Source organism: Hymenobacter qilianensis, from assembly GCF_014489555.1.
Classification (GTDB): Bacteria; Bacteroidota; Bacteroidia; order Cytophagales; family Hymenobacteraceae; genus Hymenobacter; species Hymenobacter qilianensis.
Map to the genome: position 1 here is coordinate 978,135 of NZ_CP060784.1, position 57,671 is coordinate 1,035,805.

Annotated in this window: 51 protein-coding genes and 6 pseudogenes (1 of these 57 only partly in view); 23 read left to right on the forward strand and 34 right to left on the reverse strand. The window is 55.1% G+C overall.

The features are described from left to right. The 11 genes and pseudogenes from H9L05_RS04540 to H9L05_RS04590 form a co-directional block, all read right to left on the reverse strand. A protein-coding gene (locus H9L05_RS04540; RefSeq protein ID WP_187733202.1) for a hypothetical protein crosses the window boundary here: on the reverse strand, positions 1-865 show its 5' end (the start). Its footprint begins 1,694 nt before the window's first position; 865 of the gene's 2,559 nt are visible here — the first part of the coding sequence; it begins with the start codon at positions 863-865; its stop codon lies beyond the left edge, outside the window. A 496-nt stretch (positions 866-1,361) separates the two neighbouring features. Then, positions 1,362-2,552, reverse strand: coding sequence for an exo-alpha-sialidase (locus H9L05_RS04545; RefSeq protein WP_187733203.1), 1,191 nt, complete (start codon positions 2,550-2,552; stop codon positions 1,362-1,364). Between the two features lie 98 nt (positions 2,553-2,650). Further along, on the reverse strand, positions 2,651-4,282 hold the full coding sequence (locus H9L05_RS04550; protein WP_223284730.1) for a family 43 glycosylhydrolase: 1,632 nt from the start codon (positions 4,280-4,282) through the stop codon (positions 2,651-2,653). Between the two features lie 100 nt (positions 4,283-4,382). Next, positions 4,383-5,443: pseudogene (locus tag H9L05_RS26720) on the reverse strand (glycoside hydrolase family 43 protein). 63 nt (positions 5,444-5,506) lie between these two features. After that, positions 5,507-6,643: a glycoside hydrolase family 43 protein gene (locus H9L05_RS04560; protein ID WP_187733204.1), complete on the reverse strand. Its 1,137-nt coding sequence runs from the start codon at positions 6,641-6,643 to the stop codon at positions 5,507-5,509. 160 nt (positions 6,644-6,803) lie between these two features. Continuing rightward, the gene (locus tag H9L05_RS04565) at positions 6,804-7,964 is read right to left on the reverse strand and encodes a RagB/SusD family nutrient uptake outer membrane protein (RefSeq protein WP_187733205.1); all 1,161 of its coding nucleotides are present in this window, start codon (positions 7,962-7,964) and stop codon (positions 6,804-6,806) included. Then, positions 7,913-8,299, reverse strand: coding sequence for a hypothetical protein (locus H9L05_RS04570; RefSeq protein ID WP_187733206.1), 387 nt, complete (start codon positions 8,297-8,299; stop codon positions 7,913-7,915). The genes H9L05_RS04565 and H9L05_RS04570 overlap by 52 nt, the downstream gene beginning before the upstream one ends. Positions 8,300-8,364: 65 nt before the next feature. Then, positions 8,365-10,425: a SusC/RagA family TonB-linked outer membrane protein gene (locus H9L05_RS04575; RefSeq protein ID WP_187734182.1), complete on the reverse strand. Its 2,061-nt coding sequence runs from the start codon at positions 10,423-10,425 to the stop codon at positions 8,365-8,367. Next, positions 10,377-10,760 (reverse strand): hypothetical protein, encoded by a 384-nt coding sequence (locus H9L05_RS04580; protein WP_187733207.1) that lies wholly within the window; start codon positions 10,758-10,760, stop codon positions 10,377-10,379. Before H9L05_RS04580 ends, H9L05_RS04575 begins: the two co-directional genes overlap by 49 nt. After that, positions 10,754-11,293 (reverse strand): TonB-dependent receptor plug domain-containing protein, encoded by a 540-nt coding sequence (locus tag H9L05_RS04585; RefSeq protein ID WP_187733208.1) that lies wholly within the window; start codon positions 11,291-11,293, stop codon positions 10,754-10,756. Before H9L05_RS04585 ends, H9L05_RS04580 begins: the two co-directional genes overlap by 7 nt. Beyond that, on the reverse strand, positions 11,290-11,487 hold the full coding sequence (locus tag H9L05_RS04590) for a hypothetical protein (RefSeq protein WP_187733209.1): 198 nt from the start codon (positions 11,485-11,487) through the stop codon (positions 11,290-11,292). The genes H9L05_RS04585 and H9L05_RS04590 overlap by 4 nt, the downstream gene beginning before the upstream one ends. 745 nt (positions 11,488-12,232) lie before the next feature. Here H9L05_RS04590 and galK point away from each other — a divergent pair. From galK to H9L05_RS04600, 3 genes and pseudogenes are all read left to right on the forward strand, one after another. Continuing rightward, a complete protein-coding gene (gene galK, locus H9L05_RS04595) occupies positions 12,233-13,159 on the forward strand; it encodes a galactokinase (RefSeq protein WP_317175105.1) in 927 nt (308 codons plus the stop codon). Further along, positions 13,117-13,404, forward strand: coding sequence for a hypothetical protein (locus H9L05_RS25815; protein ID WP_317175106.1), 288 nt, complete (start codon positions 13,117-13,119; stop codon positions 13,402-13,404). The genes galK and H9L05_RS25815 overlap by 43 nt, the downstream gene beginning before the upstream one ends. A gap of 41 nt (positions 13,405-13,445) precedes the next feature. Beyond that, a pseudogene (locus tag H9L05_RS04600) lies at positions 13,446-14,512 on the forward strand (UDP-glucose--hexose-1-phosphate uridylyltransferase). Positions 14,513-14,594: 82 nt separating this feature from the next. Here H9L05_RS04600 and H9L05_RS04605 read toward each other — a convergent pair. The 3 genes and pseudogenes from H9L05_RS04605 to H9L05_RS04615 all read right to left on the reverse strand — a co-directional run bounded on the left by H9L05_RS04605 (position 14,595) and on the right by H9L05_RS04615 (position 18,121). Continuing rightward, complete coding sequence (locus H9L05_RS04605) at positions 14,595-15,737, reverse strand: cellulase family glycosylhydrolase (protein WP_187733210.1); 1,143 nt, start codon at positions 15,735-15,737, stop codon at positions 14,595-14,597. A gap of 134 nt (positions 15,738-15,871) precedes the next feature. Beyond that, positions 15,872-17,169, reverse strand: a pseudogene (locus H9L05_RS26725) (glycoside hydrolase family 43 protein). Further along, positions 17,096-18,121 carry a glycoside hydrolase family 43 protein gene (locus H9L05_RS04615; protein WP_187733211.1) on the reverse strand — a complete coding sequence of 342 codons (1,026 nt, stop codon included), beginning with the start codon at positions 18,119-18,121 and terminating at the stop codon, positions 17,096-17,098. The pseudogene H9L05_RS26725 and the gene H9L05_RS04615 overlap by 74 nt, the downstream one beginning before the upstream one ends. 372 nt (positions 18,122-18,493) lie before the next feature. On the opposite strand from H9L05_RS04615, the gene H9L05_RS04620 reads away from it, so the two are divergent. The 5 genes from H9L05_RS04620 (at position 18,494) to H9L05_RS04640 (ending at position 24,129) form a co-directional block, all read left to right on the forward strand. After that, complete coding sequence (locus tag H9L05_RS04620; RefSeq protein ID WP_187733212.1) at positions 18,494-19,639, forward strand: glycoside hydrolase family 172 protein; 1,146 nt, start codon at positions 18,494-18,496, stop codon at positions 19,637-19,639. A 65-nt stretch (positions 19,640-19,704) separates the two neighbouring features. Further along, positions 19,705-20,823 carry a glycoside hydrolase family 43 protein gene (locus tag H9L05_RS04625; RefSeq protein WP_187733213.1) on the forward strand — a complete coding sequence of 373 codons (1,119 nt, stop codon included), beginning with the start codon at positions 19,705-19,707 and terminating at the stop codon, positions 20,821-20,823. Positions 20,824-21,014: 191 nt separating this feature from the next. Further along, positions 21,015-22,319: a hypothetical protein gene (locus tag H9L05_RS04630; RefSeq protein ID WP_187733214.1), complete on the forward strand. Its 1,305-nt coding sequence runs from the start codon at positions 21,015-21,017 to the stop codon at positions 22,317-22,319. After that, the gene (locus H9L05_RS04635; RefSeq protein ID WP_187733215.1) at positions 22,301-23,002 is read left to right on the forward strand and encodes a sialate O-acetylesterase; all 702 of its coding nucleotides are present in this window, start codon (positions 22,301-22,303) and stop codon (positions 23,000-23,002) included. The genes H9L05_RS04630 and H9L05_RS04635 overlap by 19 nt, the downstream gene beginning before the upstream one ends. 92 nt (positions 23,003-23,094) lie before the next feature. Continuing rightward, positions 23,095-24,129 (forward strand): LacI family DNA-binding transcriptional regulator, encoded by a 1,035-nt coding sequence (locus tag H9L05_RS04640; RefSeq protein WP_187733216.1) that lies wholly within the window; start codon positions 23,095-23,097, stop codon positions 24,127-24,129. A gap of 90 nt (positions 24,130-24,219) precedes the next feature. On the opposite strand, the gene prmA is transcribed toward H9L05_RS04640, so the two are convergent. The 6 genes from prmA to H9L05_RS04670 form a co-directional block, all read right to left on the reverse strand. Beyond that, positions 24,220-25,035, reverse strand: a complete 816-nt coding sequence (gene prmA / locus H9L05_RS04645; protein WP_223284731.1) for a 50S ribosomal protein L11 methyltransferase — start codon at positions 25,033-25,035, stop codon at positions 24,220-24,222. A 246-nt stretch (positions 25,036-25,281) separates the two neighbouring features. Next, complete coding sequence (locus tag H9L05_RS23115) at positions 25,282-25,491, reverse strand: DUF6150 family protein (protein WP_223284732.1); 210 nt, start codon at positions 25,489-25,491, stop codon at positions 25,282-25,284. 260 nt (positions 25,492-25,751) lie between these two features. After that, on the reverse strand, positions 25,752-26,516 hold the full coding sequence (tpiA, locus tag H9L05_RS04655; protein ID WP_187733217.1) for a triose-phosphate isomerase: 765 nt from the start codon (positions 26,514-26,516) through the stop codon (positions 25,752-25,754). Positions 26,517-26,595: 79 nt separating this feature from the next. Continuing rightward, positions 26,596-27,141 (reverse strand): hypothetical protein, encoded by a 546-nt coding sequence (locus tag H9L05_RS04660; RefSeq protein ID WP_187733218.1) that lies wholly within the window; start codon positions 27,139-27,141, stop codon positions 26,596-26,598. Between the two features lie 11 nt (positions 27,142-27,152). Beyond that, entirely contained in the window at positions 27,153-27,347 is a 195-nt protein-coding gene (locus tag H9L05_RS04665) for a hypothetical protein (protein ID WP_187733219.1), read from the reverse strand. Positions 27,348-27,489: 142 nt separating this feature from the next. Beyond that, entirely contained in the window at positions 27,490-27,792 is a 303-nt protein-coding gene (locus H9L05_RS04670) for a hypothetical protein (RefSeq protein WP_187734369.1), read from the reverse strand. On the opposite strand from H9L05_RS04670, the pseudogene H9L05_RS04675 reads away from it, so the two are divergent. The 3 genes and pseudogenes from H9L05_RS04675 (at position 27,772) to uxuA (ending at position 32,099) form a co-directional block, all read left to right on the forward strand. After that, positions 27,772-29,224, forward strand: a pseudogene (locus H9L05_RS04675) (3-keto-disaccharide hydrolase). The gene H9L05_RS04670 and the pseudogene H9L05_RS04675 sit on opposite strands and share 21 nt — an antisense overlap. Positions 29,225-29,511: 287 nt before the next feature. Next, positions 29,512-30,867: a Gfo/Idh/MocA family protein gene (locus tag H9L05_RS04680; RefSeq protein WP_187733220.1), complete on the forward strand. Its 1,356-nt coding sequence runs from the start codon at positions 29,512-29,514 to the stop codon at positions 30,865-30,867. A gap of 59 nt (positions 30,868-30,926) precedes the next feature. Beyond that, on the forward strand, positions 30,927-32,099 hold the full coding sequence (uxuA, locus tag H9L05_RS04685) for a mannonate dehydratase (protein ID WP_187733221.1): 1,173 nt from the start codon (positions 30,927-30,929) through the stop codon (positions 32,097-32,099). Between the two features lie 165 nt (positions 32,100-32,264). Here uxuA and H9L05_RS04690 read toward each other — a convergent pair whose 3' ends face one another. Next, a complete protein-coding gene (locus tag H9L05_RS04690; RefSeq protein ID WP_187733222.1) occupies positions 32,265-32,678 on the reverse strand; it encodes a DUF2251 domain-containing protein in 414 nt (137 codons plus the stop codon). A 71-nt stretch (positions 32,679-32,749) separates the two neighbouring features. Then, positions 32,750-35,587: pseudogene (gene uvrA, locus H9L05_RS04695) on the reverse strand (excinuclease ABC subunit UvrA). A 154-nt stretch (positions 35,588-35,741) separates the two neighbouring features. On the opposite strand from uvrA, the gene H9L05_RS04700 reads away from it, so the two are divergent. The 3 genes from H9L05_RS04700 (at position 35,742) to H9L05_RS04710 (ending at position 37,404) form a co-directional block, all read left to right on the forward strand. Continuing rightward, entirely contained in the window at positions 35,742-36,215 is a 474-nt protein-coding gene (locus H9L05_RS04700; protein ID WP_187733223.1) for an NTF2 fold immunity protein, read from the forward strand. A 184-nt stretch (positions 36,216-36,399) separates the two neighbouring features. Further along, positions 36,400-36,855: a hypothetical protein gene (locus tag H9L05_RS04705; protein ID WP_187733224.1), complete on the forward strand. Its 456-nt coding sequence runs from the start codon at positions 36,400-36,402 to the stop codon at positions 36,853-36,855. A gap of 39 nt (positions 36,856-36,894) precedes the next feature. Continuing rightward, positions 36,895-37,404: a DUF1905 domain-containing protein gene (locus tag H9L05_RS04710; protein ID WP_187733225.1), complete on the forward strand. Its 510-nt coding sequence runs from the start codon at positions 36,895-36,897 to the stop codon at positions 37,402-37,404. Positions 37,405-37,588: 184 nt separating this feature from the next. Here the strand turns inward: H9L05_RS04710 and H9L05_RS04715 are convergent, their stop codons facing one another. Beyond that, entirely contained in the window at positions 37,589-38,275 is a 687-nt protein-coding gene (locus H9L05_RS04715; protein ID WP_187733226.1) for an SGNH/GDSL hydrolase family protein, read from the reverse strand. A 487-nt stretch (positions 38,276-38,762) separates the two neighbouring features. On the opposite strand from H9L05_RS04715, the gene H9L05_RS04720 reads away from it, so the two are divergent. Both H9L05_RS04720 and H9L05_RS04725 read left to right on the forward strand, forming a co-directional pair. Continuing rightward, positions 38,763-40,019: an alpha/beta hydrolase family protein gene (locus H9L05_RS04720; protein ID WP_187733227.1), complete on the forward strand. Its 1,257-nt coding sequence runs from the start codon at positions 38,763-38,765 to the stop codon at positions 40,017-40,019. Between the two features lie 280 nt (positions 40,020-40,299). Then, positions 40,300-41,742, forward strand: a complete 1,443-nt coding sequence (locus H9L05_RS04725) for an alpha/beta hydrolase family protein (protein ID WP_187733228.1) — start codon at positions 40,300-40,302, stop codon at positions 41,740-41,742. Between the two features lie 82 nt (positions 41,743-41,824). Here H9L05_RS04725 and H9L05_RS04730 read toward each other — a convergent pair whose 3' ends face one another. The 6 genes from H9L05_RS04730 to H9L05_RS04750 all read right to left on the reverse strand — a co-directional run bounded on the left by H9L05_RS04730 (position 41,825) and on the right by H9L05_RS04750 (position 47,732). Further along, complete coding sequence (locus H9L05_RS04730) at positions 41,825-43,558, reverse strand: DUF4974 domain-containing protein (protein ID WP_187733229.1); 1,734 nt, start codon at positions 43,556-43,558, stop codon at positions 41,825-41,827. A gap of 39 nt (positions 43,559-43,597) precedes the next feature. Continuing rightward, positions 43,598-44,656 (reverse strand): FecR family protein, encoded by a 1,059-nt coding sequence (locus tag H9L05_RS04735; protein ID WP_187733230.1) that lies wholly within the window; start codon positions 44,654-44,656, stop codon positions 43,598-43,600. Between the two features lie 91 nt (positions 44,657-44,747). Beyond that, entirely contained in the window at positions 44,748-45,482 is a 735-nt protein-coding gene (locus H9L05_RS04740; RefSeq protein WP_187733231.1) for a head GIN domain-containing protein, read from the reverse strand. Between the two features lie 99 nt (positions 45,483-45,581). Continuing rightward, positions 45,582-46,157, reverse strand: coding sequence for an RNA polymerase sigma-70 factor (locus H9L05_RS04745; protein WP_187733232.1), 576 nt, complete (start codon positions 46,155-46,157; stop codon positions 45,582-45,584). A 283-nt stretch (positions 46,158-46,440) separates the two neighbouring features. Further along, positions 46,441-46,662, reverse strand: coding sequence for a hypothetical protein (locus H9L05_RS23120; RefSeq protein WP_223284733.1), 222 nt, complete (start codon positions 46,660-46,662; stop codon positions 46,441-46,443). Beyond that, positions 46,659-47,732, reverse strand: coding sequence for an MFS transporter (locus H9L05_RS04750; RefSeq protein ID WP_223284734.1), 1,074 nt, complete (start codon positions 47,730-47,732; stop codon positions 46,659-46,661). The genes H9L05_RS23120 and H9L05_RS04750 overlap by 4 nt, the downstream gene beginning before the upstream one ends. 647 nt (positions 47,733-48,379) lie before the next feature. On the opposite strand from H9L05_RS04750, the gene H9L05_RS04755 reads away from it, so the two are divergent. The 3 genes from H9L05_RS04755 to nth all read left to right on the forward strand — a co-directional run bounded on the left by H9L05_RS04755 (position 48,380) and on the right by nth (position 49,983). After that, a complete protein-coding gene (locus tag H9L05_RS04755; protein WP_187312003.1) occupies positions 48,380-49,015 on the forward strand; it encodes an RNA polymerase sigma factor in 636 nt (211 codons plus the stop codon). Then, positions 48,954-49,184 (forward strand): anti-sigma factor, encoded by a 231-nt coding sequence (locus H9L05_RS04760; protein ID WP_223284735.1) that lies wholly within the window; start codon positions 48,954-48,956, stop codon positions 49,182-49,184. The genes H9L05_RS04755 and H9L05_RS04760 overlap by 62 nt, the downstream gene beginning before the upstream one ends. Positions 49,185-49,254: 70 nt before the next feature. After that, positions 49,255-49,983 (forward strand): endonuclease III, encoded by a 729-nt coding sequence (gene nth / locus H9L05_RS04765; protein ID WP_187733233.1) that lies wholly within the window; start codon positions 49,255-49,257, stop codon positions 49,981-49,983. A 13-nt stretch (positions 49,984-49,996) separates the two neighbouring features. Here the strand turns inward: nth and H9L05_RS04770 are convergent, their stop codons facing one another. Both H9L05_RS04770 and gldB read right to left on the reverse strand, forming a co-directional pair. Beyond that, a complete protein-coding gene (locus tag H9L05_RS04770; RefSeq protein WP_187733234.1) occupies positions 49,997-51,205 on the reverse strand; it encodes a glycosyltransferase family 4 protein in 1,209 nt (402 codons plus the stop codon). Positions 51,206-51,268: 63 nt separating this feature from the next. Continuing rightward, on the reverse strand, positions 51,269-52,270 hold the full coding sequence (gldB, locus tag H9L05_RS04775) for a gliding motility lipoprotein GldB (protein WP_444542856.1): 1,002 nt from the start codon (positions 52,268-52,270) through the stop codon (positions 51,269-51,271). Between the two features lie 107 nt (positions 52,271-52,377). Here gldB and H9L05_RS04780 point away from each other — a divergent pair, with 107 nt between their 5' ends. Together H9L05_RS04780 and H9L05_RS04785 are read left to right on the forward strand one after the other, a co-directional pair. Continuing rightward, the gene (locus H9L05_RS04780; protein ID WP_187733236.1) at positions 52,378-53,013 is read left to right on the forward strand and encodes a porin family protein; all 636 of its coding nucleotides are present in this window, start codon (positions 52,378-52,380) and stop codon (positions 53,011-53,013) included. A gap of 36 nt (positions 53,014-53,049) precedes the next feature. Further along, entirely contained in the window at positions 53,050-53,193 is a 144-nt protein-coding gene (locus tag H9L05_RS04785) for a hypothetical protein (RefSeq protein ID WP_187733237.1), read from the forward strand. Here the strand turns inward: H9L05_RS04785 and H9L05_RS04790 are convergent. The 3 genes and pseudogenes from H9L05_RS04790 to H9L05_RS04800 form a co-directional block, all read right to left on the reverse strand. Then, positions 53,190-54,796, reverse strand: a pseudogene (locus tag H9L05_RS04790) (Rne/Rng family ribonuclease). The gene H9L05_RS04785 and the pseudogene H9L05_RS04790 overlap by 4 nt on opposite strands. Positions 54,797-55,196: 400 nt before the next feature. Next, complete coding sequence (locus tag H9L05_RS04795; protein ID WP_187733238.1) at positions 55,197-56,114, reverse strand: tetratricopeptide repeat protein; 918 nt, start codon at positions 56,112-56,114, stop codon at positions 55,197-55,199. Between the two features lie 84 nt (positions 56,115-56,198). After that, complete coding sequence (locus tag H9L05_RS04800) at positions 56,199-56,504, reverse strand: HU family DNA-binding protein (RefSeq protein ID WP_084443967.1); 306 nt, start codon at positions 56,502-56,504, stop codon at positions 56,199-56,201. A 199-nt stretch (positions 56,505-56,703) separates the two neighbouring features. Here H9L05_RS04800 and H9L05_RS25825 point away from each other — a divergent pair, with 199 nt between their 5' ends. Together H9L05_RS25825 and H9L05_RS25830 are read left to right on the forward strand one after the other, a co-directional pair. After that, positions 56,704-57,384: an A/G-specific adenine glycosylase gene (locus H9L05_RS25825; protein ID WP_317175108.1), complete on the forward strand. Its 681-nt coding sequence runs from the start codon at positions 56,704-56,706 to the stop codon at positions 57,382-57,384. Further along, the gene (locus tag H9L05_RS25830) at positions 57,363-57,629 is read left to right on the forward strand and encodes a hypothetical protein (RefSeq protein ID WP_317175109.1); all 267 of its coding nucleotides are present in this window, start codon (positions 57,363-57,365) and stop codon (positions 57,627-57,629) included. Before H9L05_RS25825 ends, H9L05_RS25830 begins: the two co-directional genes overlap by 22 nt. Positions 57,630-57,671: the final 42 nt, after the last annotated feature.

A 57,671-nucleotide genomic window follows, 5' to 3' on the forward strand; every position in this document is an offset into this window, starting at 1 on the left:
TGGGCGGTGCCATGTACGTATCGTAGCTGCTGTTGTCAACGAAAACGGGCTCCGGAGCAGGTTCGGGCGCTTTTACAGGCGTAGCAGCTTTTGCCGGCGTTTTGGCAGCGGTTTTGGCGGGAGCTTTCGCTGGCGCTTTCTTCTTGGGCGTGCCCCAGCCATCGTCGTTGCCCCAGCCATTGTCGCTGCCCGAGTCCCAGAGGTCGGCGGTGTCCCAGCCATCATTGCTTTTCTTCTTCGCTGGCTTTGGCTTAGCAGCCGGCTTGGCGGCAGGCGTAGTAGGCAGCGGCTCCGTTTTGGCTACGGGCACGGGTGTGGGCGCCACCAGCTTGGGCCGGGGTGGAGCAGGAAGCGGGTTGTCGTTTTCGTTGTAGGCGAAGGTAAAATTGCCCCCCACTACCCGCAGATTATTGTAGCGCGAGCGATAGAGCGTTTTGGTGTTCAAAAACTGCGCGGTGTTGGTCAGAAACTTCTCGGTCGTCAGTAGATCCTCTTTCTCCACCGCTTTGGCTATTACGCCAAGCAGCTCCGTCATCTGCTGATCGGAGAGATTCTGATTGGCGCCCGCCAGCACCGCGTTGAACAAGGATTCAAAGTGTGGCCGAGGCCGGTATTTCTTTTCCAGCATCTGCTGGGAAACGGCTACAATGGTTCCCTGCTGCGTGGCCGTGAGCTTATTGCTGGCCCAAAGCTGCTGCAAGCTGGCTGCGGAGGCTTTGGCCGCCGCATTGTTGGTGCTGGCCATCATGGCCTGCACATCCAGAATATACTGAGCTGGCTCCTGCGAAAGCTTGCCCTTCGGTCGAGGCGCCGCCACAGCGCCGGCCGCAACCGGTGGCTTGGGCTTGGCTTGTTGTGCCCACACAGGCACGCTTCCCCCCATTATCAGCAAACAAAACCAACCAAAGACAATATGCTTCATACTCACGCCGTCAGGACCATAATAAGACAGCTACAATTTCGCAAAAACCACGCAGATTTTTGCAGTGAGGCCCTGAAAACCGCGTATTCGCAAGATTTGTGGCTTTTTATATAAGATAGTACCTAGTGAATACACTATAAATGAAATTATCAATTGCTATCTAATCTTATCAAAATACAAAAATTGATAGCACTAACGAATCCGTTCCTTTGCTGCTTAACATTGAAAAGCAGGAAGTACGTGGTGAAGAGGCGCACCAAAAAAGCCCCCAGACTTATCGCTGGGGGCTTTTTGCAACTTATATTTACCTTACCGAATACAGCGAAATAAGCTTTGCGCTTCACCGCCCGTTACTTCGCTAAGTCCCTCACAAAGACAAAATTAAAATATACCCAAGTATAGCCCCAACAACGCGCGACGTACAGGAAGCGCCACGTATTTACTTTGACTTTCGCGCTTTCTTGTTTGGGGAGCCTTTTTGAAAAGTAGAAGTGCTCACTGGCGCTGTGCTATAGAAGGCCCGACAGCCATTTTCGGTCATGCGGAGGGCTACTTCCAGTACCGTCAGGCCATCGGCGGAGGGCAACAGCTGGGAGCTGTAGTTGGGGCAAGGATTGTCTTTGGCATCGGGTACAGGAACGGGCGCAGGCACTTCAGTCCAGGGACCGATGCCGTTGTTCGTATTTACCATATACACTTTGCCATTGTCGGGGGCTATGGTGTTGTCGGCGTTGTTGAGCAACATCTGCCCGATAACCAGTAGCTGACCATCTTTCTTACCCGGTACCGGGGCCCAGGCCAGGGTGGGTGCGTGCTCAAAGTGGTGCCCCGCCGTCGATTCTACGCGTGTGCCCTCATGGGCTGGGTCGCCCCAGGTGACGCCGTCCGGCGAAGTGCGAATGTAGGTATCGCAGCCAGTGCCGCAAATTTCGTAGGTCATCACGAAGCTGCCGTTGGGCAGTTGCTTTACCAAAGGCATTCCGGGGCGTCTTTTGCCGTCGTTCATGCCTACGTCCAGCACTTCTTCGCCCCAGGTCAGGCCACCATCCAGCGAGACTTTGTGCGCCAGCATCTGATTGTAGCCATTGGCTTTGCGCTCTTCGCTTGAGTAGTACACCACCAATCGGCCTTGCTTGTCCACGCCAAACTCCGGCTCCCACAACCCAATAAACCCGCTGACTGGGGTTGAGAAATAGCTCCAGGTGCGGCCTTGGTCGAGGCTACGGTAAATGCGAATAGAGCACGGGCCGCGTCCACCTTTATCCGTACCTACCGAGGTTGACCAGAATAGCGTGCCCGCCGCCGTGTTGCCGAGCTGGCGCGGCACCTCATACAAGCCACTGCAACAGTTACCGGGCGGCGTGGTCTCGGTTACTTCCGCTACCGCCTGCCAAGTTTGCCCATTATCCGGGCTTTCGTAGATGTTGCCGGTTCTGCCCGAATCAAAGCTGGCCAGCAGCCGACCATTGGCCGCGCCGCTGTGCTGTAGCCGAATGACACGCGGGTAATACGTAGGCCGGTTCAGCGGCACCATGTTCTGGGCCGACGCCCACCCGCTAGCCAAGGTCAAAAGAAGCAGTATTCCCGCTAACGAGCTGCGGCTTTTGAAGCGAAAAAAGGATTGAGTCATAGCAAATAGCGCTTGGGGGGCAAATTCTGTTCACATCCACTAGCTACATGCAAGAGCTTACCCGCTAAGATTAGCAAAGTAAGCACTTGCTGCTTCTGCTATTGATTGTCCAGCGTAAACCGATCAAAAGCGACCGTAGCCGAGTTTGAGCCTTGGGCCAGGACGCCCACGCGCACACCCAAATCCCAGGGTGGCAGAAAGCTGCCATCAATGGCGTCGCCGCTGGCGGGCACGTTTTGCCAGGTCTGGCCACCATCTGGACTGTAGGCAAACCGGTATTTGGTGCCGCCCTCAGCTTGCACCCGCAACGTCAGATTCTTACCCTTGGGCATGGCTGTTTCACCTAGGTTTTCGCGCTTGCCTTTCTTCAGTTGCCACAGCCGGAGCTTGCCGCCGCCAGCTGTAAGAGCCAAGGTGTTCTCCACATTCCCGATGGTCGTGAGGCCGGCCTGTACGCCAGCGGGCAAAGTCGTGGGGTCGAATTGGGTGGTGGCGGTGTAGTTGGTGGTATAGGTCGTTTGGCCAAGCATAGCTCCCGCGGCTTCAGAGCGGGCCGTAAGCTGCAATTTGCCATCCTTCACTCCTACTTTCGGCTTAGCAGTAATAGGCCATTGCCAAGCTAAGCCGAGCGCGGTTCCGTCGAACTCGTCGGTTACGTCATATTGCTCAAGGTTCGCCGTTTGCGCGGCTGGGGTGCTGCCGCCCGTAAACTCGGGCCACCCATCTGCATTCCAGGTAAATTCACTCAGTACACCCTGGCGGCCCACATTCTGGAATCCCTCCCTATCGTAGGCATGGTGCAGAAAGTACCACCGATTGTCGTGCTGTACCACTGTACCATGGCCGGGGCATTTCCAGGTTTCGTTGGGGGCCAAAATGGGGTTTTTCTCGTATTTCTCCCACGGTCCGAGCAAGCTTTTGGCGCGGGCTACGCCCGTAGCGTACGTGCAGCCACTGCCACAGCAGCCATTGGCGGCATAAAAAGCATAGAAGTAATCATTGTGACGCACCATAGCCACGCCTTCTACCAGGTTTCCTTCCCAGGGTGCCGTATTGCGAAACAGCTCGGTTTTCTCACCAGTCAGGGCCGTGCGCTCTTCATTTAGGCGCTGGGCCCAGATGGGAGTTGGCTCCTTTACACTGTTGCCATCTTCTTTCCAGATAAGATACAGCTGGCCTTTCTCATCGCGCATCGGAAAGCCATCGATGGAGCCAGCAGGCTGTCCTACCAGGAAGCCATGGTCGCGGTAAGGGCCTTCGGGACGGTCGGCGCTGGCTACACCCACGGCCAGGTTACCGCCCTTCTTATGGGCGGAGTAGTACACGTAGGTTTTGCCATTGTCCTGATTGATTTCGGGGGCCCAAAAATAGTAGTCGGCCCAGCTGGGGGGCAATTCTGGGAACACGTGCCCGACAATCTTCCAATCGGTAAGGTTGTCGGATTTAAGCAATGGAAAGACAGGGCCCCAGTTCGACGAAGTAGCCGTGGCCCAATACGTAGAGCCCACTTTCGCTACGGAGGGGTCGGGAAAGTCGCCGGGAAGCACCGGGTTAGGAATAGGCGGAGCCGCAGGCGCTACGGGAGTTGCGGGCTCGGGTGTAACTACCGTAGTAGGGTTTTCGGCAGGTTGCGTAGTGGTAGCCGGCGGCTGACAACCAATCAGTACACTGACGCCCAGCGCTGCTAGCCAGCCAGTTTTTTGGGAGAATGAGGAGAGCAAATTATTCACGGAAGAAAGATTGGGTTGTGGAAGAAGAGCGAGTAGTAGGGAGGAGTATGTAGGGAGCAAACGCTACTAAAAAATCTGTATTCAGAGCCAAGGAAGCTTATTATTCACCACTGGGCCTTGGCAGTTTGCTGCCGGTTGGTACTGGCTGGCCAAAGTTGGGCGTGCCATCGGCATTCCAGCTGAACTTCTGCATGCGCGTGCTCCGCGCATCGCCACAGCCCTGCCCGGTCGCCACGTTGGCATGGTAAATCAGCCAGTCCTCCTTCCCGTCCGGCGACTGGAAAAAGCCATTGTGGCCGGGTCCGAAAGCGTTGCCGGTGGGGTTTTTAACAAAGACTGGCGTTGGGGTTTTGGTCCACGATTTGGGGTCCAATGGATCAGCAGTTTGAGAGGCCGATAATAGGCCCAGGGCGTAGTCGTCGGTTGAGCAATGGCTGGCTGAGTACACGATAAATGTTTTGTTGCCGTGCTTCAGCACTTCGGGCCTTCGTTCACGTCCGGTTCGCCCTTTTTTTCCCACTCGTACTCAGGGCTGGAAAGCTCGACACGCGGCCCCGTCAGCGTCCAGGGATTGCTCATCTTGGAAATGTAGAGGCGCTGCACACCATCGGCCGTTTCCCGGTGGCCTGACCACAGGAAATAGCGCTGCCCATTCTGCTCCATTACCGTCCCGTCGATGGCCCAGAAGTCCTCCGTCGGATTTGCAATTCGGCCTTTGTCAACCCAAGTGCCGGTAGTGGGGTCAGGCGAGGAGTTTTCCAATACAAACACACGGTGTCCATTGCAGCAGAATGGATCGGCGCTAAAATAGACGTACCATTTGCCGTCGAAAAAATAAATCTCCGGGGCCCAAATGTCGCGGTACGTGTTGCCTGGCGGAGGCGTCCAGATAACCTTAGCCGGCGCTTTGCTCAGCTCCGACATTTTCGCGGTTTTGCGCAACGATAAATTTCCCCCCGTGGTGCTCATGAAGTAGTAGAAGCCGTCTTTTTGGTACACCCAAGGGTCAGGGGCAGAAGCCAACAACGGGGTTGAATACGTTGTTTCGTCTACCACCAAGGGCGGTGGCGCAACGGTGGAATTCTCTGATTTTTTACACCCTCCCAGGCTTACGATCAGGGAGAGGGTGAGCAGCTTACGCAAGACGGGTTTTAGTAGCATCGACAAGAATAGAGAAAGGGGAATAGGGCAGAATACATGAAATTGGTGAGCAACACGATCCTGTTATTTAGCCGCTGGCGTAGTGCTTATAACAGGCGCAGGCACAGGGCTTGCCGAGGGCGTACCATTGGCGTCCACACGCGGCCAGCCATCCTGGTATTCCAGCCGGTCTAGGAGCATTACCCGCCCACCAGAGCCCGCCTGACCACTAGTGGCAGTTTTTTGCGTGTTTATGGCATGATAGGCAATCCAATCGTGGCCAGCGGCATCGGTAATTACGGAGTTGTGGCCCGGCGCCAGCCATTGATCATTGCGTACGAGAATAGCGCTATTGGGGCGACCAGTGGCTTCAGCCATCTTTTGGAAGGGACCAGTAGCGCTCCGCGAGCGAGCCACCAGCACGGCATAGTGGGCCTTGGGTCCGCAGCAGTTGTCGCCGGAGTAAAACAGGTAGTACCACCCATCGCGGAGCACCACCCAAGCTCCTTCTACCAGCTTCTCGTAATTGTCCGCGGTCCTAGAAGTATCAGCTTTAACTAAATCAATAACAGTACTGCCCGGCGCGAAAGTGGTACGATTGGGGGCCAATTCTCGCACTTTAATCGGACCAAACCCGGAGCCCCAGTAGAGCAAGCGCTTCCCAGTAGCGGGGTCGTCAAAACTCATGGGGTCAATGTTGACAAACCCCGGCCCACACTGCATCGGCTGACCACTATCAATGAAAGGACCAGCCGGAGACGTAGCTGTAGCCACTGCCAGACACAAACCATTAACTTCCTTACCTTTCACCGGATACTTGCGCATGTTGGGCTCGGCCGAATAATAGAGGTAGTAGCGGCCATCGTGAAAGCTTACATGCGGAGCCCAGAAGTTTTGGGTGGTATCAGCCCAGGCAGGCTTTTGGGGCAGCGCGTCGCCCAGATGCTCCCACATAACCAAGTCGCGGGAGCGGGCCACTTGTATGTTGAGCACTTTGCCCTTTCGCTCCGTTTGCGTGCCGTAGGCATAGTAGTAGCCATCAGTAGCTTTGATAACGGTTGGGTCGGGAAAGTCTTCGTTGAGAACAGGATTAGAAAACGAAGAAATGCCCCCCAGTACTGGTGCGGTAGCTACATCTGGTACCGTTGTGCTGCGCTGACATCCAACGAAGCCAATACAGAGGACGAATACCGCTAAAAAGCGACTGTACAGCAAGTGCATAAGTAGGATGTAAAGTGAGGAATGCGTCTGGGGGCTTTTTACAGGTCAGTCCTCGGCAGCAAAAAAATTCCGGGCCAGAGCAGAGGTGACTGGTAGTCACACACTGTCCCGGCCCGGAACGGAAATAACTAGCGGCTAGTCGCCCGCGGCCAGCAATAGCTTACCAACCTGGGTTTTGCTTGATGTTCTTATCAATATCGAGGTCGGTGCGGGGCAGGGGCAGCAAAGCCGACTTGCCGGGCACGAAGTTGAGGAAGTCCTGGTCGCGCGTCTTGATCTGATCAACACCGGCTTGATTATCAAGCAATCCCGAGCGAGTCAGATCGAAGAACCGGACGCCCTCTCCAGCAAGCTCGGTCGCGCGCTCATGCAGAATCTGCGTTTTCATCTGCGCCTGGCTGAAGCTGCCTGTTAGTGGCACTATCCCCGACCGGGTGCGCACCTGATTAATCAGCGGAATGGCAGCAGCAGTTTGCCCCAGGTTATTGAGCGCTTCGGCCTGCATCAGCAGAATGTCGGCATAGCGGATTACGCGAATATTGATACCTGAGTGGTAGTCCTCAAATGTCCGGGTGCGGTCATTCTGGTATTTGCGCCAGAACAACTCATTCGGGTCATTATAGCCGCGCTGCGCATAGGTCCGTCCATAAATAGGCATCGACGAGTTAAACACCGTAATGTCGCGGCGAGGATCTACACCGCCCGTCGTGGTTTTATCCGTAAACTCTTCAAACACCCAGCGCCGGGGCTGGCCATCGCTCCAGCCAATACCACGGGGGCCAAAAAACTGTGCCCGGTTGTTACCTTCCGAACCGCCGGGAGCATCTTGCGCATCTCCTTGCAAGGCATCAGAGAACTGCACCTCAAAGACAGATTCGCTATTGTTTTCGGTGCCCATCGTGAAGTTGTCCAGATAGTTATCGGCAAGCCGGTACTTGCCTGAGCTAATCACTTTCGTGAATTGAGCGGAAGCTTCAGCCCACTTGCGTTGCTGCATCAGTGTCTTACCCATCAGCGCCTGCGCGGCTCCCTTGGTAGCGCGCCCGATATCAGCGCCCGTGTAATCAGTTGGCAAACCAGCTTCGGCAATGGCTAAGTCAGCCAGCACCTGCGCGTAGTTTGATTCTATGGTTCCTTGCGGCGCACGCGAAGTAGCCGTCGAAACTTCCAGAATCATCGGCACATTGCCATACAAGGATGTCAGGTTGAAGTAGTATAAAGCACGCAGGAAGTGTGCTTCAGCCATCAGCCGCGTCTTCAGCCCGGCATCTATCGTTGTGATGGTGGGCAAGTTGGCAATGATCTGGTTGCAGCGGTACACGCCCGATAGTGGTCAGTCCACATTACCTCGGAGGGCTCGAAATTGTAATCGAGCTGCAGAAACCGGGTGAAGTTGGCGAGGTCCGTCCAGGGGCTGGCGCTATACCCTTCATCCGAGCGCAAATCCGTCGCGAACCAATACCAGCGGCTATAGGTGCCTGGCAACTGCAAGGTTCCGTAGGCCGATGTAACTGCCTTGACCGCATCGTCCTGTGTTTTCCAGAAGTCCTGCGTTGAAGGCTGATTCGGATTTACCTTTTCCAGCAGATCTTTTTCGCAGCTGCTCAGCGATAAAATGCCGGCCAGCGCTGCTACAGTAAACTTATTTATTTTCATGATTACAGGGTGGTAATAGGTTCAAGATCAGCGTCTAAGAACAAGCGCCGATCAACCGAAATAGTTTAGAAACCAAGCTGAATTCCGCCCGTGAAGGTGCGTAGGTTGGGGAAAGAGCTAAAGTCTACACCCCGCTCGAAGAAGTTGCCATTCACAATCTCTGGGTCTGGACCACTGTAATCCGTGAATGTCAGCACGTTTTGGCCCGTCACGTAGATGCGCACATTGCTGACTCCCTTCACCTTACCCGTCAGTGACTCAGGAATAGTGTAGCCGATAGAGATGTTTTTCAGGCGCAGGTAAGAGCCATCTTCCAAGAAGCGTGAGCTGCCCCGGGCATTGGAAGCAGCAGCTTCGCGCAGGTTGGCCGTAGTGCCACCACCCTGCAAGGCACGAGGCGTCGTGCTGGACGGAGCATCTGGACGCCAGGGCGTGAAGTCGGCGCGGAAGTTGGCAGGATCGTCGGTGCGGTCCATGGTAGCGCGGGCTACGTTAAACAATTCGTTGCCGCCAGAGCCCTGAAACAGTAGGGAAAAGTCAATTCCTTTAAAGCCAGCGTTAGCACCTAAGCCGTACTGTATTTTCGGGATAGAGGTATCGTAGAAAATACGGTCTGAGTCGTTGATTTGGCCGTCACCGTTCGTATCGCGGTAGCGTGCGTCGCCAGGAGCAGCATAAGGCTGAATAACACGGCCATCAGCATTTACGTGTCTGGTTACTTCCTCCTGCGTCTGGAATACGCCATCAAAGGGAATCAGGAAGAAAGCACCTACCGGATGACCAACTTCTGTCCGAGTTACGCCGCTAGGAATGCTCTGTCCTTCCTGAGAAAGACGCAACACTTCATTTTTAACAGTAGTCAGGTTGCCCGTAACACCATACGTGAAGGCGCTGCGATTGTCCTGATAACCGAGTTGTAGCTCAAAGCCTTTATTCTCGATATCACCAATGTTCACAAAAGGACGCGTACCGGCATTACCCAAATAAATGGGAAGAAGCGGGTTTACAAGCGCGTCCTCCGTGCGGGAAGTGTAGTAGTCAGCCGACATAGTGAGGCGATCTTCGAAAAGCCCCAGGTCTATGCCGTAGTTGGTAGTAAAGCGCGATTCCCACTTGATGCCTTGGCTGGGAATGGTCGTCTGGATGGAGCCAACGGTTATGACGTTACCATTGAATACATAGTTAGCATTCTGATTAATAACGCCTTGGTAGCGGTATTCACCAATGGCATCATTACCGTTCACGCCATAGCTGACACGGGCTTTCAGGTTGCTGATGTAAGGGGCCGATTCCTTCAGGAAATCTTCCTCGCTGATGCGCCAGCCCAGGGAAGCAGCACCAAAGTTACCATAGCGGTTGTCGGGGTCGAAGCGGGAGGAGCCGTCGCGACGGAAGCTACCCGTAACCAAGTAGCGGTTCTTATAATCGTAAACGGCCTGCGTGAAATAGGAACGCTTGGAGTACTCAGAATCTGTTCCGGTAACCTCTGGGCTGGTAGTACCCGCACTGAGCACAAAGTTGTAGCTCGGGCCCGTACCGTATCCGCGGTTTAAGCCCCGCGAGAAGGTGTTTTTGCCTCTTTGCTCCGAGTAGCCCAGAATTACATTGATGCCATGATCTCCGAACTGCTTGTTGAAATCCAGAATGTTTTCCACAATCAGAAAGGAGTTATCCCCGCGCTGCTCCTGATACGTGGACTGGTACTCATTCTGGGGCTGGTTCTGGGTGATGCGGCCGTATTTGCGAGAGTTGCGGTCAACGTAGTCCAGCGTTTCTACCCCCAGATTCAACTTATAAGACAGAAAGTCGAAGAAGGCGTACTCGGCATTGACGCTGCCTTGCAAACGGTTGTTGTACTGCGACTCATCGCGGATGAGCTGAGAAGCAACGGGGTTTGTACCGAAGGTATTTGCCGCTGGGCTGCCATAACCAAAGCCGCTACCAGTGCTCTCCGTAGGATCATACACCGGAATGGTAGGCAGCAGACGGATAGCATCCTGGAAGGGAGCCCCACTTGGCAAGTCGGTGAGGGCGTGGGCAAGTTGCAAGGATTCGCTCAGCTTGAAGCGCCCGGCAGTCAGGCCTGAGTTAAGGCGGAGCGTGTAGCGCTCAAAGTCGGTTCCGATAAGGGCGCCTTTCTGCTTAAAATAGCCCCCGAGATCAGGAAGTTGGTGCTAAAGTTCTCACCCGTAGAGCCGCCCGAGAAGTTGAGGTTATAGTCTTGTACGGTGCCGGTGCGCAGAATTTCATCCTGCCAGTCAGTGTCGGCAAAATTCTCTGGATTTTGGGCGGAAGCAAGCGGCGTCAGGCCGGCGTTTTGGTAGGCTTCACGGCTGAGAGCTGCCCACTCACTGGCATTTGTCAAATCCCAGCGGTCTACTGCATTCTGTACGCCAGCGTAGGCATTGAAGCCAATGGTTGGCTTACCCGCTTTACCCTTCTTGGTGGTAATAATTACCACGCCATTTGCCCCTGAGAGCCATAAATGGATGTTGAGGACGCATCCTTCAGTACCGTCAACGATTCAATATCCGATGGATTTAAATCACGGATGTTGTTCGTCCACAGGCCATCTACTACAAACAGTGGAGCACTACCGCCATTCAGGGTGCCAATACCCCGGATATTAAAGATAGGAGCTTGGCCTGGGGTACCACTATTCGAAATCTGAACGCCGGTGGTGCGGCCCTGAATCGCTTCCGTAATAGTGGCTACTGGCGCGCGCTTAGCTGCGGCCACATCCACAGGACTAACGGCGCTGGTCAGGTTCTGGCGGTTTTGGGTCGTGTAGCCCAGCACAACCACTTCCGATAGGGCTTGAGCATCAGGGGCCAGCGGCACATCGATAGTAGTACGGCCACCTACGGCAATTTCCCGGGGCGTGTAGCCCACGTAGGAAACTACTAATGTGGCATTGTCCGGCACGGTGATGCTGTAACGTCCGTCAACATCAGTGCTGGTGCCGTTGGAAGTGCCTTTTACTACTACGTTCACACCGGGCAGGCCCTCCCTTTTTCATCCGTTACACGACCAATTACAGTTACGTCAGGGGCTTGTATTACCACAGCTAAAGGCAGTGCCGCGCGCACGCCAGCAGCTGCGCTAGCCTCAGCAGCTACGGTAAGCGGCAGGTAGCAGATAAGCGCTGGAACAGCTAGCCAACGCAGCTTGGGTACAGTCTTTTTCATAGGGAAAGGATAGGATGGGAAAGGTGTTAGTTCAAGAAAGAAGAATGAAAGCACATATGCATGGAGAGCAAATCTTAGGTAATGGCGCAAACGTTTGCGGACTCATTGCTAAAAAAATCAGCTAACCAGGAAGCATTGATCTTCGGGGTAAACTGAAACGGTGGTGGTACTAGTCAGAAAAATTTCAGCAAGAATGCGCTCAAGCGGGCATTATGACTCTTAATTTACTGATTAGGTGGTGTAAGGATAACAGGAAATTCAACTAATGTCAAGACATGCCATGCAAATTATCTTGGCTGAACAATTCATACATAAAACAATCGTCAGGAAATCCTGCATTATATCAAGTCGCATCCAGTGTATTTTAGTGGGCGGATTGATGTATAAGTTTAGAAGGAATTTTATGTAGTAAAGCCCATAACTCAGCAGCTCAAACACTTAATTCAATAGCAGCTGTAATTACGATTTTGACCATGATCATTTTATTTAATAACTTCATTTTCAACTCATTACATCAGCTTTAGATCGTTGTCAAACTGAGTCAATTACTTGAATTACAGGCTAGCCTATCACTTACCCGCGAGTATTCATTCGTATCAATTTTCTTACTCCAAGCCAATAGTAATGATCTACACCTATTAGTGACTAATAGGCGCAATCGTTTGCGTTTTACAACCGGGTTTCTCACCTTTAGCCTTACTGTTGCCCCGCTCCTGTTTTTGTTTCATTTTAGCTGTATGCCTTTATGTCGTCTCAATCTATAACTACTGCCTTCCAAAACCACTTCGGGTATGCCCCGCTTTTGGTGCGAGCTCCAGGTCGGGTAAATCTGATTGGTGAGCACACTGATTATAATGGTGGCTTTGTACTGCCCGCCGCAGTAGATAAAGAGATTCACTTTGCGGTGGGACTAAACGGTAGTGATACGGCCCGCCTAGTGGCACAAGACCTGAATGAGACCCACGATTTTTCTTTGACCGAAGAGGTAAAGCCTGGCAAAACGCAGTGGGCAAATTACCTGAAAGGCGTGGTGGCGCAGATGCAAAGGAAAGGCCTCGCCGTGCCGGGCTTCGACTGCGTGTTTGGGGGCAATATTCCGCTGGGGGCAGGCATGTCGTCGTCGGCAGCGATAGAGTGCGGGCTGGCGTTTGCGTTGAACAAGCTGCTGGGGGGCAAATTTGATCGTCTGGAGCTGGCCCACATGGGGCAGGCAGCCGAGCACGAGTTTGCTGGGGTAAAGAGCGGCCTGATGGATCAGTTTGCCAGTCTGTTTGGGCGCGCCGGTCACGTAGTACGCCTCGATTGCCGCTCACTCGACTACGAATACTTCCCCTTCGATACCACCACGTATCGTCTGATTCTGTGCAACTCGGGCGTAAAGCACGCCCTAGCTAGCTCCGAGTATAATACCCGTCGGCAGGAATGCGAGCAGGGCGTGGCGTTGATCAAGCAATACTACCCTACGGTGCACAGTCTGCGCGATATTACGCTCACCCAACTTAAAGAGCATCAGACCGAACTAGGCGATGTGCTGTATCGTCGCTGCTCCTACGTGGTAGAGGAAAACCTACGGGTAGAGGCAGCCTGTCTGCACCTTCTGGGGGCAATTTTCAGGCCTTCGGGCAGGAAATGTATGGTTCCCACGCCGGACTGCGCGATAAGTACGAGGTGAGCTGCCGGGAGCTGGATGTACTAGTGGAGCTTGCCCGGCCGCTTCCGGGCGTATTGGGTGCCCGGATGATGGGCGGCGGCTTTGGTGGCTGCACCATTAACCTAGTGGAAACCGACAAAGTAGATGCCTTTGTAGAAAGCATGACAGCCGGCTACCAGCGGGAGCTGAATCTGACGCTTGAAACCTATCGGGCTACTATCGTGAGCGGCGTGGAGGTGGTGGAAAGCGTAGAAGCAGGCAGGTAGAACTGTTCTGCTCATTTATTAACAATCAACCGCTACTTGCCATGACATTTGATACCGCCGAACATTCCCACCGCCGCTACAATCCGCTCACGGGTGAGTGGATACTGGTGTCGCCCCACCGCTCGAAGCGGCCGTGGCAGGGACAGCAGGAAGAAACCCCGGCCGATGTGCGGCTTACCTACGACCCGACTTGTTACTTATGCCCTGGCAACACGCGCGTGGGGGCATTGTGAACCCGCCTTATGATAGCACGTTCGTATTTGCCAATGACTTTGCCGCTCTGCAAGCCGATGCGCCCGTGGGAGAGATAACCTTAGGCGGGCTGCTACGCGCCGAATCCGAATCGGGCGTGGCGCGCGTTATCTGCTTTTCGCCCCGCCACGATCTGACTTTGCCCGAGATGGACGAACCAGCTATTCGGCGCGTGGTGGACCTGTGGGTAGAGCAGTATCTGGAGTTGGGCGCGATGCCGGATATCAACTACGTGCAGATATTTGAAAACAAAGGAGCCATGATGGGTGCCAGCAATCCGCACCCGCACGGCCAAATCTGGGCGCAGCGGACGGTGCCATCTGACCCGGCGAAAGAAACCGTTCAGCAGGCCGCCTACTTTGCCGAGCATGGCCGCAGCTTGCTCAGTGCTTATCTGGAAGTTGAGCTACAGGAGAAAACCCGAGTGGTAGTCGAAAACGAGCATTTTGTGGCGCTAGTGCCCTTCTGGGCTGTGTGGCCCTACGAGACGCTGATCGTTTCGCGCCGCCACGTAAGCAGCATTGAGCAGCTGACCAGCGATGAGAAAGACGCGTTTGCTGTCATCCTGCGCCAGCTCACGATTCGCTACGACAACCTGTTTCAGATTTCCTTCCCCTACTCTGCCGGCCTGCACCAGCGCCCCACCGACGGGCAAGCGCATGAAAGCTGGCATCTGCACATGCATTTCTATCCGCCGCTGCTGCGCTCCGCTACAGTGCGTAAGTTTATGGTAGGCTACGAACTGCTGGCCAATCCCCAGCGCGACGTAACCGCAGAGTTTGCGGCCGAACGCCTGCGCAGTTTGCCTGCCGTGCATTATAAGCAGACCGCGCCTTCAGAAACGGAGGCAAAGTAACTTCAGCTCTAAGAGCGGAGAAGGTTAGCCCATAAAAAAGCCCCCAGAACAGTTCTAGGGGCTTTTTTTGTTAAGTAAAGAACTACTTAACCTTCAGTGCCGCTTCGATGGCTGCGTCCGCCTTTTCTGCGTTTAGTCGTTTGATCACGCTCGCTTCGTCCTGGCGATAGGGAGTGCCATCGGGGTGAAACACTTCGTGAAACCACTCAATGGGCTCGCTACCGTCGGCTAAGGGCGTATCCCACTGGTACTTCGTGTTCGTTTTGCCCGCAACCAGGCCCCAGTTGATAGCTCCCACGTTCTGCTTTTTCAGCAAAGGCATAATGTTGGCAAACCGACTGCCACGAATACGGGCCATATACTCGGTGCAGATAAGCGGCCGGCCGTGGGTTTCCAGTATCTCGATGATGCGCTGGTGAGCGGGCGTGTCGTCGTAGCAATGGTAGGTGATAACATCGGAGTTGAGCGCCTGTAAGGTGTTTAGCTTCTCGAAATCCCAGGCCCACAGGCCCACGCTCAGCGGCTGATCGGGATTGACGGCGCGGGCCCAGCGGAATACGTTGCGCACCAGCGGCAATGAGTTTTCCTTGTGGTTGCTGTTGCCCGGCTCGTTGTATAAGTCCCAGAGCAGAATGCGCTTGTCATTTTTGAACTGTGTCATAACGTCGGTGACGTACTTCTGCAACACCGGAAACATGGTCGAATCCTGGGAAGTCGGCTCGCCGCCGGGGTCCTGCACCCAGCCGGAGTTGTGAATGCCGGGCTTGGGTGCGGGTTGCGGACCGGCTTTATAGTCCTTGTTCCAGCAGTCGTCGAAGAACACGAACATGGTCTTGATCTTATGCTTATCGGCGATGTCCAGATATTGATTCATGCGTTTTTTAAACCCTTCGGGGTCCTGCTCCCAGGCCAGATGATGCAAAAACACGCGCATGGTATTGAAGCCAATGCCTTCGGCGTAGCCCAGCTCCTTATCAATGGTAGCAGGATCGAAGGTGGCAGCCTGCCACATTTCGAGCTGGTTGATGGCCGTGCTGGGCGTAAAATTGGCCCCCGACATCCAGTCTTGGGCTTTGTACCAGGCGTTGGCCTTTTCCGGCGTCCAGCGCGTTCCAGCTGCGGCTTTGGACGTTTTGGCGGCTTTGGTTTTTCGATTTTGGGCTTGTAGCTGAACGTCGGGCGTGGCCACTAGCAACAGCAGAATAAATAGCAGAGCTTTCTTCATGCGCTTAAAAGTTGGGGAGAGTGTGGATATGTAAGGTTGTTTTCAACGGTTCCGGGCTACTTGCTGGCCTTAGCGGGCGGCAACGGTATATGTACAGTTGCTTTCGTGCTGCTTAGTGGCTTCGTTAGCAGCGCTTACTTTTCGCCGGAGGGCCTTGGCAATGGTATTCCAGTCGAAATGGGCTGCCCAAAGTTGGGCGTATCATCGGCGTTCCAGGTGAACTTCTGGGCGCGGGGCGTACGAAACCGGCCGCAGCCCTGGCCTGCCTCGTCGTTGGCGTGGTAGAGGATCCAGTCTTCGGTGCCGTCCGGCGATTTGAAGAAGGAGTTATGGCCGGGAGCATATACTTTGAGAGCGGGGGCCTGCTGAAAAACCGGCGTTATGGTTTTGGTCCAGGAGCCGGGCTTGAGCAGGTCGCTGGTAGCCGGGGCGGAGAGCATACCCAGCGCGTACGTATCGGTCCAGCAGCCACTGGCCGAATAAATCAGGTGAATTTTATTGCCGTGGCGCAGCAGCTGCGGGCCTTCGTTCACATCCACGTGAGGCGGATCATTTGGGTTATTTAAGTCGCCGTTACGCTCCCAATGAAAAACGGGCGTAGACAGCTTGTGCCGCGCCCCATCAATGGTCCAGGGGTTCTTCATCTTGGCGATGTAGATTTCCTGCCGACCATTTACGTCGCCCGACCAGCCCGACCACACGAAATACAGCTGCCTGTTGTGGTCGTACACCGAGCCATCGATGGCCCATTTATCGGTGGGGTCCGTGATTTTGCCTTTATCAACCCACGTTCCCTGTAGCGGGTCGGGCGAGGAGTTTTCGAGCACCCACAGCCGATGCGTTTGGTTGGTGCCCGCGTCGGCGGCGTAATACAGGTACCATTTGCCCCCAGAAAGTGTAGCTCCGGCGCCCAGATGTCTTTGGAGTTGGGCCCGGTGGCGGGCGGCGTCCACACCACCTTTTTCTCCGCGTTTTTCAGCTGACTCAACGACTTGGTTTTCCAGAGCGTGATGTTGCGGCCGGTGGTGTTGGTATAATAGTAATAGCCGTCTTTGTAAATGCTCCACGGATCGGCGCCGGCGGGCAAGAGCGGATTGGTAAACGTATTGTCGTCGGATGCAGCGGGCGTTTGGGCCCAGGCGGCGGGCCCCACGCTACAGCCGAGCAGAAGCAAAAGCAGCAGTTTTTTCATAAAGTGATTTGCAGCGGCGCTACTATTCCAGGCGGTCATGCAGAGCAACGCGAAGCATCTCGCGTGCTGACGTTGTGATACTATTCTCGCTAAACACGCGAGATGCTTCGCGTTGCTCTGCATGACCGCCCCTGGTGAATGAGTCAATTGAAAAAAGCCCCCAGCCTTATCTGGGGGTGCCGCTGGGGCGGGGCAGCGGCTTTTTAATGGAGATGGGCTCTCCAAAGTTGGGCGTACCATCGGTATTCCAGGTGAAGGGCTGCATGCGCGAGCTGCGCTGCTCGCATTTGCCGGTGGCCGCGTCTTTGGCGTGATACACTATCCAGTCCTGCTTGCCGTCGGGCGACTTAGTGAAGCTGTTGTGGCCGGGGCCATACACGCTATTCGCTTCCGACTTCTTGAACACCGGCTGGGGGGCTTTTTTCCAGGAGCTGGCTTGCAGCAGGTCCGCATTCTGATCGGCTGTGAGCATGCCGAGCGAGTAGTTGTCGTCCCAGCAGGCGCTGGCTGAGTACACCAGAAATAGCTGGCCTTTTTTGCCGGGCAAAAACTCCGGTCCTTCCAGAATCTGGCGTCCACCGCCTTTTTCCCACTCGAAGGTGGGCGTGGCAATGGTAACCTCCTTGTCCGCTTGCAGGGTCCAAGGGTTCTGCATGGGCGCAATAGCCAGCACGCTCTGCGGCCCCACGTAGGCCGAATACACAAAATAGCGCTTGCCCTTATGCTCAAATACGCTGCCGTCGAGGCCGGAGTACTTGGTGTTTACCTTGCCCCGATCGGTCCAGGTGCCCGTAGTGGGGTCGGCGCTGGCGTTTTCCAACACGAATACATAGCGTGTCTTGTCACCAAAGTTAGCCTTGTCGGTGGCCGTGTAGTAGAGGTACCACTTGCCATCCAGAAAGTGTAGTTCGGGCGCCCATATCTCATAGGAGTTTGGCCCCGTGGCGGGGGGCGTCCACACCGTTACGGGCTTGGCCTCACGCACTTGGCTCAGGTCTTTGGTTTTCCAGAGCACCAGGCGGTTGCCCATGGTATTCGTGTAATAATACGTGTCGCCTCGCCGGATTACCCACGGATCGGGGCCATTGGCGAGCAAGGGATTGGTGAAAGTAGCCGCCGTTTGGGCCCCACTAACAAAGGGCAAGCTGATAAGCAGAGCTACAATGAAGAGAAAGCGTTGTCTGATGTTCATAGCAAACAGGAGATAGAGCAGTACACGCAAACGTTTGTTTTACTCGCCGGAACAGACATCATGTCAAGTTGGAGCAACCAGTAGCCGGAGCTGCGTCCGCCGCAGGAAGCGAGAATTAACCCATTTGAAGGCAAGGCTCTTGCTCATAGCTTGCTAGTGAAGAGAAGAAAGCTAGTGGATTTTAATCTGCTGAGAAACGGCTATTGCCAAGGCCGATTTTGCGTACCCAGTAGGAAGTTGCCCAGATAAGTTTGGACGGGCTATGTGGGCAATCTAAGACAGATTATTATATTGTGCAAACGATTGCGCATACTTGCATTGCTGCTAACCCGCCATATTGTTCCGCTCAGCCATCCTGTTTAACTCCTGCTTATGCTACGAAACACGCTACTCTTTTTCCTGCTTTTTGGTAGTTTCTGGCCCGCATTGGCCCAAAAAGCCACCTTCAATGGGCTGGGCTCAGAGCTGGGAAACCTCTACCGGCTCTCCGACGCTCAGACCCGCTCCATCAGCCCCGAAAACTTTACCGGCGCCAAGGGCAAAGGCGGCATGGCAACGGAAGGCACCGGCAAAAATGCCTCCCGCGACTTAGGCCAGGGCTGGAAAGTGAGCCCTAGCGTAATCATCAAGGCCGGGCAGTCCATTACGGTGGCCGAAATAACCGGCTCGGGGGCCATTCAGCACATCTGGATGACGCCTACCGGGCTGTGGCGGTTTGCTATTCTGCGCATGTATTGGGATGATGAGAAAGAGCCCTCGGTAGAAGTGCCAGTGGGCGATTTTTTTGGGCAGGGCTGGGGACAAGTAGCTATGCTCAACTCCATTCCGGTGGTGGTAAATCCTGGCAGCTCATTCAACTCCTACTGGCTGATGCCCTTTCGCAAAAAGTGCCGCATCACGATGGAGAATATCGATGAGAAGGATATGGTGCTGTACTACCAGATCGACTACACGCTCACCGATGTGCCCAATGATGCAGCCTATTTTCACGCCCAGTTCCGGCGTCAGAACCCGACCCAGTACAAGGTTCCCTACACCATTCTGGATGGCGTAAAAGGCCGCGGACACTATGTAGGTACTTATATGGCCTGGGGCGTGAACAGCAACGACTGGTGGGGCGAGGGCGAAATCAAGTTTTATATGGATGGCGACAAGCAGTGGCCTACTATCAACGGCACGGGCACCGAAGACTACTTTTTGGGCTCCTACAACTTCGAAAACAAGAAAACCAAGCAGTACCAGGAGTACACCACGCCCTACGTGGGCTTGCACCAGGTAATCAGGCCCGACGGGCTGTATCAGGCCAATACGCGGTTTGGAATGTACCGCTGGCATATCCCGGATCCGGTTCGCTTTCAGCAGGATCTGCGCATCACTATTCAGGCCTTGGGCTGGCGCTACAACGGGCGTTACCTGCCCTTGCAGGATGATGTAGCTTCTACCGCTTTCTGGTACCAGATGGAGCCGCACGCGCCCTTTCCGAAGCTGCCCAGCAAGGATGATTTAGAAACCAAGTAAGGCTTAGCCTGTCCTCTGGCTCACTTCAATATCAACCCGTTCATCTGTCAATTTTGCCCCCCAATATGTCTGTTCACTCTTCTCGTCGCGAATTTCTTCAGCTTAGCACGCTCGGTCTGGGCGCGTTGGCCTTTTTGCCTTACTGTACCTCCCGCACCAGCCCCGACGCAGAAAAGGCTGTCGGGGGCGGCAAAGCCGGCGCTACCTATACCAACCCCGTGTACGCCGGGCAGTTTCCCGATCCGTTTGTGCTGCGGCACGAGGGCACATATTACGCCTTTGCCACCACCGGCCAAAGCCAGAAAAAGGATGGCCGTATCTTCTCCATTCTGACTTCCAAAAACCTCTATGACTGGGAAGAAGTAGGCGGCGCGCTCACCCCGCCAGCCGGCTCGGAAGGGGCCGATTTTTGGGCCCCGGAAGTCGTATTTGTCAATGGCAAGTTTTACATGTACTACTCCCGAGGGGGCGGGGCCATCAATGCTAATGTGGGCCACCGCCTGCACGTGGCTACCAGCGATAAGCCAGCCGGGCCCTATCAGGAAGTGGCGCTGATGGATGTGCCGGAAAGCAAGTTTACCATTGATGCACACCCTTTTCAGGACACCGATGGCAGCTGGTACCTCTTCTACGCCCGCGACTTCACCGAATCCAACGACGGCTATTATCCGGGCACCGGCCTTGTGGTAGATCGGCTTATCGACATGACCAAGCTGGCCAATGAAAGCCGCACGGTGATGCGGGCCCGCCACCCCTGGACGCTGTTCGAGGCCAACCGCCGCATGCCCATTTACGACAACCGCGTATTTGCGCAGTGGCACACGCTGGAAGGCCCATTTATGCGCAAGCACGAGGGCAAATACTATTGCTTTTACAGCGGCGCCAACTTCCTCACCGACCGCTACGGCGTCGATTTTGTGGTGGCCGACTCTATCCTTGGCCCTTACTCCGATGCAGGCGCCGAGAAAGGTGCCCGCGTGCTGCACTCAGTACCGGGCAAGGTGCGCGGCCCCGGCCACCACTCCCACGCCATGAGCCCCGATGGCAAAACCGAAGTGCTCGTGTATCATGCCTGGGACGAGGCGATGAAAGAGCGGCAATTATGCATCGACCCGCTCCTCTGGACGCCTGAGGGCCCGCGTTGCCAAGGCCCCACCTACACGCCCCAGCCCCGCCTGACGTAGAAAGCTTCACAAAAATGCCCCCAGAACGTCATGCAGAGCGGAGCGAAGCATCTCGCTCGCGGTAGTGAGGTTAGTACTCCTGCATCAGCACGCGAGATGCTTCGCTCCGCTCTGTATGACCGCCTTATTGAGGCACCACTAAGGCGTTATTTGACATTCAGCAAGTTGTTATCCTCTCAATACCTCTATTTATGAAGCTTATCAAATACTCGCCTCTCCTATTGGCTTTGCTTACCCAGCTTCCGGTGCACGCTACCGTGCGGGTGCCCAAGCTGGTAGGCGACCATATGGTGCTCCAGCGAGACAAACCCCTGCAACTCTGGGGGTGGGCCGATGCGGGCGAAGCGGTGACGGTTTCGTTTCGGGGGAAAAGCTACCCAGCCAAAACGGGCGGAGCGGGGGGCAAATGGACGGTGACGCTGCCAGCTCAGCCAGCCGGCGGGCCTTATGAAATGACAATCAAGGGCAAAAATACGCTCCAAATTCGCGACATCTTATTGGGTGACGTGTGGCTGGCTTCCGGGCAGTCGAATATGGAGTGGCCGCTGCAGCAGAATGTAGTCAACTTCAAGGAGGAAATAGCGCAGGCAAACTTTCCGCGTATTCGGTTGCTGAATGTGCAGGATGCCACGGCCCCGGTTCCGCAGGCGGAGTTTAAGAGCGAAGGCTGGCAAGTGTGCAGCCCGCAGACGGTGGGGGGCTTTTCGGCGGTGGCGTACTTTTTCGGGCGCGACCTGCACCAACAATACAAAGTGCCCATCGGCCTGATTTCGAGCGAATGGGGCGGTACGCTCGCCGAAGCCTGGACCAGCGGGGTAGCCCTGCGCAAATTCCCGGAATTTGCCCCCCAGGTGGCCGCGCTGGAGTCTGGTACGGGTCCGGCGCGCCAGCAGGCCGACTATCAGGCCGCGCTGGCCGCGTGGAAGAAAAGCCCCGCCAGTCAGGATCGGGGCCTTGTGCCGGGGCAGGCTTCCTGGGCCGACCCGGCTTACACACCTGGCAGCTGGCCCACAATGCAGTTGCCGGGCCTGTGGGAAGATCAAACCGACCATCCGGACCTCAGCCGCTTCGATGGCATTATCTGGCTGCGCAAAGAAGTAACGCTACCGGCTGCCGCTGCTGGTCAGCCGCTTACCCTTTCGCTGGCCCAGATCGATGACCGCGACTCTACCTGGTTCAATGGGGTATTGGTGGGCACCACCAACGGCTACACCCTGCCTAGGCGCTACACGGTGCCGGCCACGGCCGTGCGCGCCGGCCGCAACGTCATTGCGGTGCGGGTAGTGGACTCGGGCGGTGGTGGGGGCATCTGGGGCAAGCCCGAAGAGCTATCTCTCCAAACGGCCACTCAAACCATGCCGCTAACGGGCCCGTGGCAATACCAGCCGGCCTACGACCCGGCTAGCGTTCCTAAAAACCCTTTCCCTGGCGGCACCCAAAATCAGCCTACGATGCTTTATAACGCCATGATTGCCCCTTGGTCCCGTATGCGCTGAAGGGTGTAATCTGGTATCAGGGCGAGAGCAACGCCGAGCGGGCGCATCAGTATCGCACGCTCTTTCCAGCTCTTATTCAGGATTGGCGTACGCAGTTCGGGCAGCCGGATTTGCCATTCCTGTTTGTGCAGCTCGCCAGCTTTGGCCCCCAGCAAGACCAACCCGCCGACTACGCCTGGGCTGAGCTGCGGGAAGCCCAGATGATGACGCTCGCGCAGCCGCGCACCGGCATGGCCGTGGCCCTGGACCTAGGCAACCCCAACGATATTCACCCCCTTAACAAGCAGGACGTAGGGCACCGCCTGGCCCTGGAGGCTCGGCGCGTGGCTTACCGTGATAAATCGGTCGTGTCTTCCGGCCCGACTTATAAGTCGATGACGGTGGAGGGCAGCCGCATTCGGCTGCAATTTGAGAAGGTGGGCAGTGGCCTTGTGCTAAAAGACAGCAGCGGGCCGTACCTGAAAGGTTTTGCCATTGCGGGCGCCGACCGCAAGTTTGTGTGGGCGCAGGGCAAGCTGGAGGGCAATACGCTTGTGCTCTACAGCGATCAGGTACCCAAGCCGGTAGCCGTGCGCTATGCCTGGGGAAACAGTCCGTTTGTCAATCTTTATAACAAAGAAAACCTGCCCGCTTCTTCCTTTCGCACGGATAGCTGGCCGGGTATCACAGAAGGTAAAAAGTAAAATAACTTTTGCGTAAATTACCCAACGTTTTGCGCAGATTTTTGCACAGAGTGTTGCGCAATCATCTACTTATTCCTTAAAAATCTACTTCTGTGGCCAGCAAGCGAGCGTCCATTTCGGATATGGCGAAAGAGCTGAATGTATCCGTTTCAACCATTTCGCGGGCACTCAGCAACCATTCTAGCATCAGCGAGACCACCAAAAAGAAGGTCTGGAAGCTGGCGCAGGATCTTAATTATCAGCCCAACCATCTGGCGGCGGCGTTGCGCAAGGGCAAAAGCAATCTGCTGGGCGTGATAGTGCCCCACATCGACGGTCACTTTTTCTCCTCCGTGATGCACGGCATCGAGACGGTGGCCAGCAAAGCGGGCTTCAATGTGTTGATCTGCCAGTCGAACGAAGACGTTGCGCACGAACGCAAAAACATTGAAACGCTCATCAATGCGCAGGTAGAAGGCATTCTGGTGTCGCTGGCCCGCACCACCCGTGACTTCAAGCACTTCGAGAAGGTTCGGAAGCGGGAGATTCCGCTCGTGTTTTTCGACCGGGTATTGGAAGGCCAGGACGTGAATGCGGTGGTAATTGACGACCGCGAAGGCGGCTATCTGACTACCAAACACCTTATTGCGCAAGGCTGCCGGCGCATTGCGCATTTTGGGGGCCCGCAGCACCTGAATATTTACAAAAACCGCCGCCAGGGCTACGTCGATGCGCTTCGGGAGCACGATCTGCCCATCAACGAGGATTTGATATTTTACTGCGACATGACCTTGGAAGACGGCATTGTCGGCATGAAGCACCTGCTTCAGCTGCCAGAGGTGCCGGATGCGGTGTTTTCGGCCAGCGACTTCTCTATTGTAGGGGCGATGCAGGTGCTGAAAGCCCAACACCTACGAGTGCCGGAAGATATGGCGCTGGTCGGCTTCAGCAACGAGTCATTTACGTCGCTCACGGAGCCCATGCTCACTTCCGTCGATCAACGCTGCGAGCAGATGGGCCAGTCGGCGGTGCGCTTGTTTCTGGAGCTGGTAGAGGAGAAAAGCGCCAAATTCTCGCCCCGCCGCATCGTGCTCCAGCCTGACCTGATTATTCGGGATTCTTCTATTCGGGAGAAAGTCGGCGTGTAGCAATGCCTTAGCTTTCCATACTCAAAAAAGCCTCCCAGCTATCAAAATATCATGGCTGGGGGCTTTTTTATACTCTAACGCACATGGGCGCTACGCTACTTTCGTAAACACGGCGGAAACCCAGTTATTCTTGGTGAGGTGAGACTGAAAAACCAGTTGATGCTTTTTGGCTTCTTCCTCAATCAAAGCTAGATCTTCCTGGTAAAAACCGCTGAACAGAATTGGGCAGCCAGTGGGCAGCAGGGCTGCGTAGGCGTACATATCTTCCAGCAGCACGTTGCGGTTGATGTTGGCCAGAATCAGGTCGAAGGGCGCTTCGCCTTCCAGCACTTCCACCCCACCAAGGCGGCATTCGATGTTGGTGCAGTGATTTTCAGCGGCATTGTCGGCGGCGTTTTCCACGGTCCAGGGCTCCACATCCACGGCCAGCACTTCGCGGGCTCCGAGCTGGGCGGCCATGATGGCCAGAATGCCGGTGCCGCAGCCCATGTCCAGCACGCGCTTGCCGGCGTGGTCAACGCCAAGCTGGTTTTCAATCATCAGGGCCGTGGTTTCGTGGTGGCCGGTGCCAAACGACATGCGCGGCATAATCACGATGTCGTACTCAATGGGCTCGGGTTTGGGATGAAACGGCGCCCGCACCGATACTTTATCAGCAATAACCAGCGGCTGAAAGTTCTTTTCCCACTCGGCATTCCAGTTTTGGCGGGTGATGATACGGTGGCTGTAGTCGAGCGTACCGATGCCGGAATAGCGGGCCATTACCTCGGCCACGGCATCGGGGTTGAAATCGCCCTCCCCGATGTAGGCACAAAAACCCTCGTCGTTGTCCTCAAAGGTGTCGTAGCCAACCTCAGCCAACTCGGCTACCAGAATATCGGCCAACTCGCGCGGGCCAGTACGCACACTTCCACAAAATCCATAAGGGTCAAAAAGAAAAGTCAGAAACGAAAATGCCGCCCGAAGATGGGGCGGCAAAGTTCGCAGGAAAAACTCATCTATAATACGGTTGCTATAAAGCGGTTGTTGCTCGGTGGGCTAAGCCCCCATACTACTTCACAGCCGGCGCCGCTTACCATAATGCGCAAAAAGACAACGCCCACCCAAAATGCATTGGGTGGGCGCTGTCTTTTTGCGTGGCTGGGGGGCTATTTACTGCTTACGGCAGCCGGCGTACGAGCGCACATCGGTGTAGTAAATGCTGAAGTCGGCCAGGTTGCGGTTGTCGGTTACGAACAGGGCGTAATCGGCGAAGTCGCGGGCCATGGTGAAGTACCAGAAGCCGGCTTTATCGGCAAATAGCTTGTTGGACTCCTTGAATATCAGCACATCGGCGAAGGCTTGGTCGGGCTCCAGATACACCGTGGCGAAGCAGTAGCTGCGGCGGCGCGGGTCGGTCTCGAGGTAGATGCTGCCGTAAATGCGGCACGGCTCAATGGATTGGGCCGAGCTGGGGGCAAAATTGGCGAAGAAGCCGGCTGGGGGGCAAAATTCATTCCCCAGCCCAGGGTTAGCCAGCTCACGAGCAGCAGAGTAAACGTCATGATTTCTTAGTAAGAATACACCTGCTTGCCAGACAAACTTGTCGCCAAGTTTGGTTCGCTCAACTCAGCGGTTAGCACTTAGAAGGACTTGATAATCTCGGTGAAGTCGCGCGACTTGAGCGAGGCGCCGCCGATGAGGCCGCCGTCGACGTCAGGCTGGGAGAACAGCTCGCGGGCGTTCTGGGCATTGGCCGAGCCGCCGTAGAGAATGGTGGTATCGAGGGCGGCTTTAGCGTCGTAGGCGCGGGCAATCTGTTCACGGATAAAGGCGTGTACTTCCTGCGCCTGCTGGCTGGTGGCGGTTTTGCCCGTTCCGATGGCCCAGATTGGCTCGTAGGCAATAACTACCTGCTCAAACTCTTCATTCGACAGATGAAACAAGCCGTTCTGAAGCTGCTTACCGATATAGTCATTAGTTTCGTTCATCTCCCGCGTATCCAGGCTTTCGCCCACGCAGAAAATGGGCTTCAGACCAGCGGCCAGCGCGGCTTTCAGCTTCTGGCTCAGCAGCTCATCGTCTTCGCGGAAGTACTGGCGCCGCTCCGAGTGGCCCAAAATCACATATTCGCAGCCCACGGAAGCCAGCATTTTGGCCGAAACTTCGCCGGTATAAGCGCCGCTTTCCTTTTGGTGGCAATTTTGGGCACCGAGGTGGAAATTGCTGCCTTGCGGCAATTGCCGACCTATAGCCGACAGAAAAGGGGCTGGGGGGCAAATCACGATCTGGACGTCCGAGTTGGTCACCTCGTCGGCTACCATGTTTGTAATTTCAGATACCAGGGCCAGACCGTCCTGGTAAGTCATGTTCATTTTCCAGTTGCCGGCAACGAGGTTTTGGCGCATAAGCGAAAGCGAAGTAAGTGGGAGAATAGATGGAGCCGCAAGTTAGGCGAGTATCGTCAATGGCCGTTGGTGGTGGCGGCTACGTGCGGCTTCGAGACAGAAAAACGCCCACCAAGCCAACCAGCGCCGCCCCAATAAGCGCAGCCCAGCCCAGCTCGGGGTAGGCAGCGCGCTGCGCCACCCAGATGGCCACCAGCGCCCAGGCAAGCACTAGCGGATACACGCTTTCCCGAAAAGCCCAGCTTATGATAAGTCCTAGCGCCACAACCACCGCCAGCAGCCCAAACGCGAGCAGCACAGCCACATTCAGGGGCGTTTGCCAGCCCATGTCGCGCAAGCCGAGCGTGATATTTATCACCGAAGCCACCGAAATCCAGCCCAGATACAAGGCAAACGGCACGCTCGCCCACCCCGTAGCCTCACCGGCCAGCACTTGCCGCCGCGCCCGGCCATACACGATAATGAGCGCCCCCAGAATAATCAGCATGGTGAGGACACTGAGCGCAATCAGCTCGTAGGCAAACAGCACTACCCAAGCGGCCGTGGCCAGACTAGCTACAGTGAGCGGCACGGCTATGGTATCGGGCAGAGGGTTGTGGCGCTGCGCGGGCAATAGCTGCCACACCGCATAGATGGTCAGCGCCAGAAAAATTGCCCCCAGATGCTGAAGGCATAGCCTGCGGGCGTGATAAGCGTCGGATACTGGGCCGACACCGCGCCCATGGTTTGCCCATTAAAGGGATAAGCCTGACTGTAGTAGTTCAGGCCAATGTTACCCAGAATACTCAGAGCTGCGAGCCAGCGCCAAACGCGTGCAGCCGTTACGGGCACCCCGAATCGAAAGAAGCAGTAGTTGTCATGAATAGCAGGTGAATTAGGTGGTTGTGTAGTCCTACGGAAGCACTACCGTAGGTGTTGGGTACGCAGGTTATTGGCAATGTGCTAATTACAAAAATCCCTTGGGCTTTGTGCGTCAGAAATGGCTTGGGGCAACTGGTCTATAACAGGAAGTGACGTTGGTTGGCTGAGGCTTATCAGTCGGGGTGTACACCTGCCGCCTAATCAGCACCTTGCCGTTGCTGACGCGGCCCGTGGTAGTCGTCAAACAGGTCATCAAAAGCTCCTTATCGTAAGAGTATTGGTTCAAAATTCCCTCAAAGATGGTCTGGGGGGCTTTTATTACCGATTGAGCACAACAGCAGTCGCGGCGGCGGCTGACTTGAGTAAGCTTCCGGAAAGCAGACTCAACCCCAGAATGCTGCAAGCGAATAGCCAAAACTTTAGTAGCTTGACTCGACCTGATTACAAACCTCATCCAATCCGCCCCTTGAAAACAAACCGATCTTTACTTGCGGGCCTGGCCCTGGCCCTCCTGGCTTTCGCCCAGCCCCACCAAGCGGCGGCTACTACCGCCGACGAGTGGCAGAACCTGTTCGACGGCAAGACCCTGAAGGGCTGGAAGCGTTTGGCGGGCACGGCCGATTACAAAGTGGAAAACGGCGCCATCGTCGGGACGACCGTCATGAATTCGGGCAACACGTTTCTGGTCACGGAGAAAGAGTACGGCGACTTTCAGCTGGAGCTCGACATCATGATTGAAAGCGCGGTGAGCAACTCGGGCGTGCAGACGCGCAGCCACTTCAACACGCCGGGCTTCGAGAATAAGGTGTATGGCCGGCAGGTGGAGGTCGATCCGTCGGAGCGGAGCTGGTCGGGGGCATTTATGATGAGGCGCGCCGGCAGTGGCTCTACCCGCTCGATCTGCACCCCCAGGCCAAGCCGCTTTTCAAGGTGGGCCAGTACAACCACATCAAAGTGGAGTGCATCGGCCAGGAGATGAAAACCTGGATCAATGACAAGCCCGTGGCTTACGTGGTAGATCCCGTTGATCCGCGGGGATTCATTGGTCTGCAGGTGCATGGCATCACCACCAAAGAGCAGGAGGGCAAAAAAGTCTACTTCAAAAACATCAAAATCAAGACGACGAACCTGAAGCCCAGCGCTTTCCCCGCCGATATCTACGTGGTCAACTTTGTGCCTAACTACCTGACGGAGTACGAAAAACAACATGGCTGGAAGCTGCTTTTCGACGGCAAAACGCCAACCAGTTGGCGCAGCGCCAAGGCCGCGACGTTTCCGGCTCAGGGCTGGCAAACCAAAGACGGCGCGCTAACCGTGCTGTCGTCGGAGGGCAAAGAGGCGGCCAACGGCGGCGACATCGTTACCAAAGATCAGTACAAAGCCTTCGATTTGTCTTTTGAATTCAAGCTCTCGCCGGGGCCAATAGCGGCGTGAAATACTTCGTGACCCTGGACGAAAAGACCCAAGGCTCGGCCATTGGCTTGGAATACCAGATTCTCGACGACGAGCTGCACCCCGACGCCAAGCTCGGCCGCGACGGCAACCGCACCCTGGCCTCGCTTTATGATTTGCAGAAAGCTGACAAGAACCCGCGCTTTCTTCACCCCATCGGGGAGTGGAATGTGGGCCGCGTAGTCGTGTACCCCGACAACCGGGTAGAGCACTACCTGAACGGGGCGAAAGTGCTCGAATACGTGCGTGGCTCACAGGAATTCCGGGACTTAGTGGCCCAGAGCAAGTATAAGATCTGGCCGAATTTCGGCGAGGCGGCAGCGGGCCACATCCTCTTGCAGGACCACGGCAACCTGGTTTCTTTCCGCAGCATCAAAATAAAAGAGCTGAAGTAGCAATAGCTTTAATTAGCTCTTTTCCAGCTATTAAGGCCGTCAGGCAGAGCGGTAGCGAAGCATCTTGCGTGCTGATGTTGCCAAGCTAACTGTCATGCTGAGCTTGTCGAAGCATCTCTACTGGTTACTAATCTCAATCGGTGCACAGCGAAGCGGTAGAGATGCTTCGACTCCGCTCAGCATGACGTTCTTTTTATGATGAATTACTACTTCTGCATCAGCACGCGAGATGCTTCGCGTTGCTCTGCATGACCGCCTGGTTTTCTACGTCCATATACCCAAATCCTATGTCTACCGAACGTCGTCAATTTATTAAGCAAACGGCCTTAGCCAGCGCTGGGGTGCTTTTTTCGCAGGTCAGCTGGTCGGCCAGCAGCTACAAGCGGATACTTGGCTCCAATGACAGGGTGCGCGTCGGCGTAGTTGGCTTCTCGGACCGGCATCGTGACTCGCACATGCCTTGCTTCATGAATCACTACAAGGAGCTGAACTTCGACGTGGTGGCCGTGTCGGACATCTGGAAGCAGCGGCGGGAAGAAGGCGCGGCCGCCTGGAAAGCCAAGCTGGGCTACGACGTGGCGGCTTACCGCAACAACGAAGAGATGTATGCTAAGAAGGCCGTAGACGCCGTATTTATCGGCACCGCCGATTTTCAGCACGCCCTGCACGCCATTGAAGCCGTAAAAGCCGGCTGCGATGCTTACGTGGAAAAGCCCTTTGCCGAAACCATGGCTGATAATCGGGCCGCCCTGAAAGCCATCAAAGCCTCCGACCGTATTATCCAGATTGGTTCCCAACGCCGCAGCGGCACCAATTATCACGCGGCCGAGGCCTTTATCAAGTCGGGCAAGTTTGGGCCTATCACGATGGTGGAGCTTACCTGGAACGTGAACCAGCCCGGCCGCTGGCGCCGGCCAGCGTTGGTAGCCCAGCTCAAAGAATCGGACGTTGATTGGAAGCGGTTTCTGATGAACCGGCCCGCCGAAGCCTTCGACCCGCGCAAATACCTGGAATACCGGCTTTTCTGGCCTTACTCTTCGGGCTTACCTGGCCAGTGGATGAGCCACCAGATCGACACTGTGCATTGGTTTACGGGTCTGCCGCATCCGCGCAGCGTGGTGGCCAATGGCGGCATTTATATGTGGAAAGACGGCCGCCGCAACTGGGACACGATGACCGCCGTGTTCGACTATGGGCCTTTGAATGACCCAGCCACCGGCTTCCAGGTAACATTTGGCGCCCGCATGCACAACGGCGATGAGCGCCCAGCCGAGATTTATTACTCCAATGGCGGCGAGCTCAACCTGATTACCAATCAAGTCTCGCCCCGCGGCGGCCTCACCAAGAAATTCGCCGAGGCCATGCAGCTACAAGCCAATCTGCTGCCGGAAATGAGCTTGTCCAATGCCGAAGCGGTAGTAGCATCGGCCAATACCGGGGGCGATACGCTGACCTCGAACCACGTGCGCAACTGGATGGAGTGCGTGCGCAGCCGCAAAGCCCCGCACGCGCCGGTTGAGGCCGGCTACAGCCATTCTATTGCCAACATCATGACCACGGCCGCCGCGCGCACCGGCATGAAGGCTACATTTGATGAGAAAACCCAGGAAGTGATGGTGGGGGGCAAAGTGTTTACGCTCTAACCGGGCGAGAGCAAGAATGCCCCGCTCCGCACAAAGTTCAAATAGCAGCTACTTTTTATATGCCCATTATTCAAAGTTGGCGCTGGTACGGCCCCAACGACCCGGTCAGCCTTTCCGATATCCGACAGGCGGGCGCTACTGATGTGGTGTCGGCCCTACATTATATTCCCAATGGCGAGGTGTGGCCGGTGGCTGACATCAAGCAGCGGCAGGCTGAAGTAGCCGCAGCCGGCTTGGTATGGAGCGTGGTAGAAAGTGTGCCCGTGCACGAGCAGATCAAAACCCGTACGGGTAATTTCGAGCACTACATTGCCAATTACCAGCAGAGCCTGCGCAACTTGGCGGCCTGCGGCATCCGCACCGTTACGTACAACTTCATGCCCGTGCTCGACTGGACGCGCACGGATCTGGCCTACGAAGTAGAAGATGGCTCCAAGGCTCTGCGCTTCGAAAAAGATGCGTTTGTATCCTTTGACGCGCTGCTACTGAAGCGGCACGGCGCCGCGCAGGAGTACACGGCGGAAGAGTTGGCCAGAGCCGAAGCACGCCTCGCGGCTATGAGCGAGGCGGAGCGGCATCAGCTAGAACGCAACATTATTGCCGGTTTACCGGGCAGCGAAGAAAGCTTTACGCTCACGCAGTTTCAGCAGGCGCTGGATGTTTATGATGGCATCGACGCGGCGCGGCTGCGGCAGCACCTGATTCTGTTTTTGCAAGCTATAGTGCCCGTGGCCGAAGAAGTTGGCGTAAACCTGGCCATTCACCCCGACGACCCGCCCTACCCTATTCTGGGGTTGCCGCGTGTGGTAAGCACCGCCGCCGACGTGGAGGCTCTAGCCGCCGCCGTGCCTTCTCTGCACAACGGCCTGTGTTTCTGCACCGGCTCCTTCGGCGTGCGCCCCGATAACGACCTGCCCCAGATGGTGCGCCAGTTCGCCGACCGGATTCATTTCATCCACCTGCGCAGCACTCAGCGCGATGTGGGGGGCAATTTTTACGAAGCCAACCACCTGGAAGGCGACGTAGATATGTACGCCGTGATGCGCGAGCTGATTGCCGTCATGCGCCAGCGGCAGGTAAGCCTGCCCATGCGCCCCGACCACGGCCACCAGATGCTCGACGACCTGCACAAAAAAACCAACCCCGGCTACTCTGCCATCGGCCGCCTGCGCGGCCTAGCCGAATTGCGCGGCCTGGAAATGGGCATTTCACGCAGCGGGGTAGCTGTTTAGCAAAGGATGTAGAGACGCACCATTTTGCGTCTCCTTGTTGAACGACTTGGTACTGAACGAGCAACCTTCCATGTCTAACAACATCAGCAACGAAGAGTCGCAAAATATTGCGTCTCTACATCGTGCTGGAACCCAAATTTGCCCCCCAGAGAATCTCAGAGCTGCTCAAGCGGCAAAGTATTTATCCACCAGTTCATCCGTTAGCTCCCGCGAGCCTAACTGCCCATTTTGGGCGGGCGGAAAAGCGTTGCGGCAGAACCCAGCCTGGCGCTGGAAATCATACAGCGCGTGGCTTTTGCCGTTGATGAGCAGCACAGCCGTGTTTTGGCCTTCATCCCAGAAGATCTGGGCAGTAATAGGCACGTCCCGATCTTCGATATCGGCCACGTTGTAGATGTGAAGCGCATCCAGTAGCCCCAACTCACTCCCATTCTGCAAAGCGTAGAAGTAGCCGGTGGTGCCATCGTCTTCAAATAGAACCTGAAACTCGTTATTGGCGGCTGCACTGCTTATCAGGCGGTTTTTCTCGCCCGGCTCTGGCTCGCCTACTCGGAATTTTTCTTCGACACTTAAGATCATAGCTACAATAAAAAAGGAGCCGCTAGGTAGCGGCTCCTTCGTTTTACGGCAAACTTAATTGTGTGGTGAATTTAAACTTTATCGGCTAGGAAGCGGGCTGTGTGGTTGGTGTCTTTGAGCTTTACCATATCCTCGGGCGTGCCTTCGAACAATAAATGCCCCCATTAAGGCCACCTTCCGGGCCAAGATCGATAATCCAGTCGGCGCACTTGATGATGTCGACGTTGTGCTCGATGATGAGGACTGAATTGCCTTGCTCGATCAGGGCGTTCAGGGCTTTGAGCAGCTTGTTGATGTCGTGGAAGTGAAGGCCGGTGCTGGGCTCGTCGAAGATGAAGAGGATCTTATCCTGCTGCAAGGTGGCGCCTTTGGTCAGGAAGGAAGCCAGCTTCACACGCTGGGCTTCGCCGCCCGAAAGCGTGTTGGCCGACTGGCCCAGGCGGATATAACCTAGTCCTACGTCGTCGAGGGGCCTGAGGCGTTCGGCTACTTTGGGCTGGCCTTTGAAGAACTCCACGGCGTCGGCTACGGTCATGTCGAGCACGTCGTCGATACCTTTTTCCTGGAATTTCACGTCCAGAATATCCTGCTTGAACTTGTGGCCGTTGCAGCTTTCGCAGGTCAGGTAGATGTCAGCCATAAACTGCATCTCAATTTTCACCTGCCCTTCGCCTTGGCACACTTCGCAGCGTCCGCCTTCGATGTTGAAGCTAAAGTGCGAAGGCTTCAAGCCGCGCGCTTTGGCCAAAGGCTGCTCTGAAAACAAGGTTCGGATGGCGTCGTAGGCCTTCACGTACGTTACAGGGTTGGAGCGCGAGGACTTGCCGATTGGGTTCTGATCGACAAATTCTACGTGTGTCACCTGGCCATTCACGCCCATGAGGCGGTCGAACCGGCCGGTAGCCTCACCGGCTCCGCCACCGAGCTGCTTCATGAGCGCGGGGGCCAAAATGCGCTTTACCAGCGTCGATTTGCCCGAGCCCGATACGCCCGTTACCACCGTCATCACGTTCAGGGGAAACTTCACGTTGACGTTTTTGAGGTTGTTTTCGCGGGCGCCGGTTATTTCCAAGGCATTGCGCCAAGGGCGGCGCGAGCTAGGCACTTTCACCTCCATTTTGCCCCCAGATACTGGCCGGTATAGGTACTGGTATTTTTTAGAATCTCGGGGTAAGTGCCCTGGAACATAAGGTTGCCGCCGCCCGAACCGGCTTCGGGGCCGATGTCGATAATCTGGTCGGCTTGCTCCATCATCATTTCCTCGTGCTCCACCACAATCACGGTGTTGCCGAGTTTCTGCAAGGAGCGCAGCACGCCAATAAGCTGCTCCGCGTCCTTGGGGTGCAGGCCGATGCTGGGCTCATCCAGAATATACATGGAGCCCACCAGCGCCGAACCGAGCGACGTCGCCAGCGAAATCCGCTGCGATTCGCCCCCGAGAGCGTGCTGCTCAGGCGATTGAGCGTGAGGTAGCCCAGGCCGACGCGGTGCAGGTAACCCAGGCGGTTGGTTACCTCTGTTACGAGGCGCTCGGCCACTTTGGCGTCGTGCTCGGTTAGGGTTAGGTTGTTGAAAAACTCCAGGGCCTTGCTCACCGGCAGCAGCACTACGTCGGTAATGCTCTGGCCGTCGATCTTGACGTATTGGGCGTCTTTGCGCAGGCGTGTTCCGCGGCAATCGGGGCAGGTGGTGCGGCCCCGGTAGCGGCTTTGCAGCACGCGGTACTGGATTTTGTGAGTCTGGGTGCTCACCCAGCGGAAGTACGCGTCGAGGCCCTCAAAGTACTTATTGCCGTCCCAAAGCAAGCGGCGCTCGGCTTCGGTCAATTCGTTGTAGGGACGGTGAATGGGGAAGTCGAAGCGGATGCCGTTTTTCAGCAAAGGCTTCAGCCACTCACTCTGCTTATCGGTGCGCCAGGGGGCAATGGCGCCCTCAAACACGGTTAGGTTTTGGTCGGGAATAACGAGGTCTTCATCAATACCCAGCACCGAGCCGAAGCCTTCGCAGGTCTGGCAGGCGCCGTAGGGATTGTTGAAGCTGAAGAAGTTGACGCTCGGCTCCTCGAAGCTCATACCGTCCAGCTCGAAGCGGTCGGAGAAGGTGCGGGTTTCGTCGTCGAGGCGCACCAGGCAAGTGCCGTGGCCCTCGAAAAAGGCGGTTTGCACCGAATCGGAGAGGCGGAACTGCAAATCTTCGTCGCCGGGCCGGATAACGGCGCGGTCAATCATGATGTGCACCGCACCCTTCACTTCCGGCTTGCCTTCCCCAATCAGGTCTTCGATGAATGACACTTCGCCGTCTTCCGTCACTACCCGCGAGTAGCCTTTTTGCAGCAGCAAATCCAGCTCCTTGCTCATCTTCCGGCCTTCCTCGGAAGGAGTCAGCGGAGCCAGCAGCATCACGCGCGCGCCATCGGGCAACGTGAACAGAAAATCGACCACGTCGGCCACGTTGTCCTTGCGCACCTGCTCGCCGCTGACGGGCGAAAACGTGCGACCCACGCGGGCAAACAGCAGCTTGAGGTAATCATAAATCTCGGTGCTGGTGCCGACGGTGGAGCGGTTGTTCTTAATAGAAACCTTCTGCTCGATGGCAATAGCCGGCGAAATGCCCCGGATATAATCGACGTCGGGCTTGTCCATGCGGCCCAGAAACTGGCGGGCGTAGCTGCTCAAGCTCTCCACGTACATACGCTGGCCTTCAGCGTACAACGTATCAAACGCCAGGCTCGACTTGCCCGACCCCGACAGCCCCGTAACGACAATAAACTTGTTGCGCGGCAGGGCTACGCTGAGGTTTTTGAGATTATGAACCCGAGCATTTTTAATCAGAATAAACTCGCGCGGATCAAGCGCGTCAATCGGGTCGTCCGCGGGGGCCGACACCTGGAGGGAAGCAGTTTTGGGCATAGGTAACGTAACAGCCGGCAGCGGGTGGAAGGTTTCGCCCACAGCGTTTTGAATTCGCAAAGGTACGGCGGGGGTGGTTGGGTTGGTAACTACCTAATTGTTTTGCGCAACCGATGGCAGCCGGTTTAGTGGCGTTATGCTCTGCCCTATTACCTTGCGTATCAAAGATATATTGCCACTAATAAGGCTACTGCTGAGTAGCGGCGATATAGGTGTTAGCACCAATGCGATGACGACTCAATTACTGGAAATGACGACTGCAAGAGCTATTTACTTTTTTATGCTTCTCATGTTAACACAGCCGGCATGTAGTCAGCAATTAAATGACAGGACGGTTTTAGGCAGGGCTTACGCCGAGAAAGAATTGAAATTCGCGCTGGGAGGCAAAATACAGCATAACATTATTGACAACGAAAATGCCATTATAAAGGATAGCGTAACTGCAATAAGTATAGCAGAGCCTATTTTATTCAGCATTTACGGGAAAGACAACATAACCCGGCAGAGACCCTACGAAATATACTTTATTGACAAGTACTGGGTAATTAGCGGAACGCTTTTGGAGAATTCTGTCGGCGGGACATTTTTAATCATCGTGGACGCAAGAAATAGTAAAATAGTAAAATAGTAAGAATAACTCATGGAAAATAATTACAGGTAATAATTAAAGTACCCCAACTGGCGCGAGTTTAGCGCACCGTAACTCGTGACACTTATTCGGGCGAGGCTGTGTCTCGCATTAGAACGTCCCGGTAACTTAATCTCGCGCGAGTTTGCCGCTAACGCGGCAGTGGAGGCACAGCCTCCACATCATGGTTGGTCACGAGTTACGCTGCGCTAAACTCGCGCCAGCACTGGAGACATATCCTATCAAACTCATTTTCAATATTATCGAATTAAAAATGACTGATAATACAGGAATGACCTATGACTTCATCTGCTTTACAGATTTGGCATACGAGTTTGAATTCTGCGGGAAAAAGGAAGCAGAAACTAAGATTAAAAGACGGCTTAAATATTATAAAGCAGGAGAATACAGTCAAGAGCGTGTTGACTATATCAGACAATTGAAAATCGACTTGTATTCAGAAATATCTCAAACATCAAAGTCTAAATATTTTCGCAAATCGAAGTCGGAATACTCAGCCTTTGAAGACTTCAATCTCGAACAAATGAGAACCGATTACAATAAGAAATATGACAAGTTGAACAAGAATGAATTAGGTAGAATGATAATTTTTGCTATATACTTATACCATATGAGGTAGCTCAATCCTAGAATATTTTATCTGTTTTATACCCAACCCATGCCCATTGAAGTCATAAATGCAGACGTGACGCTGGAGAAATTTTCCGGCAAAGGTGGCTGGACGTATGCACCCGTACCGGCGCCAGCGTCGTTTGCGGGTTCCAAGGGCTACTTCAGCACGCTGCCGGTGAGCGGGCACATCGATGCGTTTGAGTTAACCGACACTCACTTGATGTCCATGGGTCAGGGTCGGCTGTTTCTGCCGGTGAAGGCCGCTATTCGCAAGCAGTTGGGCAAGCAGGCCGGCGACGTGGTGCGGCTGGTGCTCTTCTGCCCCGATCAAGAGGCGCCGCTCACTGTATCCGCCGATGACTTTCGGGAGTGTCTGGCGGAGGTGCCCGGTGCGCTGGAAGCCTACGAGCGCCTGACCGTCGCCCACCAGCAAGCCTGGGTGGCGTGGGTAGCGGCCGCTTCCACCGATGAGCAAAAGGTAGTTCGCGCCGAAGCCGCCTGCACGCGGCTGGCACATTTGCCCCCCAACACGAAAAGCTGCCTGCCACCGACGTAAAAAAGCCCCCCAGCGGCGGCTGAGGAAAGTGTTTTTGCTCCTTGCTGTGCTCAGGCAGTCACTAGGCGGTCATGCAGAGCAGAGCGAAGCATCTCGCGTGTTTAATTGTTTAGCTTGGCAACATCAGCACGCGAGATGCTTCGCTCTGCTCTGCATGACGTTCAATATTTTTGGGAACGCCTCCTTACTTAGCTAAAACCGGCCGTACTGCCTCCGTCCAGATTTCATAGCCGGCGCGGGTCATGTGCAGGCCATCTTCCAGGAACAGCTCGAGTCGGGGCTTGCCATCGGGGCCGAGCATGGGCGTGCCTACATCCACGAAACGCAGCCGTTTGGGGCGCTTCTCCATGTATTGACGGATGAGGTTGTTTGCCTCCTGCATTTTGGGGTAAAGCTCCCAGCGCGCCAGACTGGGCTTGATGGCCAGAAAAACCAGCTGTGACTTGGGCAGCTTCCGGCGCATCAGCTTCTCAAACGTCCGGAACGACGCGTACACTTCCTGGGGCGTAGCGCCGGCGGCAATGTCGTTGTCGCCTTCGTAGATCACCACTTGCCGAGGCCGGTAGCGCAAGACCAGCTGATCAAACAGCTGAATGGCATCGGGGAAGCGCGAGCCGCCGAAGCCACGATTCAGCACTGGCTGATTGGGAAAATCGGTGTCCAGCGTTTCCCACATGCGGATGGAGGAGCTGCCGTAAAACAGAATGGACGCTATGGGGGGCTTTTTGAGGCTATCCTGGCGGGCAAATGCGCGCAGCTCGGTCGTCCATTGGGCGGCGGGTGGCGCCGTTGTTTGGGCGTAGCCACTTAGCGCCAGCCACGACAGAAGCAGAAGAGTAAAACCAATTCGCATATAGTGGGATGTGAGCATGCTGAAGGGCAAAAACGAGAATTGCTGCACGATAAGATACTACCGAAACAGGTAACCAAAAGGCTTGGCGCGGGGCGCTAAATCGTAAAGTCTGTCGTTCAACCTTAGAAATGCCCCCCAGCCGGCCGCGCTTTACTTACGCAAAGTGCGCCTCGGGCAGCGATGAAGAACAGGTGTGTGAAGTAGCAAAATTTGCGGAACGTTATACTATTCTCATCCCTGGCCGGCGTTTTGCACCCACCGTAGCTATTCCTATCCCGCCATATATGCGTTTTACCACTCCGCTTCTGCTTTTCCTCCAACTGGCACTTGTTTGTAGTGCCTCCCTGCTCAGCGCCGCGCCCCTCCCAACCCTGGGGGCAAATGGAGCGGCACCCTGAAAATACCGAGCGGTAAGCTGCTCCAACTTCAGATTGATATAACTGATATAAACGGAAAGCGCACCGCCAGCCTCGACATACCCACCCAAAATGCTCACGATATCGCCGTGGAGCGTGTAGAGGTGCGCGGCGACAGCCTGCACTTACAGGCCAGTGCCATTCGGGCTTCGTTTGCGGGCCGCATAGCGCCCAACGGCGGCCTGATAACTGGTAAGTGGCGGCAGAACGGCGCCAGACTGCCCCTGTTGTTGCAGCGCACAAGCACCGCAGTAGTAGCCGCGGCGGCAGCCGCTGCCCCGACCACGGTGTCCACCAAATCGGCTGTGGGCAGCAAAAACGCCAAGCGCCCCCAGGAGCCCACAGCGCCGTTTCCTTACCGCGAGGAAGAAGTACGCTTTGCCAATAAGGCCGCCGGTATTCAGTTCGCGGGTACTCTCACGGTGCCCCAGGGCGCGGGGCCATTTCCGGCCGTGGTGCTGCTTTCGGGCTCCGGCGCCCAAAACCGCGACCAGGCCGTATTTGGTCACCGCCCTTTCTGGGTAATTGCCGACTACCTCACCCGCCGCGGCATTGCCGTACTGCGCTTCGACGACCGGGGTGTGGGACAGTCGGGGGGCAATTCGGCCACGGCCACGGCCGCCGACTACGCTACCGATGCTCAGGCCGCCCTGGACTTTCTGCGTACCCGTCGCGAGATAAATAGCAAAAGCCTTGGTCTGGTGGGCCACAGCGAAGGCGGTACGGCTGCCATTGCCGCCGCCAATAAAGCGCAAACCCCCAGCTTTTTGGTATTGCTGGCTACGCCCGGTGTGCTGGGACCAGAAGTAATTGTGCGGCAGACGCTGGATATATCTCGGCTAAAAACGCACGACGCCAAGATTCTGGCTGGCGTAGAGCAGCGCCAGCGGGCCCTGCTCAATATCGTGCAGCAGATCAGCGACAATAAGCACGCGCGGGCCCGCCTCATTCCGGCCATGATTCCGCCCATTCCGCTGCCTCCTGAGCAGGCCGCCCAGATGCAAAAGCTAGCGGAGGATAAAGCCGCCATGATGACGACTCCCGCTTACCGCTTTATGCTGGAGGATAATCCGCCCAAAAACCTGCGCACTATTAAGTGCCCGGTGCTGGCCCTCAATGGCTCCAAAGACCTGCTGGTAGCCGCCGAGCTCAATCTGAAATCCATCGAAAAAGCTTTGAAAACCGGAGGCAACCGCGACGTAACCGTGCGGGAGCTTTCCGGCCTGAATCACCTTTTTCAGACAGCCTCCACTGGTGCCGTAACTGAGTATGAGGGCATTGCGGAGACCTTTTCCCCCACGGCCCTGCAAGCAATGGGCGACTGGATTGTGCAACGAGCTAAGTAAGCGGTGAATTGACTATTGAGGTATCAGCAGGCCTTATAAACGTCCGTTAACCACATTCTTATATTTTTCTAATACAAAGCACATTCTATCTGAACGGCACATGAATTGTGTTGGTGCAAATATTTGTATTAAATTAACCCAAAATAGCTTACCAAGCTTTCTTAATCACAATTATCCACGATTAAGAAGATACGCCCATGTTCTCACTCACAGGTTTCAATGATGCAAATATTGTAACTTTATGAAGAAATCTTTACTCATTTCTCTGTTAGCCTGTCTTATGCTTTGGCTGCCTACCATTACCGTAGCTGCTGATCCTGCCCCTTTAAAAGGCCAGTGGAAAGGCTTGCTGAAGGTGCCGGGGGGCAGTTTGGAGCTGATTATCACCATCATGCCGCTCACCAACGGCTCTTACTATGCGGCGCTTGACGTGCCGAAGCAACGAGTAAACCGCATGCCGGTGGAAGTTGAGCTGAAAGGCAACGATCTGACGCTGCGCATGGAGCAGGCCGGCAGCAGTTTTGTGGGTAAAGTAGGTCAGGGCGGCGCTACTCTCACCGGAACCTGGAAGCAGCCGGGCCTTACTGCTCCGCTTGTGCTAAAGCGGCTGGTAGTTTCTACCCCGCCGGTAGCGAAAAAAGCGCGCCTGACTCCGCCCTACCGCGAAGAGGATGTGACGTTTATGAATGCCGCCGCCAAGCTCAAATTGGCGGGCACCCTGACTGTACCGGCCGGCCCGGGACCGTTCCCGGCTGTAGCTCTGCTATCCGATACAGGCCCGCAGGATCGTGACGCCGGGCAGCAGGAATACCGCATGTTCGGGCAGCTGGCCGACTATCTGACCCGGCGCGGCATCGCGGTGCTGCGTTTTGATGACCGGGGCGTGGGCAAATCGGGCGGTGACTACCGCACGGCTACCACCGTCGATTTGGTAGGCGATGCGCAAGCAGCCCTGACTTTCCTCCGCTCCCGTGACCTCATCGATCCGCAGCACGTGGGCCTGCTAGGCCACGGCGAAGGGGCCAACGTAGCCTTGCTCGCCGCCGCCGATCTGCATACTAAGGCCCCGGACTTCGTGGTATCGTTAGCGGGCTACGGCTTAACCGGCCGCGATGTGCTTCTGCGGCAGCAGGTAGAGATTATGCGACTTATCGGGTCAGATGCACAGCAGGTGCAAGCGGCCGTCGATCTGCACAACCGCATGGTTGATGTCATACGTCAGACCCCGGATGACACCCAGGCCCGCGCTAAACTGGCCGGTATTCTGCGGCTCAACAACACCCATATCGACCCAGTAATGGCCAAAGCGCGTTCCATTCAGCTCACCACGCCTTGGTCGCGCTATTTCATGGATTTCGACCCTACCCACAAATTGTCTGACGTACGGTGCCCGGTGCTGGCCCTCAACGGCATAGACGACCTGCAGGTAGCGGCCCGCACCAATCTTACTATCCTGTCGAAAGGCCTTAACAGCAACCGCGATGTAACCGTGCATAAGCTGGCCGGCGTCAATCATTCCTTTCAGCCCGACCCTAAAGAGTGGCCCATAGTCAATGGTGAGCAACAGCCAGCTTTCTCACCTAAGGCGTTGAATACCATCCGTGAGTGGGTAATGGAGCGTAGCGGGCAGCCCGATGCTAAAAAGCTAGCGGCGCACACTGCTTTTTTCAAACGCCTGAAGCCCAGCTTCTCTAAGCAAACCAAGAGCCAGGCCAGCCGGTAACCGTTTGGGCTTTCTATAGCGAAACCCGCTCAACTCGTTCTTAGCGCGAAGAACGGGTTGAGCGGGTTTCGCTATAGAAAGCTTATAAGCGCACCCCAACGCTGTAGCCAATCCAGCCCAGAACACGGGTATTCGTGTCGCCCTCGTCGAGCCAGAGGCTGCGGTTTTGCAGAAGGCTGGAGTACACTTGAGCACGCTCCGTATCGTAGCGCTGGGTGACGAGTACGCTCACCGTGGGCCCAGCCACAATGCGCAGCCGGCCACCTGCTTTCAGGGGTGCGAAACCTACCATCAGGCGCAGCTGGTTGTGCAGATTCAGGTCTTCGGTCCAGCCGCGGCTTTCCTCGTTTACGTGCATAGCTACCGCATCAATACTTAAGCTGACGCGGCGCTGGGCAAATACTTCGGTGCCCACACCATAGCCAAGGCCCCAGCGTCGGTCGCGGCTGCCGAAGCCATCGTAGGCGCCGGTGAAAAAGGTGTAGAAGCTAGGGGAACCGCCCAGCTTCAGACTTGCGCTTACGGGCCACGATTCTGTATTAATTACTTCCACACGGTGGTAGCCGCGGCGCACAAAGTTGAGCGGCGCAATGCTCACGCCCGCTACCGAGTCAGCAACATTAAGCAGCCCCGCTAGTTGCACGCCCCGCACCATACCGCCGACATTAAACAAGCCAGCAGCCTGCGCACCCCGCACTTCTCCCAGTGCTACGTTGAATAAGCCAGCGGCCTGAAACGTTGGTCGACCGGGGAGCATTTTCGCGTCATTATTCTCATCAGTAGCTACCTGGGGGGCTTTTTTGGAAGGGCCAACATAATTGAACAGACCAGCCGTTTGGGCCCCGCTTACGGGACGAGTAGCTACGTTGAACAAGCCCGCTGCCTGCCACCCTGTACCCGCGCCGCCCAGTACATTCAGCAACCCTGCCCCCTGAAAGCCAGTCAGGTTGCGCCCCACCACGTTGGCCAGACCAGCAACCTGCACACCTCGCACCGAGTCGCGGTCCACGTTGAACAGGCCCGCGGCTTCTACCCCATTCACTCCCGCCGAATAGCCCCCCAGCACGTTCAACGACACTCTATTCACCGTTTGGCCGCTACGCAAGCCATTCGACCCCAAAGGTCCCAGAAAAGAAACCTGTACCTGCTTGGTAACCGTAGGCCGCCGCGTTTTTTCTGCTGCAACCTCTGGGGTAGCCAGCTGCGCTGTAGAATCTGTCGAGGCGGTAGCGGTGAGTGTATCCACTGAGCCGGATGGAACCGAGGCAACACTTGCGCTGGTAGCTGGCGCGGCGGTTTGCACCGATTGAGTCCCCGACTTTGCGGTATCATTCGCAGCTACGGCAGTCGAAGCCTGGGGGGCTTTTTTCTTACTTGGCAGCGGTTTACTCGACTGCGGCTTGCTTGGGGTTGAGCTAGTAGTGGCCGTTGCCTTTGTGGCGGTGCCCTTGCTTGCTGCATTTGCTCCTGAATCAACTCCAGGCTTAGACGGAGTTATGGAGTGCAGCACCACTTGGTCGCCTACCAGCTCGTAGCCGATGTTTTTACCAGCTAGTACAATGTTCAGCACGAAGCGTAGCGACTGATTTTGCACACTGAGCGTCACGGGTTGGCTTAAATCAAGCGCCGTATTGCTGTAGGATATACGCACGCCATATTGGCGCCGCAGCGTACGCAGCACCGATTCGAGCGGCGCCTGATTGAAGGTCACTGTCACTTTGCGCTCCAGCACTGAAGCTGAGCTATTTTGGGCCTGAGTAGGTAGCCCGCCTAGGGCAAAAAACAAGGCCAGGGCTAGGCATATGCGGTTTCGCATAGCTATTGTGGTTTAAAAGGCGAAAGAAATTCCGAGCTGCTAGCGGCAGCCCGGCCCGTCGAGTATATAGCCGGCGCCTGATTGGCTTACCGTTAAGTTGGCCGATAAACTCACCACGCGCAGCACCTGAGGTAAACTGGCCTGGGCGAACGTCCCCGTGAAACGGCAGCGACCAAGAGCCGGATTGGCCAGCGTTACGGGTTGGTCGTAGTAGCGGGTCAGCGTTTGAGCGAGTTGTTCCAACGACTGATTGTCAAATACTAATTCCTGGCGCTGCCAGGCGCGGAAGTTGGGATCCACAATGGGTTTCTGCACCGCCGCCGTGGGCGCTACCCGATGAATCACCCCGCGCAATCCTGCCGTCAGCAGCACCGAATCAGAGCCAGTTGGCAAGCGACGCACCGGGCTGAAAGCCACTCGTCCTGTCACTACGGCCACTTCTACTGAGTCTTCAGCGCCGTAGGCTCGCACGTTGAAGGACGTACCTAATACCTGCGTACGGGTTTCATTAGCAAGCACCGTGAATGGGCGGCCGTGGTCTTTTTTCACTTCAAAAAACGCCTCCCCCTGTAGCTGTACTACCCGAGCCGTTTGGTTGAAGTTGGCAGCGTAGCTTAGCGTAGAATGACGATTCACCCACACCTGGCTGCCATCGGGCAATGTGGTTTGTTGGCGCTGGGCACCAGCCGTCACGGTTACCATTTCCTGCTGGCTGGGGGGCAAAAAAACACGCAACAGACTCCATACGCCCACTAGCAGCAGTACCGCTGCCGCCACCCGTAGCCACGGCCGCGCGGCAGCCCACATCGGCACCACTTTCCCCGCCGGTATTGCTGCCTGAACCGGGGCCGCTGGAGCTAGGTCAGCGGCTACCCGGAAGCGCTGCCAGGCTGGTTCCACATCAGCTTCCACAAATTCTTCAGTGGCAGTTCCGCCTCGCTCCCACGCCCGGATGGCGGCGGTAAGCAGCGGCAAACGCTCTGGCATAGCCGTTACCCAAGCATGCAGCTCCTGTTGTTCCGACGCAGAGGCCTCGCCAGCCAAGTGTTTGGCCAGCAGATCCCAGGGGGCATCTGTGTCGGAATACAAGTCGGGCATGAACAGGAGCGGCAACTGAGCCTGCTAAATTCGGTGTTTTCAGGGCTGCGGAAGGCAGTTTAGCAATTCCCCCGAAGCAATGCAAGGCAACCTAATTATCGGATAGCACCTTGCCTGAACCCGTAATTCGGCTGCTTACGGCGGGGTTGCCACGGTAGTAAACCGAGCCACTGCCTGTAATGTCGGCATTAAGCGTTCGTGAGGCGCGCACGTAGCTTCTCCCCGATCCGGCAATGGCTACGTAACTGTCCTGCGTATCCAGGCCGTAGGCATCTACCCGACCCGATCCGCTGATGTTAACGTTGTGGCTGGGCGCCAAGCCGCTCAGTTTTGCCGCGCCCGAGCCTGATATGCTCGTCCGTAAAGCATCAGCTTTATTGAAAATTAAGCTAGCCTCACCCGAACCTGACACGCCCACGCGGAAGCTGGTAGCTGTCCAGGGCGTTGTGCTGCTCACTTTCCCTGACCCTGACACTTCCACTTCGGTCAGCGCAGGCACCGTTATATAGATTTGGACAGGATTATGGCCGCGCACATTGTAGCGTCCATACTCTATCTCCAGCTTGTCACCGGCCAGCTCCGTTTCAAGTACGTCGAGAATGTTGCGCTGGGCTTCTATTCGCACTTCCTGGGGGCTGCCCTGGGTCAGAATTACGTCGGCATCGATCTTAAGCTCGAGGCGGCTGAAGCTATTGATGGTTCGGGTTTCTGTTTGGGTCGGGCCGGTACCGCGCACGCTCGGGCCTAGCAGGTCGCCTTCGCGGTCGCAGGCGGTGGTAGTAAGCAGGACGGCTGGTAATGCCAATAAGAGCAGTAGCTTTTTCATAGCTGACAATAGGTTGGGAGATGGAAGGCTTTCAGTAGTAAGACTCACATCCCCGCCATTACCCCTACGTCAGGTGAAAATATTTTTTTGCCGTAGCTTTTACCAACACAAAAAGCTGTGCAACAGACCTTGAAGGCCTTTTCGAAGCAGCCGCAGGGCTTTACCCATCTGGTTTTCCACCGTTTTGGGGGCTACTTCCAAGGCATCGGCAATCTGCTGGTAGCTCATGCCTTCCTGCCTGCTCAGTAAGAACACGGCGCGGCATTGGGGCGGCAGAGAATCGAGAGCGGCGGCTACGGCAGCTTCGGCTTCCTGGCCGTGCACTTGTTCATCGGTGGTATTGCGGCCGGGGTCGGGCAGGCTGGCTTCGTCCCACGCTATTTGGCGCTTCTGACGGGCAGCGTGGCGCAGAGCGGCATTCATAGCCGCCCGATATAAGTAAGCCTGGTAGGTGGAGGTAATATGAAGAGTGTCGCGGTTTTTCCACACGTTCAAGAGCACGTCTTGCACCAAATCCTCAGCGACGGCGCGGTCCTGCACTATTCGGAAAACGACATTCGCCAGCGACCGGTAGAAGGCTCTGAATAACGTTTCCATAAACGCCTCCGCATCCGTGCGCTGCAGCTCTGCCAAGCGAAGCTCTAAATCAGAGGCAGGTTCGGTAGCGATAGACATATCGAGGTGGAAATGACAACCACAACTCCTGAATTCACCTTATATACTAACTCTTCTAAACAGCCCAAACACAAGGTAAACTCTTCAACCATAGCCCATTATCTGTTTCGCTTAATGTTTGGTAACGCGAAGAATATGGCGAATCTATTTACGTGCTCAGGTAAGTAATATGGGTGCAACAATACAGCTTTACCTGCTGATACCCAGTCTTATGTTCCTATTTTTTACTGGATAAGTACCTGAATCCGAATTCTAGAGTGCGCTAATGACCCTAAAAGAATTATTAGGCTGCTGCAACAGGCTCTGCCTCGGGTGTTAAATCAAGACGACGCAATTTATCCGCTTTAATAGCTGTGATTCCCACCACCAACAGCGTCATCACACCACCAAATATCACCGACGGGACAACGCCCATAAGTCGGGCTGCCGCTCCCGACTCAAAGGAACCGATTTCGTTGGAAGAACCGATGAAAATGTTGTTCACGGCCGAAACGCGGCCTTTCATATGCTCTGGTGTGAAGGTATGCAGCAGCGTAGAGCGCACGATAACTGAGACGGAGTCGAACGCCCCGGTAAGAAACAGCAATACCAACGACAGCCAAAAGTTGCGCGATAGCGCGAAGCAGATGGTCGCGACGCCAAAGCCCCCACGGCCCACAACAGCTTGCGCCCGGCCCGGCGCCTTAAGGGGAAATACGTCATCAGCACGGCCATCAGCACCGAGCCCACAGCCGGGGCGGCGCGCAAGTAGCCTAGTCCTTCGGGGCCCGTACGCAGAATGGTATCGGCGAAAATGGGCAACAGAGCTACGGCTCCGCCAAAGAGCACCGCAAACAGATCGAGCGATAATGCCGCCAGCACCAGCTGGTTGCTAAAAATAAACTGCACGCCTGAGAGAATACTTTCCTTTAAATCCAAGCGCTCACCTTCTATCGCGGGCAGGGCGCGGCCCGCAATGCTACCGTACAACAGCAGGGCCATCGCCATCAGCACCGCATCAACGCCGTAAGCGGTATTGATACCAGCCTTGGCAAATAAAAGCCCCCCAATGGCTGGACCCAGCACGGCGGCCGCCTGATACGTGGTGCTGTTCCAGGTAATGGCATTTGATAGCCGCTCGCGGTCGGGGATAAGCTGGGGCATAAAGGAAAAAAGCGCTGGCCCCAGAAAGCCGCGTGCAATGCCACTCACGAATATGACAGCGTACAGCGGCAGCGTATAAAACTGATCCTTTGCCAGCAGCCACGACCCAATTGGCCGGGTGAGCATAAACAGCGTCACGGAGCAGAAAAGCAATACCGTGACGGCAGCCACAATAATATTCTTGCGCCGCACCGAGTCTGCCACGTGCCCGGCGTACAGCGACACCACAATACTAGGGATTGCTTCGGCCAAGCCAATCAGGCCTAACGCCAGAGGATCATTCGTGAGCTGAAACATTTGCCAGCTCACCACCACGCCCTGAATTTGGGTAGCGACGGTCATGCACACGCGAGCTGACAGCAGGCGCCGAAACTCGGGCAGCCGCAGGGCGGCGTATGGATCGTGGGGCCCGGCAGAGGAAAGAACGGACATAAGAGAAACGCAGGTCGAAATCGGACTTAAAGGTAGCGCAACCCCGCTGGAAAGCAGGGTTACCACGCACCGACCTCGGCTTTATTAGTGAGTTGGCCCTAAGTACAAAGGGCGTTCAGAATTGGTTTTCACACAGTGGGTGCATGGTGAGCAACAGAACTGCTGGTATTCAAACCTTGGGGGGCTTTTTTCGTCTGGCTGCGCGCTATTGTACTTAATCCGGGTGGTGAAACAAACTCGTATTAGTATTTTAGAGGAATCCGGCTACCATAATTCAGTTGGCCAAGCGCATATTTTAACGGCAGAATAATCGGGTTTTGTTTGCTCAATCTGGTTGGCGGCAGCATTACGGTGTTATTATTGCTCATCAGTAAACCTACTTACAGCCTGTATTTAGGGCGTTTGTAGTAGTTACTTTCATTTGTTTTGAAGAGTTAGAAATAATAAATACTTGATTTACAATATTTAATAATTTGTTTCGAGGCGCTCAGAAAAAATATTTTAACAGATTGTTTATCACGTTGTATTTGGTCAACTAGTTTTATACATTTGACTCACCCAGTTATCTTTTTATAAGAATTTTCTCTTTCACCGGCAACCTGCACTATTTGACTTAAAGCTCTACGTTCTCTTAACCCGTAGCCTTTATGGAAACCATGCAGCCGAGTGATTCCGCGTTGATTTCGCTCTACATTGCCGGCAAAGAAGATGCATTCGCTCTCTTGCTGGAGCGGCACAAAGCCCGCGTCTTCACTACTATCATGCTCATCGTGCGCGATGAAGCCGTTGCTGAAGACTTACTCCAAGACACCTTTATAAAAGCCATCCACACCATGAAGGGTGGACGCTATAACGAGGAAGGAAAATTTTCTTCCTGGATTTGCCGCATTGCCCATAATTTGGCCATTGACTGCTTCCGCCGCGAAAAACGTAAGCCTTTATTGAGTCTTGATACAACAAGCCACGCCTTTAATTCGTTGGCTTTAGCGGAAGAGGGCGCGGAAGCGACCATCACCCGCGAAGAGACCCATGCCCGGTTGCGCGAATTAATTCAGGACCTGCCCGCGGCGCAGAAGGAAGTGCTTGTGATGCGTCATTATGGCGATATGAGCTTTCAGGAAATCGCCGATGCAACGGGGGTCAGCATTAATACCGCTCTGGGGAGGATGCGCTACGCGCTTATCAACCTGCGGAAAAAAATGGCCGCACAACCCGTTTTCTATGATCAAAACATTTACCCACGAGAAGCTGATCCGGTACGTGTACAACGAGTTGCCGGATAAGGAACGCCAGGAAGTAGAGCAAGCCTTGGCGCACGATGCTGAGCTGGCCGCCCGCTGTGCCGATTTGCTGCTGGCTCAGCGCTGCCTCACCAGCTTGCAACGCGGTCCCCAGCCCGCAACGACCCAAGCCATTCTACAATATTCGCGCAACTTTCTGACGCCGTCGTAGAAGAGAAAAGGAGGGAATGAGTAACGAGAGTAGCGTATTTTGCTGCTTTATTACTCATTCCCTCTTTTTTATGCGCAAGGCTGAACGGTTTCGTCGCTTTCTGGACTATTTCACCACGCACTTCCCGGAGCCGCAAACGGAACTACAGTATTCCAATCCGTACGAGCTGATTGTGGCGGTAGTACTCAGCGCCCAGTGCACCGACAAGCGCGTAAACCTGGTGATGCCCGAGTTGCTGCGGCATTTCCCGACACCGGCCCACTTAGGCGCGGCAACAGCCGAGGAGGTCTACCCGTTTATCCGCAGCGTTTCCTACCCGAATAACAAGGCGAAGCACTTAGCTGGCTTGGGAAAAATGCTGATGGATGAATTTGGCGGCGAAGTACCAAGCACCATTGAGGAGTTGCAGCGCTTGCCGGGCGTTGGCCGCAAAACGGCCAATGTTGTGGTTTCCGTCATTTATAATCAGCCGGCCATGGCAGTGGATACCCATGTATTCCGGGTGTCGCATCGGTTGGGGTTGGTCAATCGCTCATCTACTACGCCGCTGGCAGTAGAGAAGGATTTGGTGCGCTATACTCCCGAAACGCTGATTCCGAAGGCTCACCACTGGCTGATTCTGCATGGCCGCTACATTTGCGTAGCTCGCCAGCCCAAATGCGCTGTTTGTCCCCTCACCGATTTCTGCAAGTATTATGCAGAGCATTTTGGCTTGTCTGCTCCTGATGGCCCCGGTTCGTTAACTGAGCCAAAATTACCCCCCAGTATCACAGATAACGACGCTGCGGGCACAACATAGTACATAAGTAGTCCTAGTTAGTATTAGATCTCGCATTTTCCAACACTTTCTGTACATCAGCGGCCATCACCTTTCTATCAAAATGTAGTAAGGCAGCGGTTCTACCTCTTTCTCCGGCTTGTCTCAGAATTGCAGGCTTAGCTAACAGCTCACTCAGACATGAAGCCAGCATGGTTGCGTCGCCGGCGGGCGTGTACCAGCCACACGCATAGTCTTCGACCCACTTTCTTGTCCAGCCATTGTTCGTGACAACTACGGGGGTACCTACGGCAAGGCTGTCATAGAATTTAGCGGGCGAATTCGCATCCAATACGGGCAAATCCAAGAAGGAAACTATCGACACTTCAGCCAACTTAAACCACGTAAACACGGCATGGCGGGGTTGGGGGGCAATTAAGCGAATACTAGGGCATCGGGCTGCCGCTGCCTGAATCAGAGGCTCGTGAAAGCCGTGCCCCATAAATAGCCAGGTAATATCCGGGTGGCTGGGGGCCATTTTTTCGGCCGCGGCAACCAACGTCGGGATATCATTGGCCCGCCCGAAAGTGCCGGCATAGAGCACCACCCGGCGGCCTATCAGGTCTTGTTCGCGCCGCAGATTAGCAACGGCCGCGTCGGTGGCTGCCGCAGCTAAGTGAAAGTCGGTACCGTTAAGGACAGTGGTTATTTTAGCTGTGTTAATTCCCAACGCCTCTATATAGCCTGACATATCCGGGGATAATGGCAGAATGTGGCTGGCACTGGTATAAAGCCCTTTCTCTAAAGCAAATAGCCGTCTTTGCGCTATCTTATTCGGCACGGCGCCCATGGCAATCGGGAAAGAAGGCCACAAGTCCTGCACTTCAAATACCCACGGCACCCGACGTAGTCGCGCTACTCGCGCGGCGGCCCAGGCAGCCGTCAGCGGCGTTGATATTCCCCAGATAACATCGGGCTTGTCCAAGCGCAGGCCTTCGCGCAGGGCGTAGGCGGCATATTGCCCAAAAGCTAATGCCCGCCGCCCGACACCCATCTTATTATGATAGGGAACGTCTGCGGCTCGCATTTCTACCCCATCCGGCACCCACGGAAACTGTTGGGTAAGGCGCTGTGGCTCCCACGTGCGCGTCGTTATTAGTGATACGCGGTGCGTGCGGGCTAAATGCGCCAGCAGCGTGTAGTGCCGGCTGGTAGCCGGACAATCGGGGTTGGTGTGATACTGGCTGAAAACCGCGATATGCACTTCGGCAACTAAATTCTAGCTTCTTACTCTCTTCGTATGAAATAAAATAGCTTCTGTTTTAATCTACTTCCGCTTTGGCCGATAACGCGACTCATTGAGTATAGCCTGCGGATCTTTCTTGGCCATGAGTTGAGCTAGCGTCACGTTTGGGTGCGTTTCCATGTATTTGCGCACAATCTGCCAGCCTACCCAAGCGCCAATACGACCGGGGGCCGTTTTTGCTATTTCGGGCACGTTGGGGCGCTCACTCACGTATTTTTGAATAGTAAAAGGGCTGTTATTATAGAGCAGTTTTTTTTCAATAAAGTGAGCCCACACCTTACTCTCATTGAACTCCAAGCCAGCCAATTCATCGGCGGTGTAGCCAATGAGCACCGAATCGGGAGTGCAGGGCAGCACTTTTTCGCTGAAGTACAGCGACTTACCCAGTTGTATCATCTCGCCCAGCATGGTTTGCTGGTTAGCAGGCAATGGCTGGTTGTATTTGCTGGAAATGGCCTGCGCTACGGTTGGTAATAAATGAGCAGGTGTATAGCGCCGCAGGATGTAGCCGGGTACGTTGGGGCGGTAGCTGGCTTTGGGCCCGACGAAGAAGTCGAGGCTGAGCACCATCAGGCTGTCATTTACGAATAAATCCTGGCTCAGGCCGCTTACAAACGTCTTTACAGGCGGCACCCGGAAATTCGGAAAATAGTAGCGCACGTGCTGCATCATCTGCTTTAGCTCCGCCTGTAGGGTGTCGGTGCTAGAGAATTCAGCCTGCGTTTCGCGGCCTAGCTTCTGCAAACCCGGATTGGTAGCTAAGCGCGTAAGTGTAGCAGCCAGAGCCGCATCGGAGGGATACTGCCGACGCTGCAGAAACTGGTTGGCCAGCAGCGGGTTGCGAGCCAGAAACTGCCGGGCCTCTGCTTCATTTTTGATTGCGAAGAATGATTGCTCCAGCCGCTCGACTTGTACGGGAGCCTCTATCTTGGCTACTTCCGGATTTATTTCGCAGGTATTGGCCTTTTTGCAGCCAGTCAGGAGCAATAGAGTACCCAACCAAATGGCAAAACAGGTACGCAGAGGGGCAGATTTGTGATACACGGTTCTATCTTTGGGACGAAAATAGCCAAAACGAAACGCCAGCCAGTCAGCTTTCGTGTTTCAGGTGTCGTTTTATCCGTTTAATTATGAAAAAAATACTTTTAGCCCTGCTCCTGCTCGGTGCTACCGCTGGCACAGCCTCTGCCCAAGTCGAAATCGGTATCAAGCTTTCCCCTTCCATCGCCTATTTGCGGGCAGATTCACCGGGTGTAAGTAATTTTAAGTCAGAGAAAAGTAAGCTAGGTATTGGAGGCGGTTTGGTAGTGGATTACTTCTTTGGCCAAAACTACGCCTTTGGTACGGGCTTACAGCTTACCAGTAAGGGTGGCACCATTTCCTACAGCGGATTCGACTTAAACAATGAGCAGAAGATTAGCCTGCAATACCTGGAAATACCGCTAACGGTAAAGTTGTTCACCAACGATATTACCACTGATACAAAGCTCTACTTTCAACTGGGGGGCAAAATTGGTGGCGTAGTAGCGGCTCGCATCGACGGCGACAAGTTCTACCAAGGGAATGAAAGGTCCCGCAAGCACTTTATTATTCCTGATGCAGCTTTACTTGGCGGCTTCGGAGCGGAATATCAAGTGGGCCAGAGCACGAAGGTATTTGCTGGCCTCTCGTATCATCATGGTCTTGCTAACATAGACCGCTATTTTGACAACGATGTTACTATCAAAAACGGGGAAGTAGCGCTTGACTTAGGTATCAAGTTCTAATCGAGCCGAAAAAAGCCCCCAGCAACATCTTTTGGGATGAAGATATTGCTGGGGGCTTTTTCTGTTAAAAACGATCAAGCGCCGATTCCTTGCACGAAAAAGCCCGCCTTGCTCATCCAGAGCGAAGCGGGCTTTCTTCTTGGTCAGGGGCTTTTCGCAGAAAAAACCGTTTGTCCTTAATCGATAATCTCTATTTCGCGGTCCTGGAGGCGGGCCATGGCCGCTGCTGGTGAGTGCAGCTCGATGTCTTCGCCCCGTTCGTCCTCGATGCGGTAATCCGTGAGGCCAAGGCTGGTGTCCTTGGTCACTTTTACCCACTTATAATATTTCAAGTACCACTTCATCTGCTTGGAAACCAAGCCTTTAGTATAGTACGCGTACAGGAAAGGGTGCACTTGCAGCGTAATGCCCGACTGGTTTTGAGTCACGAGCAAGTCTTCGATGCTGTTTTCAATCTCATCGGTGACGAGGATAGAAGCCGAAATCTTGCCGGTGCCGCCGCAGGTGGGGCACAGTTCGCCGGTGATGATGTTTTCAGCGGGCCGCACGCGCTGCCGCGTGATTTGCAGCAGCCCAAACTTGGTGATAGGCAAAATCGTGAAGCGCGCTTTATCGTGCTTCATAATGTCCTTCACCGCATCCTCCACCTTCTTGCGGCTCTCCGCCGATTTCATATCAATGAAATCGACGACAATAATGCCCCCATATCGCGCAAACGCAGCTGGCGGGCCACTTCGCGGGCCGCCGACAAGTTTACGTGCAGGGCATTTGCCTCCTGGTCGCTTTCCTGGTTGCTCTTGTTGCCCGAGTTTACGTCGATAACGTGCAGGGCTTCGGTGTGCTCAATAACGAGGTAGCCGCCGCCGGGCACCGTTACGGTTTTACCAAACAGGGTTTTGAGCTGCTTCTCGATGTTGAACTGCTCAAACATCTTCACCTTACCGGTGTAGTGCTTCAGCAAGCCCAGCTTATCAGGAGCAATCTTCTCCAGGTAAGCCCGCATCTCCTCGTACATCGGCGCTGAGTCGACGGTGATGGCATCGAATGACTCGTTGAGCATGTCGCGCAGCATGGAGCTAGTGCGGCCCAGCTCGCCCAAAACCTTATCGCGCTCCTTTGCGGTGCGCAGGGTCTGGAAGAGCTGCTCCCAATTAGCTGTCATGCTCTGCATATCCTTGTCCAGCTCGGCCACCTCGCGACCTTCGGCTACTGTGCGGATGATGACACCGAAATTGTCGGGCTTAATGGAGGCGATGAGACGCTTGAGGCGGTCGCGCTCCGTGCGGCTGACAATCTTCTTGGAAACGCTGATGGTATTGGAAAAAGGTACCAATACAAGGTAGCGGCCCGCCATCGAAATATCGGTGGACAGGCGCGGACCTTTGGTCGATATGGGCTCTTTTACAATCTGAACCAGCAGCTGCTGGCCCTTTTTGAGCACGTTGTCGATCTTGCCGACTTTGTCGAGCGGCTCCTCAAACTGAAAGGTTTTCAGAGGCCCGACGGTAATTTTCTGCGATTGTACGCCTTTCACCCACTTATTCAGCGACAGGAAATTCTCGCCTAAATCGCCGTAGTGCAGAAAAGCGTCTTTCTGATACCCGATGTCAATGAACGCGGCGTTCAGACCGGGCATCACTTTCTTGACCGTACCCAGGAAGATGTCACCAACGGAGTAGTTGGTGTCGTTGCGGTCGAAATGGTATTCGATGAGCCGCTTGTCCTGGAGCAGGGCAATTCGTTCGCCATCCTGAGCAGAATTAATGATTAATTCGTTACTCAATGTCTCGGTAGCTTAACTAATCTCCCCAAAAGTGCCCGAATTTGCCCCCCGAAACCCACAAAGGGAAGCCAGTGCACCAAGGCACCAACTTCCCTTCCGAGCCACGGGGAAAGCATCAAACCAGCCACTCTCAAGGATACTAAATGAGAGATAAACGGACTTTGGTTGAAGCCTCAACCGTCCGCCAGCTAACCCCGCGGGGCTTACTTCTTCTTGTGACGGTTCTTGCGCAGACGCTTCTTGCGCTTGTGGGTGGCAATCTTATGACGCTTTCTCTTTTTACCGCAGGGCATGTGGTTGTGGTTTAAATGGTTGAATGACTTTATTCTTCGTTAGCTGATTTTTCATCCGCCGCTTCTGCTTCGTAAGCAGTAGGCTTCGGAGTCACAAATCTGCTATTTTATTCCAACTTGCTCAGCTCCTCATCGACGGAGGCCGCCAGACTTGGGTCGCTGCTTAAGCTTTTCGCTTTAGTGAAAGCCGCTCGGGCTTCCTCTTTAGCACCCGTTTGGGCCAAAGAAACGCCTAAATAAAACTGGCCGTTCACATTCTCCGGATTCACTTTTACAAGCTCCTGAAAACGCTCTACGGCTTTGTCGTACTGATTGCTTTGGATAGAGAGGATGCCCAGGTTATAGAGCGCCTTCTCGTTGCGTGGATTGGCAGCCAACACCTCGCGCAGTAACGTAACGCCCTGTACGGGGTTGTCGCTGGCCATGTAGGCCATACCGAGGTTGGTTTTAGCGTCGAGGTTATCAGGGTTGTTTTTCAACACCTTTTCGTACAGCTCCCGCGTTTTGGTGCTGAGCGTTTTGGCCCGCTCCTCTGTAGCTGCGAAGCCAAAAGCCTCGAAGTACTCATCAGCAGCCCGTTTCCAGGCTTGCTCACCGGGGCGGGCAATTGCGACCTGCTCGTAGTAATAGCCGGCGCTATCAAACTTAGCGATGGCCTTATACTTAGCAGCCAAGTCGGAGGCTACGCGCAGGCGGGCCTGCGGGTCGCGTTCTTTATTGAAGCGGGCAGCCAAATCTTTTATCTCGCGGCTTTGCTCAGCAGTAGCCTGCTGATGCGGCTGCTCAGGCGTAGCGCCCGCGGGTCCAGCGGTTTGCTCCTGGTCGCCCGAGGAAGCGATAGCCTTTGAGCCATTAGTAGCGGGGCCGCCACCGTCGCGGTTGGCCGTACGGGCCGCATCCTGACTCATCTCGCCTTTCCCTTCTTTAGGCTTCACCGTTACCTTGGGCAACAGAAACAACCCAGCCACCAGCACAAGGGCAATGACTAGTATGATTAACTGATGTGAGCGGGAACGTGACGCCATGCAGAAAAAGCAGGCCGCCGGGCTCCCGGTTACGGAGCGCCCGACGGCTAGCCGGCAAAAAAGTAAATGGAAGAAAAAGAAGGATTAAGCCTGAGCGGTTTCCTTAATTTTCTTGCTGTTTTTGATTTTGCCGATGAATGTTTTCGACGGCTTGAAGCTCGGGATAAAGTGCTCGTCGATGATGATCGACGTATTTTTAGAGATGTTGCGAGCCACTTTCTTTGCCCGCTTCTTGTTTACGAAGCTGCCAAAGCCGCGTACGTAGATATTGTTGCCGTCGGCCATCGAATCCTTTACTACTTTGAAGAAGGCTTCGACGGTAGCTGACACGTCTCCTTTTTCGATGCCGGTCTTGTCGGCAATCTCGGCGATTACTTCTGCTTTAGTCACGCTGGTAAATGAAATGTACTATGGAGAGAAAAAATATGCTGGGCAAAATATCCCGATTCAACACGTAAGCCCTTGCCCGGTAAGCTGTTCGCTTATGAATTGGGGCCACAAAGGTAGTTTGCTTTTTTGGTTTTGCAACATTATTTACTGATTCCACACAGCTCCGTCTTTCTTTCCTAAATTATTTATTCTCAATATATTGACTTCCCACTCTTCTGCTCTCGCCCACCCTTTCTTTGCCTCTGCTCTCCTCAACTGGTACCCGCGTCACCGCCGCGACTTGCCCTGGCGTCATACCCGCGACCCGTACGCTATCTGGCTCTCAGAAGTCATTTTGCAGCAAACACGAGTGAAGCAAGGTCTCCCCTACTACCTTGATTTCGTGACCACTTATCCTACTGTGCAGCAGTTGGCGGCGGCTCCCGAAGACGAGGTAATGCGTCACTGGCAAGGGTTGGGCTACTACTCTAGGGCCCGCAACATGCATCATACTGCCAAACAAGTCACAAGCGAGTTTGGGGGTCAATTTCCAGGCTCGTATGCGGGCTTGCTCCAACTCAAAGGTGTAGGCCAGTACACTGCTGCCGCCATTGCCTCTTTTGCCTACGATGAGCAGGTGGCCGTGCTTGATGGCAACGTGTACCGGGTCTTGGCTCGCGTGTTTGGCATCAGCGCGGATATTGCTGCGCCAGCCAGCCGCAAAGTGTTTCAGCAGCTGGCTGATACGCTGATTCCGGCGGCCTCACCGGCCGAGTTCAACCAGGCCATCATGGAGTTTGGCGCTATTCAGTGCACGCCAGTAAAGCCTGACTGTCTTTTTTGCCCCTGCAAGGTCAATGCTTTGCTTTTCAGCATGGTATGGTGCAGGAGCTGCCCGTAAAAAGTAAGGCTAAAGCAGCACGCACGCGCTATTTTCACTACATGGTCTTGCGCTACGATGATACGATCTACCTGCGTAAGCGCACGGATAAGGACATCTGGCAAGGCTTATATGACTTTGCTCTAACTGAAACTGACAGCCCCGATTTGCCCCCACCGACCTGCTCGATGCGGTGGAAGCTCTGGGGGGCAAATTGGACACCAGCAGCGTATCGGAACCGGCTTACGCGGCCCGGCATGTGCTGAGTCATCAGAAAGTGGAAGCGCGTTTTCACCCTGTTTGGCTGG

Bases quoted from the DNA above. Each gene is read 5' to 3' on its own strand.
- H9L05_RS04545 (WP_187733203.1), bottom strand. From the start codon at position 2,552: ATGACTCAATCCTTTTTTCGCTTCAAAAGCCGCAGCTCGTTAGCGGGA.
- H9L05_RS04560 (WP_187733204.1), bottom strand. From the start codon at position 6,643: ATGCACTTGCTGTACAGTCGCTTTTTAGCGGTATTCGTCCTCTGTATT.
- H9L05_RS04570 (WP_187733206.1), bottom strand. From the start codon at position 8,299: ATGAAAATAAATAAGTTTACTGTAGCAGCGCTGGCCGGCATTTTATCG.
- H9L05_RS04590 (WP_187733209.1), bottom strand. From the start codon at position 11,487: ATGAAAAAGACTGTACCCAAGCTGCGTTGGCTAGCTGTTCCAGCGCTT.
- galK (WP_317175105.1), top strand. From the start codon at position 12,233: ATGTCGTCTCAATCTATAACTACTGCCTTCCAAAACCACTTCGGGTAT.
- H9L05_RS25815 (WP_317175106.1), top strand. From the start codon at position 13,117: ATGTATGGTTCCCACGCCGGACTGCGCGATAAGTACGAGGTGAGCTGC.
- H9L05_RS04605 (WP_187733210.1), bottom strand. From the start codon at position 15,737: ATGAAGAAAGCTCTGCTATTTATTCTGCTGTTGCTAGTGGCCACGCCC.
- H9L05_RS04615 (WP_187733211.1), bottom strand. From the start codon at position 18,121: ATGAACATCAGACAACGCTTTCTCTTCATTGTAGCTCTGCTTATCAGC.
- H9L05_RS04620 (WP_187733212.1), top strand. From the start codon at position 18,494: ATGCTACGAAACACGCTACTCTTTTTCCTGCTTTTTGGTAGTTTCTGG.
- H9L05_RS04625 (WP_187733213.1), top strand. From the start codon at position 19,705: ATGTCTGTTCACTCTTCTCGTCGCGAATTTCTTCAGCTTAGCACGCTC.
- H9L05_RS04630 (WP_187733214.1), top strand. From the start codon at position 21,015: ATGAAGCTTATCAAATACTCGCCTCTCCTATTGGCTTTGCTTACCCAG.
- tpiA (WP_187733217.1), bottom strand. From the start codon at position 26,516: ATGCGCCAAAACCTCGTTGCCGGCAACTGGAAAATGAACATGACTTAC.
- H9L05_RS04680 (WP_187733220.1), top strand. From the start codon at position 29,512: ATGTCTACCGAACGTCGTCAATTTATTAAGCAAACGGCCTTAGCCAGC.
- uxuA (WP_187733221.1), top strand. From the start codon at position 30,927: ATGCCCATTATTCAAAGTTGGCGCTGGTACGGCCCCAACGACCCGGTC.
- H9L05_RS04690 (WP_187733222.1), bottom strand. From the start codon at position 32,678: ATGATCTTAAGTGTCGAAGAAAAATTCCGAGTAGGCGAGCCAGAGCCG.
- H9L05_RS04705 (WP_187733224.1), top strand. From the start codon at position 36,400: ATGGTTGGTCACGAGTTACGCTGCGCTAAACTCGCGCCAGCACTGGAG.
- H9L05_RS04710 (WP_187733225.1), top strand. From the start codon at position 36,895: ATGCCCATTGAAGTCATAAATGCAGACGTGACGCTGGAGAAATTTTCC.
- H9L05_RS04715 (WP_187733226.1), bottom strand. From the start codon at position 38,275: ATGCTCACATCCCACTATATGCGAATTGGTTTTACTCTTCTGCTTCTG.
- H9L05_RS04725 (WP_187733228.1), top strand. From the start codon at position 40,300: ATGCTTTGGCTGCCTACCATTACCGTAGCTGCTGATCCTGCCCCTTTA.
- H9L05_RS04730 (WP_187733229.1), bottom strand. From the start codon at position 43,558: ATGCGAAACCGCATATGCCTAGCCCTGGCCTTGTTTTTTGCCCTAGGC.
- H9L05_RS04735 (WP_187733230.1), bottom strand. From the start codon at position 44,656: ATGCCCGACTTGTATTCCGACACAGATGCCCCCTGGGATCTGCTGGCC.
- H9L05_RS04740 (WP_187733231.1), bottom strand. From the start codon at position 45,482: ATGAAAAAGCTACTGCTCTTATTGGCATTACCAGCCGTCCTGCTTACT.
- H9L05_RS04745 (WP_187733232.1), bottom strand. From the start codon at position 46,157: ATGTCTATCGCTACCGAACCTGCCTCTGATTTAGAGCTTCGCTTGGCA.
- H9L05_RS23120 (WP_223284733.1), bottom strand. From the start codon at position 46,662: ATGAAAGGCCGCGTTTCGGCCGTGAACAACATTTTCATCGGTTCTTCC.
- H9L05_RS04750 (WP_223284734.1), bottom strand. From the start codon at position 47,732: ATGTCCGTTCTTTCCTCTGCCGGGCCCCACGATCCATACGCCGCCCTG.
- H9L05_RS04755 (WP_187312003.1), top strand. From the start codon at position 48,380: ATGGAAACCATGCAGCCGAGTGATTCCGCGTTGATTTCGCTCTACATT.
- H9L05_RS04760 (WP_223284735.1), top strand. From the start codon at position 48,954: ATGATCAAAACATTTACCCACGAGAAGCTGATCCGGTACGTGTACAAC.
- nth (WP_187733233.1), top strand. From the start codon at position 49,255: ATGCGCAAGGCTGAACGGTTTCGTCGCTTTCTGGACTATTTCACCACG.
- H9L05_RS04780 (WP_187733236.1), top strand. From the start codon at position 52,378: ATGAAAAAAATACTTTTAGCCCTGCTCCTGCTCGGTGCTACCGCTGGC.
- H9L05_RS04785 (WP_187733237.1), top strand. From the start codon at position 53,050: ATGAAGATATTGCTGGGGGCTTTTTCTGTTAAAAACGATCAAGCGCCG.
- H9L05_RS04795 (WP_187733238.1), bottom strand. From the start codon at position 56,114: ATGGCGTCACGTTCCCGCTCACATCAGTTAATCATACTAGTCATTGCC.
- H9L05_RS25830 (WP_317175109.1), top strand. From the start codon at position 57,363: ATGGTGCAGGAGCTGCCCGTAAAAAGTAAGGCTAAAGCAGCACGCACG.